The sequence below is a fragment of the Streptomyces sp. NPDC054872 genome, assembly GCF_053610705.1.
On record NZ_JBSGYY010000044.1, the window covers coordinates 1 to 57,671 of the forward strand.

The window sequence follows — 57,671 nt, forward strand, 5'->3', positions numbered from 1 at the left end:
GGCTCCGCCCCAGACCCCGAACAAGAGGTCCTCAAACGCCGGACGGGCTGAATTTCAGCCCGTCCGGCGTTTGAGGACGAGCTCGGCGCAGCCGGCGCTGACGGCACGCAAGGCCCCCGTGCCGGAGCGGGTTTTCGGGAAGGGGCGGGGTTGGGGACTGTTTACTGCTCCAGCCCCCAGCTATGGATCCTGCGAGGGTGAATCCGGATCAACTCCTCGCTGAAGTGAGGGCCCAACTCATGCGGCCCCGTGAGGAGTTCCGCGTCACCCCGGATGTCGACCCCCCGCACCTTCCACGGCCGCTCACTCACGACGTCGTCCACGACCAGCGACACCTTCGGGTTCTTCTGGAGGTTGCGCCACTTCTTGGTCGTCCCCAGCGCGTAACCACCGATCAGGATCGTCCCGTCGTCCTGCGGGAAGAACCCGACAGGATTGGCCTGCGGCTGCCCCGTCGCGTCCACGCTGGCCATCCGGCCCAGACGCTGTGACTTGAGGTACGCCCGCTCGGCCTCGCTGAATTCGGTCATGGCGCGAGCCTAAGCCGCGGGCAGGGCCCGGCGCGGGGCCTCCTCGGTCGGTTCCCCCGGGGCGATCCGCTCCACCGGGGCGTTCCGCGGGATCCGGTTCAGCCCCAGATCACGGCCCCCAGCCACGCCCCCGCGATGAGCAGGCACGCGAACAACTCGGTAAGCACGCTCCAGCCGCCCGCCCGCATGGCCGTCCTCGTCGCCGTCGCCGCCTGCCCGTGGCCGCCGAGCCGCAGCCGCTCACTCACGTAGATCCCGCCGATGAACCCCGGCAGCGATCCGATCACCGGCACCACACAGAACCCGACAAGGGCCCCGGCCCCCGCGTACACGGCGGTCCTGCGCGTGGCGCCGCTCTGCCGGAAGCGCCGCGGCGGCAGCAGCCATCGGATGCCCTGCGCGACGAGAAGCACGACGGACGCGCCGACCAGGACCCACCAGGCGACCGGCTCCGGGTCCTTCAGCGCCCACCACAGCACCGCGGCCCACACCAGCCACGGTCCCGGCACGCCGGGCACAAGCACTCCGCCGATCCCGAGCAGCAGCACGACTCCGACCAGCAGGAGTTCCCAGGCTCCCATCTGTCAAGCGTGCAGGAGAAAGGAGAAAACCGCAGGTCGCGCGAGCCCTCGCGGACCGGGGAGCCGGTCCTAGCGCGCCACCCAGCCCCGCTCGTACGCGTGCCAGCCCAGTTGCAGCCGCGTCGTCACGCCCGTCAGCTCCATCAGGCGCTTCACCCGCCGCTGCACCGTCCGCAGGCCCAGGTCGAGCTGCTTGGCGACGCTCGCGTCCGTCAGCCCCGCGAGCAGCAGCGACAGGATCTCCAGATCCGCGCCGTCGGGGCCCTCGGGGGCGTCCTCGGTGACCGAGTGCCCGGCCTCGCCGAGCCGCAGCGGCAGCGCGTCCCGCCACACCGCCTCGAAGAGTCCCGTCAGGGATTCGAGCAGGCCGCTGGCGTGCACCACGAGCGCGGCGGGCTCCGCCCTGCGCGAGGTCAGCGGCACCATCGCGAGGGAGCCGTCGGCGATCACCAGCTTCGTCGGGACGCGGTCCACGACGCGCACCTGTTCGTCGCGGCCGATCGCCGTCGACAGTTCGATCAGGCCGGTGGGCAGGGCGAGGACGGAGCGCTCGACCACCACGCGGTACGTCACGCCGCGGCCCGCGGCCTGCGCCTCCGCGTCGTTCTCCGTGCCGGTGATCGCCACGGGGTTGCCGGTCACCAGGGCGCACACCTCGTCGCTCGCCCCCAGCTGGAGCTGGAGGAAGCGCTGCGAGACCGCGCCCGCGCCGGTGACCACCTCGACCAGGTCGTGCACCGCGGGCTCGGCGGCCTGCGCGCGGTACTCCTCGGCGAGCAGCTTCGCCGCGAGCTCCGCCTTCTCCAGCTCGTGCCGCTGCTGGGTCAGGAGAGCGCCGAGCGCGACGCCGGGCGGGGCCGCCACCCACCGGCCCGCCTTGCCGGACGCCTGGGCCGCGAGGCCGTGCAGTTCGAGGCGGCGCAGCGCACGGACCGTATCCGGCTCGCCGAGCGACAGCCGCCGCGCGAGATCGGGCACGTCGGCGGCGCCCACCGCGACCAGCGCGCGGTACGCCGATTCGTGCAGCTCGTCCAGACCTATCGCAGCCAGCATGCGGCGCGCCCTCCCCAGAGATCCGTTCCGACGGCGCCCTGGCGGGAAACAGCCACGGCGTAAACCCGCCCCAGGACATCATCCCCGCACCCCCGGCCTCTCTGCCAAGGTGACGCCACCGCAGCACCAACGGCAGCCGGGATTAGGGCCTTTGGTCCCTTTTCGGCTGTGGTTCCGCATGCCCATCAACCCTGGGGAGAGCGATGCGCCCGATATCGCGTACGGCCTTGGGGGCGGCGTCCGCCGTCGTCCTCGCCGTCACCGCGGCCGTACCGTCCGTGGCCGAGCCACGCGCGGCCACGGCGCACACGACTCCGCCGGTGGGGAGCGGGCCACGCGGCGACGGAAGTTCCGTCGTCACCCTCGTCACCGGCGACCGCGTGCTGGTGTCGTCCGACGGCAAGGGCCGCGCGGGTGCGAGCGCGCTGCCCGCCGCCGACGGCACGGTGCCCCTCATCCAGACCAGGCAGTCCGGCAAGGACCTGTACGTCTACCCCGAGGGCGCCGTCCACGCGATCGCCGAGGGCACGGTCGACGAGGAACTCTTCAACGTCACCGGCCTCGTCCGCCAGGGCTACGACGACGCGCACGCCGAGCAGCTCCCGCTGATCGCCGTGTACGACACGTCCGTCGACGTCACGCGCGCGGTGCCCGCCACTCCGCGCGGCGCCGAACGCGGCCTCGTCCTCGACCCCGTCGACGGGGTCGCGATGAAGGCGGACAAGAAGAAGGCCGCGGACTTCTGGGCGGACATCACGTCACCGAAGTCCCGTGCCGCGTCCGACCTGAAGAAGCTCTGGCTCGACGCCAAGGTCGAGGCCACTCTCGACAAGTCGACGAAGCAGGTGCACGCCCCCGAGGCGTGGGCCGCGGGCTACGACGGCAAGGGCACCAAGGTCGCCGTCCTCGACACCGGCGCCGACGCGGAGCACCCCGACCTGAAGGGCCGGATCGGCGCGACGAAGAACTTCACCGAATCGCCGGACAACGAGGACCGCCAGGGCCACGGCACCCACACCACCTCCACCGTCGGCGGCAGCGGCGCGGCGAGCGACGGCAAGAAGAAGGGCGTCGCCCCCGGCACCGAGCTGCTGCACGGCAAGGTGCTCGACGACAGCGGCTCCGGCGCCACCTCGTGGATCATCGCGGGCATGCAGTGGGCCGTCGACGAGAAGGCCGACGTCGTCTCCATGAGCCTCGGCAACCCGGCGCGGACCGACTGCACCGACCCCATGAGCACCGCCACGGAGGAACTCGCGCAGTCGAGCAAGGACACCCTCTTCGTCCTCGCCGCGGGCAACACGGGGCCGAGCCTCAACTCCGTCTCCTCGCCCGGCTGCGCGCCGAGCGTCCTGACCGTCGGCGCCGTCGACCGCGACGACTCGACGGCCTCCTTCTCCAGCCGCGGGCCCGCGTACGGCTCGCACACCCTCAAGCCGGAGATCGCCGCGCCCGGTGTCGACATCTCCGCGGCCGCCGCGGGCGGCAGAGGCGTCTACGCCTACCAGTCCATGAGCGGTACGTCGATGGCCGCCCCGCACGTCGCGGGCGCCGCAGCCCTGGTCAAGCAGCGCCACCCAAAATGGAGCGCAGGGCAGATCAAGTCGGCCCTGGTGTCGTCCGCGGACAGCGCCCTTCCCGGCGACGTGACCGAGACCGGTGGCGGACGGCTCGACGTGAAGGCCGCCGTCGACCAGAAGGTGCTCGGCTCACCCGCGGTGCAGGGCGGCACCTTCGGCTGGCCCCAGGACAACTCGGACCGCACGACGGTCGACGTCCCGTACACCAACACCACTGACGGACCGGTGGAGTTGAAGCTGTCCGTGCAGGGCGTCACGGGCAACGACGGCTCACCGGTGAGGTCGGACATCGCCGAGCTCGGCGCGCGCTCCGTGAAGGTCGCCGCCGGAGCGACGGTCAACGTCCCGCTGAAGCTCGACCCCGACGCGCACCTCAAGCGCTCCCAGTACGGCGACGTGACCGGCCGCGTCCTGGCGAAGTCCGGCGCCGCCGCGGTCTCCACGCCCTTCTCCCTCTACGTACAGCCGGAGACGGTCAGCCTCCGCGTGAAGCTCGTCGACCGCGACGGCGAGCCCGCCGCGGGCCCGTCGTCCCTGGACCTCATCGGCACCGACGACGCCACCGGCGAGCGGCGGTTCAACGAGGGCGCGAACGACCAGACGTACCAAGTCCGCCCCGGCGCCTACTTCTTGACCGGATTCATCGCCACACCGGACGCGGACGGCGGCACCCTGACCGACTCGCTCACCCACATCGCCCGGCCCCAGGTTGAGGTGAAGAAGGACATGACCGTCACACTCGACGCCCGCAAGGCGCACCGCCTCACCGTCAAGACGGACAAGGAGTCCGAGGTGCGCGGCGCCACCCTCGGATTCGCCCGGACGTGGGGCACCGACAACTGGCTGCACGCGGGCACCGCGGCCGGACCGCGCAGCATCCGCGGCTTCTACCAGTCGGTGGAGGGCAAGGCCACCGACGGCACCTTCGAGTCCGGCAGCTACTGGCGCGCCGCCGCGCCCCTGCTCCCCGAACTCGCCGTGGCGGGCGGCAGGACACTGCACCCGGTGACCGCCTCCACCGGATCGGCCAACCTCGACGGCAAGGGCAGGGCGTCCCTCGTGGACGCCGGGTCCGGTACGCCGCAGGAGCTGGAGACCGCCGGGGTCAAGGGCAAGATCGCCCTCGTCAAGGTGCCGGACAGCGGTGCCGCCTCCGCCGTTGCGAAGCACGCGAAGGCGGCCGGCGCACTCGCGGTCATCGCCCACCGCACGGCTCCGGGCCGCTGGTACCCCTCGGTCGGTCTCAGCGGCTCCCCGCTCCCGGTCCTCGGCCTGCAGACGGGCGAGGCGGCCACCCTCCTCGCCCAACTCTCCGACAGTCCCGTCGAATTGAAGTGGAAGGGAACGGCCAAGAGCCCCTACGTCTACAACCTCGCCTTCCCCGAGACCGGTCAGATCCGCGACGACCGCACCTACCGCGTACGCGACAAGGACCTCGCCGCGAACGAGGCCACCCATCGCGCGATGGGCACGGCCACGGACTACGTGGACCTGCCGTCCGCCGTCCGCCCCTCGGGCCTCGAGGTGTACTTCGCCGACATCGAGTCGGTCCCGGCCCCCGGCAAGCGCACCGAGTACTACTCGGCGGGCACGACCGGCTGGGGTCACCAGGTCTCCAGCAGCTTCCCGTTCGGCGAGTTCATGATCGACCCGGTGCGGACGTACGAGAAGGGGGAGCGGCGCAGCGAGAGCTGGTACGAGGGAGTGCTCACCCCCGCCGCGCCACGCGACGCCGGCGGCGGCCCCGGCCTTGCGGGGGAGCGGCAGGGCAACCTGATCGGTGTCGCGCCCGGATTCTGGGCCGACAGTGAACACGCGGGAATCCAGGGCGGGTTCGGTGACATCGGCAGCGTGGAGCTGAAGCGCGACGGTGAGGTCGTGGGGCAGTCGGGCTGGCCGTCCGGGGTGTTCACGGTCCCGGCCGAGGACTCCGCGTACGAACTCACGCTCACCACCCAGAAGATCGGCTCGCAGGTCTGGAAGCGGTCCACGGGCACGCGGACCACGTGGGCGTTCCGCTCGCACCTCGACGAGAAGGTCCACTCGCAGGGCATCCCGATGCTGTTCCCGCGCTACCGGCTGCCGGAGGACGGCATGAAGACCGTGGCGGCAAAAGACGGCCGGCGGATTGAGCTCGCCGTGACAGGGCACGCGGGCTACGAGCCGGGGGTGCTCACATCGGCGGCCCTGTCCTACTCGTACGACGAGGGCGAGACCTGGACCGAGGCCGAGACGTCCGCTTCCGGCGGCAAGTGGACCGCCACCGTGGACCACGCCGGCGCCTCGGGGAAGCAGGTGTGGCTCAGGACCGAACTGACGGATACGAACGGAAGTTCCGTCACTCAGACAGTGGCCCGCGCCTACGACGTGCGATAAACACACAGACACCGCCGGGCGGTCCTCCCGTGGGGGGTGGGCCCGCCCGGCGGCCCTCATCACCCTTCCGGTGGCCGGATTTTCCGGATGCACCGTTTTCGTACGGCCTCCGCGGTGGACAATAGGGGCATGAGCCAGCAGGGGGAGAGGCACGACGGAGCTTCCGGCCAGGAGGACGACTGGTGGGGTCAGCTCTACGACGACTCCGCTCATGACACGGGTCCGGCCGAGGCGGCCGACACCCTCGACGACAGGTTCGCCTCGGCGGTCTCCGCGGCGGGCGAGGGGGTGGCCGATGGTGCCCCCGAGGGCGAGGGCACGGAAGGAGCACTGCCGCGCCCCGGCCGCTTCTCCGCCCCGGAGCCACCGCCCCCGGATTTCCCGGACCGGCGCGGTGCACCGGCCTCAGCCCCGGACCCGGCTCCTCGGCTGCCGCCGGACCTGGAGCCCGCGGGGGAGCCACCCGGCCGCGGCTCCGGAGCCGCACCGGGCGAGCAGTTCACGCCCCGCGAGCCCTTCACGCCCCGCGAGCCGTCACCGCCGCCCGCATCGGCGCCGTCGTACGAGCCGCCTCCGCCCCCACCTCTGCCCCCGCCCGCAGCCCGCATCCACCCGGGCGCCGCCCCCTGGGAGCCGCCCGCCGCGCCCACGGGTCCCGTCACCTTCCCGGCGGGGCCGCCCAAGCCTCCCGGCGACCCGAGCCGCACCACCGCCGTCCCCACGCCCCGCGCGCCCGAGGCGTCCGCGGTCCCGGACCCGCAGCCACCCGCACCGGTCGAACCGCAGCCGTCCGTGTCGGCGGTACCCCCGGCCGCCGTCCCGTACGTGGGCGACGGGCCGCCCACCTATGACGCCGAGCCCACCGTCCTGCCCGTCGCCGACCCCGACGACCTGGGCGATCTGGTCGCCGACACCGTGCTCGACGGCGCCCGGTACGGCACCTCCACCCTGCGGGCCGTCTCCGTGCGCGGGGACTCCGCGCGGTACCGGGGCGAGCCGCGGCGGGACTCGCTGCTCACCGCGCGGTTCGGGACGGGGGACGGCGCTCTCGTCCTGGTCGCCATGGCCACCGGCGCGCGGGCCACGCCCGGCGCTCACCGCGCCGCCGCCGAGGCCTGCGCCTGGATCGGGCGGGCCGTGGGCCGCAGCCATCAGCGGCTGTCCGAGGACATCAGGGCCGCCCGGCGCGGTGACCTCAAGAGCGGCCTGCACCGGCTCACGGACCGCAGCCTCGGCAAGCTCCGCGCGCACGCCGTCGATCTCGGCATCGAGCCCGAGGAGTACGCGGCGTCCCTGCGCTGCCTCCTGCTGACGGCCGACCCCGAATGCCGTACCCGCGTCTTCTTCGGTGTCGGCGGCGGCGGACTCTTCCGGCTCAGGGACGGCGCCTGGCAGGACATCGAGCCCCACGTCAGCGACGCCGCCGCGGACCCGGGCCCGCCCGTGGTCGGGTTCGGGTCGGTGCCGCCGGAAACCCCCGACGGCGACCGGCTCACCATGGACATGGGCATCATCACGCCCCCGAGTCCGTACGAGCCCGCCCCCGAGCCGCCGCCCCGCGAACCCTTCCGCTTCCGGGCCTCCGTAGCCCGCCCGGGTGACGCCCTGATGCTCTGCAGCGGCGGCCTCGCCGAGCCCCTGCGCGGCGAACCCGAACTGGCCGCCCACCTCACCCAGCGGTGGGCGAAGAGCGGCCCACCGGGCCTCGCGACCTTCCTCGCGGACATCCAGGTCAGGGTCAAGGGGTACGCGGACGACCGGACGGCGGCCGCCGTTTGGGAGGCGTGAGCGCCCGCCCTGTGAATTCATGGACCCAAGAGAGTCAAGGGGACTGAAGGGTTCGTGAAGCCATGGCCAAGCAGAACGTCGCCGAACAGTTCGTCGACATCCTCCACCGCGCCGGTGTGCGCCGCATGTACGGAGTCGTGGGCGACAGCCTGAACCCTGTCGTGGACGCGATCAGGCGCACCAAGGGCATGGAGTGGGTGCAGGTCAGGCACGAGGAGACCGCGGCCTTCGCGGCCGGTGCCGAGGCCCAGATCACCGGCAGCCTCGCCGTCTGCGCCGGTTCCTGCGGCCCCGGCAACCTCCACCTGATCAACGGCCTCTACGACGCGCACCGCTCCATGGCGCCCGTCCTCGCCCTCGCGTCGCACATCCCCTCCAGCGAGATCGGCCTCTCCTTCTTCCAGGAGACCCACCCCGACCGGCTCTTCCAGGACTGCAGTCACTACAGCGAGATGATCTCCAGTCCGAAGCAGATGCCGCGGCTGCTCCAGACCGCCATCCAGCACGCGATCGGCCAGTCAGGCGTCAGCGTCGTCACCCTCCCCGGAGACATCGCCGACGAGCCCGCCCCGGACAAGTCCGCCGAGAGCGCCCTCGTCACCTCGCGCCCCACCGTGCGTCCCGGCGACACGGAGATCGACAAGCTCGCCGCGATGATCGACGAGGCGGACAAGGTCACCCTCTTCTGCGGCAGCGGCACGGCCGGCGCGCACGCCGAGGTCATGGAGTTCGCCGAGAAGATCAAGTCCCCGGTGGGCCACGCCCTGCGCGGCAAGGAATTCATTCAGTACGACAATCCCTATGACGTGGGCATGAGCGGGCTCCTCGGCTACGGCGCCGCGTACGAGGCCACCCACGAGTGCGACCTGCTGATCCTGCTCGGCACCGACTTCCCGTACAACGCCTTCCTGCCCGACGACGTCAAGATCGCACAGGTCGACGTGCGGCCCGAACGGCTCGGCCGCCGCTCCAAGCTGGACCTCGCCGTCTGGGGCGACGTACGCGAGACCCTGCGCTGTCTCACCCCGCGCGTCACGCCCAAGAGCAACCGCAAGTTCCTCGACAAGATGCTGAAGAAGCACGCGGACGCCCTGGAAGGCGTCATCAAGGCCTACACGCGCAAGGTCGACAAGCACATCCCGATCCACCCCGAGTACGTCGCGTCCGTCGTCGACGAACTCGCCGCCGACGACGCCGTGTTCACCGTCGACACGGGCATGTGCAACGTCTGGGCGGCCCGCTATCTCTCGCCGAACGGCAAGCGCCGCATCATCGGCTCCTTCAGCCACGGCTCGATGGCCAACGCCCTGCCGCAGGCGATCGGCGCCCAGTTCACCGACCGCAAGCGGCAGGTCGTCTCGATGTCCGGCGACGGCGGATTCTCCATGCTGATGGGCGACTTCCTCACCCTCGTCCAGTACGACCTGCCGGTGAAGATCGTCCTCTTCAACAACTCATCGCTCGGCATGGTCGAGCTGGAGATGCTGGTGGCCGGCCTCCCGTCGTTCGGCACGGACAACCACAACCCCGACTTCGCCGCTGTCGCCCGCGCCGCTGGTGCCTACGGGGTACGCGTCGAGAAGCCCAAGCAGCTCGTGGGCGCCCTGAAGGACGCCTTCGCGCACAAGGGCCCCGCCCTCGTCGACATCGTCACCGACCCGAACGCCCTCTCCATCCCGCCCAAGATCAGCTCCGAGATGGTGACCGGCTTCGCGCTCTCCGCCAGCAAGATCGTCCTGGACGGCGGCGTCGGCCGCATGGTCCAGATGGCACGCTCCAACCTGCGGAACGTGCCACGTCCCTGATGCTCCGTCAGCCCGCGGGCCGAAGGCGCAGCGTGACGATCTGGAACGGCCGCAGCGCGAGCACGAGCCCCGCGTCATCGGTGTGCGCCGCCTCCAGCGGGCGCTCCAAGAGGTCTGTCACCTCGGCCGCGCCCACCGCGAACGACGTGGTGAGCGTGGCCGCCGCGCGCCCGCCCCGCGACTCGTAGAGCCGCACCACGACATCGCCGCTCCCGTCGTCCGCGAGCTTCACCGACTCCACGGTCACCGCCGGATTGTCGACGCTGACGAGCGAGGGCAGGGCGGGCGCGGCGGCCACCCGCAGCGGCAGGTTCAGGGCAAGACCCTCCGCGACCGCGTCGCCCGTCGTCGCGCCGGGCAGCAGGGCGTACGTGAAGCGGTGCACGCCCAGATCCGTCTCCGGGTCCGGGCTGTGCGGGGCGCGAAGGAGCGTGAGCCGCACGGTGGTGCCGAGTCCGTCGCCGTGCGGGGTGCGCGTCACGTCATGGCCGTACGTCGAGTCGTTGAGCACCGCCACGCCGTACGCGTCCTCGGCGACCCGCAGCCACCGGTGGGCACAGATCTCGAAACGGGCCGCGTCCCAGCCGGTGTTGGCGTGCGTCGAGCGGTGCACGTGCCCGAACTGGATCTCGGCGGCCGACCGTTCGGCGTGCACGTCCAGCGGGAAGGCGGCTTTGAGCACCTTCTCCGACTCCTGCCAGTCGACCTCCGTGACGACGTCGACGCGTCGGCTGCCCGCCGCGAGGCGGATCTCCTGGGTGATCCGCGATGTCCCGAAGGCCCGCACCACGCGGACGGCGACCCGCAGCGGCCCGTCCTCCACCAGCTCCACGGACTCGGCCTCGGTGAGGTCGGTGTGCGTGTTGCGGTAGTGCTTGTCCAGGTCCCAGGCGTCGTAGTGCGTGGGGTGGTCGGGGTGCAGCTGGAGAAGATTGCCGCGTGAGCCGGGGGACAGGACCTCGCGGTGCGCGTCGACGTCGTGCACGGAGGTCAGAAGACCGTCCGCGTCGACGGCGACGCGCAGGTGCTCGTTCAGCAACTGGATCTCGCCGTCGGCGAGCAGAGCGGTCGCCCCGGTCTCCCGCGTGTAGGAGTCGGCCTCCTCCAGACTCTTGCTGCCCAGGGCCGGGACATTCACGTGCACGAGGGCGCCGTCGTCGGCCCTGACGACCTCGCTGCGGGCGTACGGCGACGAGTTGAGCGCGACCGGGCCGCCCGCACCGAGCGAACGGACGGCCGCCGAGGTGATCTCATCCAGCTCGGCGAGGACGCGCGCGTACGTGTCACGCGCCTCCCGGTGCACCCAGGCGATCGACGAGCCCGGCAGGATGTCGTGGAACTGATGCAGGAGCACCGTCTTCCACAGCCGGTCGAGGGTGCTGTACGGGTAGACGTACGCGGGGTCGCGGACCGCGGCGGCCGTGCACCACAACTCGGCCTCACGGAGCGCGTGTTCGGTGCGGCGGTTACCGCGCTTGGTGGCCGCCTGCGTGGTGTACGTGGCGCGGTGCAACTCCAGGTAGAGCTCGCCGGACCAGACCGGCGCCCCCTCCCCGTACTCCTCCTCGGCGGCGGCGAAGAACGTCGACGGCTTCTCGATCTCGACACGCGGCGACCCCTCGAGGGACCGCAGCCGCCGTGCCTTCTCCAGCATCTCGCGGGTCGGGCCGCCGCCGCCGTCGCCCCAGCCGAACGGCACCAGGGAGCGGGACGCGCGGCCCTTCTCGGTGAAGTTCCGCTCCGCGTGCGCGAGTTCGGCGCCATGGATCTGGGAGTTGTAGGTGTCGACCGGCGGGAAGTGCGTGAAGACGCGGGTGCCGTCGATGCCCTCCCACCAGAAGGTGTGATGCGGCATCTTGTTGGACTGGTTCCAGCTCAGTTTCTGGGTGAGGAACCAGCGGACGCCCGCGAGCTTCGCCAACTGCGGGAAAGCCGCCGTGTAGCCGAAGGAGTCCGGCAGCCAGATCTCCTCCGTCTCCACTCCCAGCTCCTCGCGGAAGAACCGCATCCCGTGCGTGATCTGCCGCGCGAGCGCCTCGCCGCCCGGCATGTTGGCGTCCGACTCGACCCACATGGAACCCACCGGCGACCAGTTGCCGTCCGCGACGGCCTTCTTGATGCGCTCCCAGATGTGCGGCTGGTGCTCCTTGACCCAGGCGTACTGCTGGGCCTGTGAACAGGCGAAGACCAGCTCGGGATAGTCCTTCGCGAGGGCCGTCACATTGGCAAAGGTGCGGGACGCCTTGCGTACCGTCTCGCGCAGCGGCCACAGCCAGGCCGAGTCGATGTGGGCGTGCCCGGTGGCCGAGACCCGGTGCGCGCTGGCGTGGGCGGGGCTCGCGAGGACCTCCGTCAGCTCGGCCCGCGCCGCCGCCGCGGTGCCCGACACGTCGTGCAGATCGAGTGCGTCGAGCGCCCGTTCCAGGGCCCGCAGGATCTCGTGGCGGCGCGGACGGGCCGCGTCCAGTTCGTACATCAGCTCAGAAAGGACCTCGATGTCCAGCGTCAACCGCCAGACGTCCTCGTCCAGTACGGCGACGTCGGCAGACGCGAATCGGTAGATGGGGCCATCACCGGCGGTCAGTACGTCGCCCAGGGGTGTCGGTTCGAAGTCGTGCAGGATCGCGGGGTTGGCCGCCGCCTCCAGGAGGAGGTGCACCGGCTCGCCGCCCCGGGCCGACGCTGCCACGGGAATGTGCCGATTGCGCGGGTGAATGCCCTTGAGGGGGACGCCCGAGGCGTCGTACACCAGACCCTCCGCCTGGAAGCCGGGTCCCTCGCCGGTGAAACCCGGATCGACGACCACCTCGACGTGGCGCCCGCGCCACTCGTCGGGCACCTGACCGCGCAGCCGGAACCAACTGGTTGACCAGGGTTTTCCCCAGGCGGTGCCCGCCTCGAAGGGCTCGTACGCGGCGTCGATCGCCTCGGCGACGGGCACGGGTTCGCCGGGCGCGTGCCAGACGGAGAGGCTGAGCGGCACACGGTCCGCGTACTGGGCGGGGCGGATGAACTGCCGCAGGGCGCGCTCCAGGCGGCCCTCCACCAGCAGTCGGTCGTCGTGCACGGCGGCTCCTCAAAAGTGCTCGGGGCGGGGCCGATGTGACGCGATCGGGCCCGGTCGGGATCAAGCAGGAACGGTTCACGGCTTCACTTCCCCGCCGGGCTCGGGCGCACCCACACCAATGGTTGACGAATGGACATGAGTGCCGCCAACCGAGTGGGGCATGAATTCCGTGAGCGTGTTCGAGCAGGGAGGAATGACTCGTTTGTGGGCGGGGGTCATGACAAGGCATGCAAGAGGGGGCAGTCCCATCCAGTTCGGGACGTCTTCGCCGATAGCAAGGGACGGGCCGATCGACGACAAGCCGGTGGAGCTCCATAGGGCTCAACTCCGGCGCAGATTGGGGAGATCCGACTTGCGGGCGGTCCCTGAGGTCAGGGGCGCACTGCGCGAACTGCTCCGGACCTGGGGGAGGCCCGGAAGATCCGAGGTGGCCGAGCTGCTGACCAGCGAGCTCGTGACGAACGCACTGGTGCACACCGATCGCGACGCCATCCTGACGGCGACCGTGCGGCCGGGCAGGCTGCGCGTCGAGGTCAGGGACTTCGTGGGGCGCCGCCCGAAGCTCTGCGTGCCGAATGCCGACGACAGCACGCATGGCCGGGGCCTGATGCTCGTGCAGTCCCTCGCCGACGCGTGGGGAGTGCGTGCCCACGGGGTCGGAAAGGTGGTGTGGTTCGAGCTGGACGGCGGCCCGGCATGAGCCGGACCGCCGGTCAACTCCCGTCCTGCGCCGCTGACATCAGCCGAACTGCTGCTCCAGATCCTTGAGTTTGCGCTCAAGGGAGTCGAGCCGCGGCAGCGCCTGGGTGTCGTCCTCGGCCGTGAGGTCGACGGTGACGGGTTCAGTGCCGTTCTTCACGGCTTGGAGAGCGGGACGGGAGCGCAGCGGCAATTGCTCCTGCTCCTGTTCCTGTTCCTGTTCCGGCGGCGCTATGGCAGGGTCCGCGCCGGCCTGCGCGGACCCGGTCGCCGGCGCGACCGCCGGCAGATCGACCTGACGCCCGCCGCCGCGGCTCGGCAGGCTGCGATGGCCCCTGCTGATCGCCTTGAGCTGCGCACGTTCCAGCTTCTCCCGGTCCCGCCTGCGGGTCCGGGTGCGCTCCTTCTCGCGCCGGTCCTCGCGGACCTCCTCGACCGCCTCGTCCAGGCTGCGTACGCCTTCGAGGAGCATCAGCGACCAGGCGCCGAAGGTCTCCCGTGGTGCGCGCAGCCACCGGACGATCCGGATCTGCGGCAACGGCCTGGGCACCAGGCCCTGTTCGCGCAGAGCCGCGCGGCGGGTCTGCTTCAGTGCGCGGTCGAAGAGCACCGCCGCCGACAGCGACATCCCGGCGAAGAACTGCGGGGCGCCCGCGTGGCCGAGGCCCCTGGGCGCGTGCACCCAGTTGAACCAGGCGGCCGCGCCCGCGAACGTCCACACCAGGAGCCGCGAGCCGAGCGCCGCGTCACCGTGGCTGGCCTCGCGCACGGCGAGCACGGAGCAGAACATCGCCGCGCCGTCGAGCCCGAACGGGACCAGGTACTCCCAGCCACCGGTGAGGTTGAGGTTCTGCCGGCCGAAGCCGACGAGGCCGTGGAAGGAGAGTGCGGCGGCGACCGCCGCACAGCAGAACAGCAGAACGTACGAGGCCGTTCCATAGATTGCTTCCTTGCGCCTGCGGCGCTCCTCGCTGCGTTCCCAGGAGTCGTCGCCGGAGGCTCCGGCGGCCGCCTTCTGCCCGGCGCGCTTGCCGCGTGCGAGTACCGCCACCGCCACCAGCATGCCCAGGAGCAGGACGCCGCCCGGAAGCAACCAGTCCAGCGATATGTCGGTCAGTCTCATCTGGGGTCCCTTGCGTCGCGGTAGGGCGTTCGGGCGCCATAGTGGCCCAATCCCGATGACCCCCAGAGGGGTTTTTGGGCAAGAAGACGCCAAGGGGGGTGCAAAGGGGTGCGGCGCGCGCCGTTTGCTCGAACTGAGGGCCCGGCGTGGGGAGTTGAGTTCGATTAAACGAACACGAAAGGGTGGTTCAAGGGGGAGGGGGAAGCGGTTTCGGCTCGGAGCGAGGCCCGCGTCAGGCGGTTGGGCGGTCAGGCGGTGAGGCGGTCGGGCCGTCAGGCGGCCGCGGCGGCGCTGAGGCGCGCGACGCGCTCCGCGTCGCAGGTGCGCGGACAGGTCACACAGGTGTCCTCGGGGCGCAGCGTGTAGAACATGCAGCAGCTCGCGCGGTCCCGCGTCGGCAGGGCCTCGCCGTTCGGCCCCCGCAGCTCACGGAACCCCGCCGTCCCCACGTACGGCTTGGTGGCGCCGGGGAGCAGTCGCTCGAGCTCCGTCGTGGCGCGCTGCTCCTCGCCGAGAAGATGGGCGATGTACCAGAGCCCCTCGACGATCTCGTCCGTGGCGACGCTCCACAGGGCGCGCGAGCGGCGCCGCATCCGGGGCCCGAAGGCGTCGAGGAGCGGTCCCAGGTGCTCGGCGACCGCGGCCCGCACCTCCGCGCGCAGGGCTTCCTCGTCCGGCACGACGTGAGCGCCCGGGAGCGAGGCGGCGGGATCGCCGGGCAGGCAGGCGAAGCCCGCGCCGCGTACGGCGAGGCGGCCGAGGGTGCGCTGGAAGGACACGTTCTCCACGGGATAGCGCGGCACACGGCGGTGCAGGAACCACGGCATCGTGATGAGGAGGGTGGCGGGCCAGGCGTAGCGGTGCAGCGCGAAGCTCGCGATGACGTCCGGGCGCCCCGCCTGTCCGTAGTCCCGCAACACCTGCGCCTCGTCCCACGCCATGAACGCCTCGAGGTCGGCCCCGCCCTCCGCGAGCCGGGCGGCGGTGACCCAGCCGTCGCCCTGTGGGGCCTGCTCGTGTTCGCCGAGCTCGGTCACGAGCAGTCCGGGGAACACCTCGGTGAGGCGGGCGTAGGCGTCCGCGAGGGCGCTCGGGGCGCGCTTCGCCAAGGCGGGTACGGACATGCGAGGACCACCGAATCACGATCGATTACAGGTAAGCCTAACCTTACCCAGAATGATCGAGGTTTCAACTGCGGGGCTGTCCGCCTATGGTGCCTCTCGTACCTTTCGGACCGAGCGGACTTTGGGGTGGACCTCGTGGAGCAGGCCAGAGCGCATGACGCGTACCGCCTCGCCGTCCGTGTGCCGGAGCAGGTGCGGGCCTCGACGGCCCGCGACACGGCCCCGGTGACGCCTCCCGCCGCCGCCCGCGGTGAGCACACGCACGGGGAATCGGCCGTACGGGTGCCGGTTCCCGCGCCTCGCAAGACGGTGCAGCGGAACTCGGTGCGCGGCCAGATCCTCGACGCCCTGCGGGACGCGCTCGTCGGGGGCGACCTTGCGCCCGGCGAGGTGTACTCGGCGCCCGTGCTCGGCGAGCGCTTCGGGGTCTCGGCGACTCCCGTGCGCGAGGCGATGCAGCAGCTGGCGATCGAGGGAGCGGTGGAGGTCGTGCCGAACCGCGGCTTCCGGGTCACCGAGCGGAGCGCGCGGGAGCTGGGGGAGCTGGCGGAGGTGCGGGCGCTGATCGAGGTGCCGGTGATGCTGCGGCTCGCCCGTACGGTGCCCGCGGCCCGCTGGTGCGAGCTGCGGCCCCTCGCCGAGGCGAGCGCGGTGGCGGCGGCCGGCGGGGACCTGGCCCGGTACGCGGAGGCGGACCGCGCCTTTCACGGGGCGGTCCTCGCCCTTTCGGGCAACCAGCAGCTGGTGCAGGTGGCGGACGATCTCCACCGCCGGTCGCAGTGGCCCCTGGTGAGCGGTCCCGTCCACGCCCGCCGCGCCGATCTCGTCGCCGACGCGGCGGAGCACATGGCTCTGCTGGAGGCGTTGGTTGCGCAGGACCTCGGGGTCGTCCAGACCTTGGTGCGGGAACACTTCGCGGGGTCCGGGGGCTGAGGTTCGGGTGGTCCCCGCGGGGCTTTCCCCAGCCCCACCCCTTCCCGAAACCATGGGGCTCCGCCCCCTGGACCCCCGTACAAGCTGTCCTCAAACGCCGGACGGGCTGAAATATCAGCCCGTCCGGCGTACCCAATCCCTACCTCAAGCTGCCGGCGCCGGTGGACTCAGCTGCTGCGCCAGCCACGCCGGAACCCCACCCATCAGCCGGAACAGCCGAGCCGCCTCGGCCCGAAGGCGCCCCGCCTCCGGCTCCGGCTCCGCATCGGCGAGAGCCGCAAGCGCCGGGGCAGTCCCCACCAGATACCCCAGCTCCTCCCGGATCCGCAGCGACTCCGCGAACCCGTGCCGCGCCTCCGCCAACTCGCCCTCCCGCAGGGCGAGTCCGGCCAGGTGACGCCATGTGAAGGACAGCAGCAACGGATCCCCGTGCGCTGTCGCCCCCGCATGCGCCCGCCGGTAGGCCGCCCGCGCCGCCTGGGGCGAGTCCGAGATGTGCTCGGCGATCAGGCCCCGGCGGAAGTCGAGCAGAGGCCGCCCCGAAGCAGTCGGGGCGAGGAGCGCCGCCGCCCGCCCCAGTGCCGTACGCGCCTCGTCGGCCCGGTCCCGCACGGCGAGCACGGTGGAGGCGTAGGCGAGCTGGCCTCGCTCGCAGGCCGCGGCCCCGCGGTCGTCGTCCGCGACGGCCAGCGCCTCGGCGGTCCGCAGTCCGTCCTCCGCCTCGGCCCAGCCCTCTCCCGTGAACAGGCACCGCTCCACCAGGAGGGAGGTTCTCTGCAGCGCGGGCCCCGGCCCCTCCCGCGAGGCGAGCAGCGCGGCCGCGTCGGTCCAACAGCCGCGCGAACGCAGCCGCCATACCGCGGTCTGGAGTGGATCGTCCCCTGCAGTCGTTCCGGAACCAGACATGGCGGTATGCGCCACGTTGCCCTCCCCGAGCACGCCATTGAGCTGTTGAGTAGTGGGCGCATCTCAGCATGGATCGGCACACCCGGCCAAGGGGCTGGGTGAAAGATTTCACAAAGGGCGGGCCATGAAAGGTGTTTGCCGCAGGTCGCCCGCGTCAGCTCATGCGCAGTGCCAGAAAGAAATCGAGCTTGTCCTCCAGGCGCGAGAGGTCACGACTCGTCAACTGCTCGATACGGCCCACCCGGTAGCGCAACGTGTTGACGTGCAGGTGCAGCCGCGCAGCGCACCGCGTCCAGGAACCGTCGCAGTCGAGGAACGCCTCCAGGGTCGGGATGAGCTCCGCCCGATGGCGCCGGTCGTAGTCCCGCAGCGGGTCGAGAAGGCGGGCCGTGAACGCCCGGCGCACGTCGTCGGGGACGAAGGGAAGCAGCAGGACGTGCGAGGCCAGCTCCTGGTGGCCGGCGGCGCAGACCCGCCCCGGACGCGCCGCCGCGACCCGGCGGGCGTGCCGGGCCTCCTCCAGGGCGCCGCGCAGCCCCTCGGCCGAGTGCACGGAGGCGCTGACGCCGAGCGTGAGGCGGCCGTCGCCGTCGAGGCCCGCCGAGAGCGGGTCGCGGACGGACTCCAGGAGGGAGTCGGCAAGGAGACCCGTCTCCGAGCCGTCGTGCTCAGTGGAGACCGCGGGCAGCGGCACGAGAGCGATCGCCTCGTCACCCGTATGGGCCACCGCGATGCGGTCGGACGGTTCGGGGCCCGCCGACAGGGGGTCCACGAGGATCTCCTCCAGGAGGGACTGGGCCACCGGGCCGCCCTCGATCTCGCCCCCGTCCCACTCCACGCGGGCCACCACGACCTGCCAGTGCGGTGCCGCGCCCAGGCCGGGCAGCAGCACCGGGGCGGCGACCCGCAGGCGCGCCGCGATCTCCGCCGGTGCCGCGCCCGTCTGGACCAGTTCGAGGACCTCCTGGGCCAGCCTGCGCCGCACGGTGCGTGCGGCGTCGCGCCGGTCACGCTCCACCGCGATCAGCTGGGTGACGCCCTGCAGCAGGTCGAGCCGCTCCTCGGGCCAGTCGCCCGCGTCCGCCTCGACCGCGAGGAGCCAGTCCGAGAGGACCGTCTCGCGTACGTCACGCAGCGCCGCCGTGCTCGCCGCGGTGGCCGCCGAACCCGAACCGCGCCCACTGCTCCGGATGGGGAACAGGGAGTACGTCGAGCCGTCCACCTGGACCCGGTGGGGGCCCCGGCGCCCCGTGCGGGCCGCCGCCAGGTGTTCGCCCGCCAGACGCGCGCAGACGGCCGCGGGCAGGGCGGGGCCCGCGGCGCTCGACCCCGCGATGGCGCGGCCCGCGGGGGACAGGACCCAGGCCCGCAGGTCCAGGTCGGAGCCCAGCAGATCGAGGACGACGTCGGGGCCGCCGCCGGTGGGACCCGAGGTCATCAGGCGGCGGTGCCGGTCGACGACCGCCGCCAGGTCGCCGGCCCGCTCACCGGAGACCTGGCGTACGACGTGCTCGGTGATCGTGGCGAAGGCGACCGACTCGTTCACCGCGAACAGCGGCAGCCGGTGCCGGGCGCAGGCTTCGACGATGTCGTCGGGGACATCGCCCAGCTCGGCCTCGCCCGCCGCGAGCGCCGCCACTCCGGCGCTCGCGAGGGTCCGTACGAAGGGTTCGGTGTCCGTGGCGTCACGGCGCCAGGCGAGACCGGTCAGGACCAGCTCGCCGCCCGCCAGGTACCGGCTGGGGTCGCGCAGGTCGGTGGTCATCACACCGCGCACGGTGCGGTCGAGCTCTTCCTCACCGCCGAGCAGCCGCAGGCCCAGCGCGTCGGTGTCAAGGAGTGCGCGCAGCCGCATGGTGGTCGCCGCCGATCTTGTCTCGAATGGGATGTACAGACAGTCCGTGTCTGTCGACTCTGTGTGGACCGGAGCCCTCGTGTCCTGGGGCGCCTCCGGTTTCCAGGGGGAAGCCGCGAGGTTACTGAGGCCCGTTCTTCATACGAATCTACAAGACGCACGCCTTGGCCAGCCAACTCCTTCATGGTTTCGGTGACTGACCCCGTGGGACGGCGGGGCGGTGTACTTGCCCCACTCCGCGTTAACAGCACATGAACGAGCAGTCGAGGGACGAATGGCACCCGTGGCCGGAACGAAGTCCCTTGAAGCGAACGACCCACGATACGAAGAAGAGAGCCTCATGGACTTCCTTCGCCCCGCCAGCTGGGAGGAGGCGCTCGCCGCCAAGGCCGAGCACCCGACAGCTGTGCCGATTGCGGGTGGCACCGACGTGATGGTCGAGATCAACTTCGACCACCGCCGTCCCGAGTACCTGCTTGACCTCAACCGCATCGCCGAGCTGCGCGAGTGGGCGGTGGGCGAGGAGACGGTCCAACTGGGCGCCTCGGTTCCGTACACCCAGATCATGGAGGAGCTGCGCACGGAGCTCCCCGGCCTGGCGCTCGCCTCGCACACGGTCGCCTCCCCGCAGATCCGCAACCGCGGCGGCGTCGGCGGCAACCTCGGCACGGCCTCCCCGGCCGGCGACGCCCACCCGGCGCTGCTCGCCGCCGACTGCGAGGTCGAGGTGGAGTCCGTACGCGGCTCGCGCCTCATCCCGATCGACGATTTCTATACTGGTGTCAAGCGCAACGCACTCGCCGCCGACGAGCTGATCAAGTCCGTCCACATCAAGAAGGCGGACGGCCCGCAGCAGTACTCGAAGGTCGGCACCCGCAACGCGATGGTCATCGCCGTGTGCGCCTTCGGCATCGCCCTGCACCCCGAGACCCGGACCGTACGGACCGGCATCGGCTCCGCCGCCCCGACCCCCATTCGGGCCAAGGCGGCCGAGGAATTCCTGAACGCGGCGCTCGAAGAGGGCGGCTTCTGGGACAGCAAGAAGATCATCACCCCCTCGATCGCCAAGCAGTTCGCGGAGCTCGCCTCCGGTGCCGCCAACCCGATCGACGACGTCCGCGGCACGGCGAACTACCGCCGTCACGCCGTCGGCATCATGGCCCGCCGCACGCTCGGCTGGACCTGGGAGTCGTACCGCGGCAACGGCCGCAGCACTGAGGGAGTCGCATAATGCGCGTGAACTTCACGGTCAACGGCCGTCAGCAGGAAGCCGACGACGTCTGGGAGGGCGAGTCCCTCCTCTACGTCCTGCGTGAGCGCATGGGGCTCCCCGGTTCGAAGAACGCCTGTGAGCAGGGCGAGTGCGGATCCTGCACCGTCCGTCTCGACGGCGTGCCGGTGTGCTCGTGCCTGGTCGCCGCCGGCCAGGTCCAGGACCGGGAGGTCGTCACCGTCGAGGGCCTGGCGGACTACGCCAAGCACCGTGAGGACTCCCACCCGGGCGGTGCCTGCGGCTCCGTCTGCGGCGGCACCAGCCTCCAGGAAGCCCGCCAGTGGCAGGCGAAGGGCACCGACGGCCAGACCGGCGAGGGCGGCGAACTCTCCCCGATCCAGCAGGCGTTCATCGACGCCGGCGCCGTCCAGTGCGGTTTCTGCACCCCCGGTCTCCTCGTCGCGGCCGACGAGCTCCTCGAGCGCAACGCCTCGCCGTCGGACGCCGACATCCGTGAGGCGCTCTCCGGCAACCTCTGCCGCTGCACCGGTTACGAGAAGATCCTCGACGCGGTACGCCTGGCGGCCGCCCGTCAGGAAGAGACGGTCTGATCATGGCTGGAACCAAGACCACCACGGGCGCGCCCACCGAAGTCACCCAGAAGCACAACAAGGGCGGCATCGGAGAGTCCACGCTCCGCCCGGACGGCACCCTCAAGGTCACCGGCGAGTTCGCCTACTCCTCGGACATGTGGCACGAGGACATGCTCTGGGGCCAGACGCTGCGCAGCACCGTCGCGCACGCCGAGATCGTCTCGATCGACACCGTCGAGGCGCTCAAGACGCCCGGCGTCTACGCCGTCCTCACGTACGACGACCTGCCGGCCGAAATGAAGAACTACGGCCTGGAGATCCAGGACACCCCGGTCCTCGCCCACGGCAAGGTCCGTCACCACGGTGAGCCGGTCGCCCTCGTGGCCGCCGACCACCCGGAGACCGCACGGCGTGCCGCCGCGAAGATCGTCGTCGAGTACAAGGAACTGCCCGTCATCACCGACGAGGCGTCGGCGACCGCTCCGGACGCCGTCCTCGTCCACGAGGGCCGCACCGACGAGTACATCGAGCACGTCCCGCACCCGAACATCGTGCACAACCAGCCGATCATCCGGGGCAACGCCGAAGAGGCCGCCAAGAAGGCCGACTTCGTCGTCAAGGGCGAGTACACCTTCGGCATGCAGGACCAGGCCTTCCTCGGCCCGGAGTCCGGCCTCGCCGTACCGGCCGAGGACGGCGGCGTCGATCTGTACGTCGCCACCCAGTGGCTGCACTCGGACCTCGAACAGATCGCCCCCGTCCTCGGCCTGCCCGAGGAGAAGGTGCGCATGACGCTCTCCGGCGTCGGCGGCGCGTTCGGCGGTCGCGAGGACATCTCGATGCAGATCCACGCCTGCCTCCTGGCGCTGCGCACCGGCAAGCCGGTCAAGATCGTCTACAACCGCTTCGAGTCCTTCTTCGGGCACGTGCACCGCCACCCGGCGAAGCTCTACTACGAGCACGGCGCCACCAAGGACGGCAAGCTCACGCACATGAAGTGCAAGATCGTCCTGGACGGCGGCGCCTACGCGTCGGCCTCCCCGGCGGTCGTGGGCAACGCCTCGTCCCTGTCGGTCGGTCCGTACGTGATCGAGGACGTCGACATCGAGGCGATCGCCCTCTACTCCAACAACCCGCCGTGCGGCGCGATGCGCGGCTTCGGCGCCGTCCAGGCCTGCTTCGCCTACGAGGCCCAGATGGACAAGCTCGCCGACAAGGTGGGCATGGACCGGGTCGAGTTCCGCCAGCTCAACGCCATGTCGCAGGGCACGCTCCTGCCGACCGGACAGCCGGTCGACTCGCCGGCCCCGGTCGCCGAGATCCTGCGCCGCGTCAAGGCCCGCCCGCTGCCGCCCGAGCGCCAGTGGGAGTCCAGCGAGGGCGCCGACGTCCGCGCGCTGCCCGGCGGTCTCTCCAACACCACGCACGGCGAAGGCGTCGTCCGCGGTGTCGGCTACGCGGTCGGCATCAAGAACGTCGGCTTCTCCGAGGGCTTCGACGACTACTCCACCGCCAAGGTGCGCATGGAGGTCATCAACGGTGAGCCGGTCGCGACCGTGCACACCGCGATGGCGGAGGTCGGCCAGGGCGGCATCACCGTCCACGCGCAGATCGCCCGCACCGAGCTCGGCGTCCAGCAGGTCACCATCAACCCCGCCGACACCCAGGTGGGCTCCGCCGGTTCGACGTCCGCGTCCCGTCAGACGTACGTCACCGGTGGCGCCGTCAAGAACTCCTGCGAGCTCGTCCGCGAGAAGGTCCTGGAGATCGGCCGCCGCAAGTTCGGCTCGTACCACCCGGCGTGGGCCACCGCCGAACTCCTCCTGGAGGGCGGCAAGGTCGTCACCGACGGCGGCGAGGCCCTCGCGGACCTGGCCGAGCTGCTCGAAGGCGAGACCGTGGAGGTCGAGGCCGAGTGGCGGCACCGTCCGACCGTGGCCTTCGACAAGAAGACCGGTCAGGGCAACGGCCACGTCCAGTACTCGTTCGCCGCGCACCGCGCGGTCGTCGAGGTGGACACCGAGCTCGGTCTGGTCAAGGTCATCGAGCTCGCCACCGCCCAGGACGTCGGCAAGGCGCTCAACCCGCTCTCCGTGGTCGGCCAGATCCAGGGTGGTACCACCCAGGGCCTGGGCGTCGCGGTGATGGAGGAGATCATCGTCGACCCGAAGACCGCGAAGGTGCGCAACCCCTCCTTCACGGACTACCTCATCCCGACCATCCTCGACACGCCGACCATCCCGGTCGACGTCCTCGAACTGGCCGACCCGAATGCGCCCTACGGCCTTCGCGGCATGGGCGAGGCCCCGACCCTCTCCTCGACTCCGGCCGTCCTCGCGGCGATCCGGAACGCGACGGGTCTGGAGCTGAACAGGACGCCGGTACGACCCGAACACCTCACCGGCACCTGATCCCACGATCTCTCCGGGCGGCGCGTGCCTCCCATGGAACGTCACACTTCCCGTCGCCCGCGCCGCCCGGAGAACACCAGTACCGCTACCGCACCGCTCGCGGTCAGCGCAGTACCCGAGCAGCACCCACGCACCACCCACGCTCTTCGGAGCCCCAGTTCGTCTCGGGCCGTCCCCCGGGTCGTGCGCCCAACGCACCATCCCAAATCCCGCAGTCTCCACAGGCCCAACCCTCTTGTGAACCGCCTGTTGCGGGTGCCCCTTTGAACCTTGGGAGTTAGGCACCATGACCCAGCAGTCAACGGAGCCGAAGACCAGCGCGGAGGACGCGGGCAACGGCTCACGCGTCCCCGCCGGCAGGTCTTGGCTGGACCGGTATTTCCACATAACGCACAGAGGGTCGACCGTCGGCCGGGAGGTGCGTGGCGGCATCACCACCTTCATGGCGATGGCCTACATCATCCTCCTGAACCCGGTGATCCTCTCGGTGCCCGACGCCACGGGACACCGCCTCGACGGTGATCAGCTGACCACCGCCACCGTCTTCGCGGCGGCCGCCACCACCATCGTCATGGGCATCCTCGGCAATGTGCCGCTGGCCCTCGCCGCGGGGCTCAGTGTCTCCGCCGTCATGGCCTTCCAGGTCGCCCCGGAGATGACCTGGGGCAACGCGATGGCGATGTGCATCATCTACGGCGCCATCATCATCCTGCTGGTCCTCACCGGCCTGCGGACCCTGATCATGGACGCGATCCCCCTGGCGCTGAAGCACGCCATCACCATGGGCATCGGCATGTTCGTCACGCTGATCGGCCTGGTCCAGGCGGGCTTCGTCACCTCCATGCCGTCCAAGCACGGCGACATGTACTCGAAGCCGATCCAGCTGGGCGTCGACGACAAGCTCATGGGCTGGCCCGTCCTCTGCTTCGCCGTCACCGTCCTGCTGATCTTCCTGCTGCAGGTCCGCAAGGTCCCGGGCGCGATCCTCATCGGCATCGTCGGTGGCACCGTGTTCGCCGCGATCGTCCACCAGGTCGCGGGCATGGGCCAGCAGGACTGGGGTCTCAACGCCCCGGAGCTGAGCGGCTCCGTCGTCTCCTCGCCCGACTTCGGTCTCTTCGGCGAGGTGTCCTTCAGCGGCATCGGCGACATCGGCGCCATCACCGTGGGCGTCATCGTCTTCACCCTGGTCCTCGCCGGCTTCTTCGACGCCATGGGCACCATCATCGGCATCGGCCAGCAGGCCAACCTCGCCGACAAGGACGGCAAGATGCCGGGTCTGAACAAGGCCCTGGCGATCGACGGTGCCGGTGGTGTCGTCGGCGGTGTCGCCGGTGCCTCCGGCCAGACGGTCTTCGTCGAGTCCACCGCGGGCGTCGGCGACGGCGCGCGCACCGGCTTCGCGAGCGTGGTCACCGGCCTCGCCTTCGCGCTGTGCCTCTTCTTCACCCCGCTCGCCCAGCTCATCCCGACCCAGGTCGCGTCGGCCGCCCTCGTCGTCATCGGCGCGATGATGCTGAGCAACGCCCGGCACATCGACTGGTCCGACCAGGCCACCGCCATCCCGGTGTTCCTGACCACGGTCCTGATGCCGTTCACGTACTCCATCACGGTGGGTATCGCGGCCGGTGTCATCGCCCACGTCCTGATCAAGGCCGCGCAGGGCAGGGCACGGGAGATCGGCTGGCTCATGTGGGTGCTCGCGCTCGTGTTCCTGGCCTTCTTCGCGCTCCACCCGATCGAGAACTGGATGGGCGTCAAGTAGCCCCTCCCGCCCCGCACACACCCGTTAGGAGACGGACATGCTGGACATCGCCGAAGAGCTGAACCGGTGGGTCGAGCAGGGACGCGACTTCGCCGTCGCCACCGTGGTGGCGGTCGGCGGCAGCGCGCCCCGGCAGCCCGGTGCGGCCCTGGCCGTCGACTCCGACGGCACGGCCATCGGCTCCGTCTCCGGCGGGTGTGTGGAAGGCGCCGTCTACGCCCTGTGCCAGCAGGCCATCGAGGACGGCGAAAGCGTCCTCGAACGGTTCGGATACAGCGATGAGGACGCCTTCGCCGTGGGCCTGACCTGCGGCGGCATCATCGACATCCTCGTCACCCCGGTCCGCGCGGACTCCTCCGCGCGGCCGGTCGTCGCGGCCGCGCTCGCGGCCGCCGCGTCGGGCGAGGCCGCGGCCGTCGCCCGCATCACTTCCGGCCCGGCGGAACTCGTGGGCCGCGCTCTTCTCGTACGGTCGGACGCCGATGCCCCTCATGAGGGCGGGCTCGGCGGACATCCCGAGCTGGACCGCACCGCCGCCGGCGAGGCCCGCGCCATGCTGGACGCGGGGCGCACGGGCACGGTGGAGATCGGCGAGGACGGCTCGCGCTGCGGGCAGCCGCTCACCCTCCTCGTCGAGTCGAGCGTCCCGCCGCCCCGCATGATCGTGTTCGGCGCGATCGACTTCGCGTCCGCACTCGTCAAGGTCGGGAAATTTCTCGGCTACCGCGTGACCGTCTGCGACGCGCGGCCCGTGTTCGCCACGGCGGCGCGGTTCCCGGACGCGGACGAGATCGTCGTCGAGTGGCCGCACGAGTACCTGAAGCGCACCGAAACCGACGCCCGCACCGTCCTGTGCGTGCTGACGCACGACGCCAAGTTCGACGTGCCGCTGCTCGAACTGGCCCTGCGCCTTCCGGTCGCCTACGTGGGCGCGATGGGATCGCGCCGCACACACGAGGACCGCAACGAGCGGCTGCGCGAAGTCGGCGTGAGCGAACTGGAACTGGCCAGGCTGCGCTCGCCCATCGGCCTCGACCTCGGCGCGCGCACCCCGGAGGAGACGGCCCTGTCCATCGCCGCGGAGATCGTCGCGAACCGGCGGGGCGGCAGCGGCGTCTCGCTGACGGGCGCGCACACGCCGATCCATCACGACGGCTCGCGGCGCCCCGCCGGGCGTATCGGGTCCGTGGCCTGACGCCTCGGACCACGGTCCCGGAACCGCGCCCCATATCCAGGGGTTCATGACGCCCGCCTGCTACGTTGCGTCACATAAAGGCCATTATGTGACACAACGGGAGCGTTTGTGAAAGTCGCCTGCGTCGGCGGCGGGCCCGCCGCCCTGTACCTCTCGATCCTGCTCAAGCGGCAGGACCCGTCCCACGACATCACCGTCCACGAGCGCAACCCGGCGGGATCGACCTACGGCTGGGGGGTCACCTACTGGGGCGGCCTGCTCGACAAGCTCCGCACCGGCGACCCCGAGTCCGCGCGCGCCATCAGCGAGCACTCGGTCCGCTGGAGCGACGGCGTCGCCCACGTCGGTGACCGTACGACGGTCCACCACGGCGACCAGGGCCACGGCATCGGGCGCCACCGGCTCCTCGACATCCTGACGAGCCGGGCCCGGTCCCTCGGCGTACGCGTCGAGTTCGAGCGGGAGATCACCGACGCGGCCCAGCTGCCCGACGCCGATCTGGTCGTCGCGGGCGACGGCGTCCGGAGCGCCCTGCGCGAGCGCCACGCGGACCACTTCGGCGCCGAGGTCACGCTCGGCCGCAACAAGTACATCTGGCTCGGCACCACCAAGGTCTTCGACTCCTTCACCTTCGCCTTCGTGGAGACCGCGCACGGCTGGATCTGGTGCTACGGCTACCGCTTCAGCGACGAGCAGAGCACCTGCGTCATCGAGTGCTCCCCGGAGACCTGGACGGGCCTGCGCCTGCACGAGGCGAGCGAGGCCGAGGGGCTCGCCCTCCTGGAGCGGCTCTTCGCCGGGCCCCTGGACGGGCACCGTCTGATCGGCCGCGCGCAGGCGGACGGCAGCGCGCAGTGGCTCAACTTCCGGACGCTGACCAACCGGACGTGGCACCGCGGCAACGTGGTCCTGCTCGGCGATGCCGCGCACACCACGCACTACTCGATCGGTGCGGGCACGACGCTCGCCCTGGAGGACGCGATCGCCCTGGTGGACGCCCTGCGGGGAAGCACCGACCTCACCACGGCGCTCGCGCGCTACGAACGCGAGCGCCGCTCCGCCCTTCTCTCCGTCCAGAGCGCGGCCCGCTACAGCGCCCAGTGGTACGAGAACCTGCCGCGCTACATCGGCCTGGACCCGGCCCAGATGTTCGCGCTCCTCGGCCAGCGCCACTCACCGCTGCTGCCCCACATCCCACCGCAGCTGTACTACCGGATCGACCGCGCCGCCGAGCAGTTGGAGCCCCTGCGCCGGATGAAGCGGTGGCTGGGCCCGAGGGTGGCGCGGACGCTGCACGGACGGGTCCGGGACTCGCGGGGCTGAACCGGGCTCCCGGCCCCCGCGCCTGCTACGTGAACGGGCGGGGCGGGGGAGCGGAGAGCAGCCCGTCCACCGCGCGGCCGAACATCCGTCGTCCGGCGGCCGCGAGCACCTTGTCTAAGGCCGTCGGCAGCCACCGCACGCGCAGTTCCTCCCGCCAGAGGACCGTCGAACCGGTCGTGCCGGCCCGGGGGGACACCTCGATCTCCGCCCACCCCGTCACGAACGACCCCCGCTTCTCCAGCCGGCACATGCCGCCACCCGCCTCGGCCGGACGCCACGTCACCACCTCCATCACGTCGTCGAAGCCGAGGGGACCGAGCCCGCTGCGGGCGACGAAGACCGTCCCCTCCCCGTGGGGCGGCGGTGTCCGCACGGTGACCCGCGTCAGCGGGACCACGTCGGCATGCCGCTCCCAGGTGGTGAGCCGGCGCCAGACGTCGTCGGCGGGCAGGGATGATTCCCGGTCGATACGGAAGAGAGCCACACGGCGATCCTGCCAGGCCCCGGCGCGAAACCCGCCTTCCGCGGGGCCCTCGGGGGCGCGTCCTACGGGCGGTAGACCTTGCCCGGCTCGGCCTTCCCCGGCGCGAGCAGTTGCGGAACCGTCACGAAGACGTAGCCGCGCTTCTTCAACTCGTCGATGATGCCCGGCACCGCGGGCACCGTCCCCTTGTAGATGTCGTGCAGCAGGATGATGCCGTCCCGCTCGGTCTGGTCGATGACGCGCTTCTTGATCAGTGCGGAGTCGTTGGTCGTGTAGTCCTTGGCGGTCACGCTCCACAGGATCTCCGCGAGCCCCTCCTCGCGCGAGATCTTGTTGACGTCCGGGTTGGTGCGGCCCTGCGGCGGGCGCATCAGCGTCGGCTTGCGGCCGATCAGCTTCTCTATCGCCTCGTCGGTCCTGCGCAGTTCCTCGTGTGCCTCGTCCGGCGTGATGTCGGTGAGGATCTTGTGCGACCAGGTGTGGCTCGCCACCTCGTGCCCTTCGGCGTCCATGCGCTTCACGAGCTCGGGGTGCTCGGCTATGTGGTTCTTGCCGAGCAGGAAGAAGGTGGCGGGCACCTTCTCGTCCTTGAGGATGTCGAGCAGCCGCGCCGAGTTCTCGCTCGGCCCCGCGTCGAACGTCAGGGCCACGCACTTGGCGCTGCGGCAGTCGACCGTCCCGACCTTCGCCCGGCCCTTCACGCTCACCGATGCCCCGTCCTGACGCACCGAGCTTGGGGAGGTGGTGTCCACCTTGGTGCAGCCCGTCAGGGCGACGGCCATGACCGCGGCGGTCATGGCCGTCATGGAAGCGGCTCGACGGAACCCCGGGGCCCATCTCTTCATCTTGCTTTTCGCAGCGGACATGCGAGCACTATACATAGCGTGTATATACGGAGTGTATAGAGGGGTCCCGGGGAGCCCGCGCGCCAAGCCGTATCCGCTCTAGCGGCCGCCCACCAGGCCTTCCATCCATGCCTCGACCGCGGCGGAGTCCCGCGGCAGACCGGCCGACAGGTTCTCGTTGCCGTCGGCCGTGACGAGGATGTCGTCCTCGATGCGGACCCCGATGCCCCGGTACTCCTCGGGCACGGTGAGGTCGTCCGGCTGGAAGTACAGGCCCGGTTCGACGGTGAGCACCATGCCCTCTTCCAGTACGCCGCCGACGTACTCCTCGGTGCGGGCCCGGGCGCAGTCATGGACGTCGAGGCCGAGCATGTGGCCCGTGCCCGCCATGGTGAAGCGGCGCTGCAGCGCGAGCTCGAAGACCCGCTCCGGGTCGCCGTCGAGAAGGCCCCACTCGACGAGCTTGTGCGCGAGGTGCCGCTGCGCCGCGTCATGGAAGTCGCGGTAGGCGGCCCCCGGCTTCACGGCGGCGATGCCCGCTTCCTGCGCCTCGAACACGGCGTCGTAGATCGTGCGCTGGAGCGGGGTGAAGGTCCCGTCGATCGGGAGTGTGCGGGTGACGTCGGCGGTGTAGAGGGTGTGGGTCTCCACTCCGGCGTCCAGGAGCAGGAGTTCGCCGGGGCGCACCGGACCGTCGTTGTCCTGCCAGTGCATGATCGTGGCGTGCTCGCCCGCCGCGCAGATCGAGCCGTACCCGATGTGGTTGCCCTCCAGGCGGGCGCGGCGGAAGAAGGTCCCCTCGATCCAGCGCTCCGATGTGGCGACGGCGGTCGCCAACTCCCGTACGACATCGGTGAATCCGCGGACCGTCGAGTCCACCGCCTTGCGCAGCTCGCCGATCTCCCAGTCGTCCTTGACCAGGCGCAGGCCGGAAAGCGCCTCCTCCAGCCCGGCGTCGCGTTCCTCGTCGGTCGTCACGGCCGCCTCGAGGTCGGGGTCGTGGCCGCGCACGATGCGGGTGGGCACGGAGGGTGCGGCGGCGAGCTCGGCCGGGGCGTCGCGGACGTCGTGGCAGGGCAGGCCGAGGAGCAGTTCGGACTCGGCGAGGCTGCGCCTGCGGCCCATCCACAGCTCGGCCGTCATGCCGGTCCAGAACTCGTCGCTGTCCCGGCCGTCGCGGGGGAGTTGGTAGAGGTGCGCGTCGTGGCCCTCGCCCCCGGCGCGGGGTTCGAGGACCAGGGCGCAGTCCCTCGCCTGGTCGCCGGTCATGTGGACGTAGGCGGAGTAGGGGCGGAAGGGGTAATGGTCGTCGTTCGACCGCACCTTGAGCCTTCCCGAGGGGATCACCAGGCGCTCGCCGGGGAACAGCGCGGACAGGGCGGCGCGGCGGCGTGCCGCGTGCGGGTTCTGCTCGGCAGGGCGCAGGTCACGCTGCTCGGTGTCGGCCCAGCCCGTCCGCATCAGGGCGGACAGCTCCTCGGAGATCTCGGGATACAGAGCGTTCTTGCGTACGGCGGACACCTTCGGCTTGGCCATGGGGTTCACCTTTTCCTCCCCGTTCCGGGGCTCGTGGTGGAGTGCTCTGGCGCGGTTCCACCAGCGTAGAGACCCTTGGCCCGGAAGGGAACATGTGACATAGTACTGGCGTGACAAAGCGGATGACCTGCGATGTTGTGGTGGTCGGTGCCGGAATGGTGGGCGCCGCCTGCGCCTTGTACGCGGCGCGCGCCGGACTCTCCGTCGTCCTGGTGGACCGCGGCCCGGTGGCCGGCGGCACGACCGGATCCGGCGAGGGCAACATCCTCGTCTCCGACAAGGAACCCGGCCCCGAGCTCGAACTGGCCCTGCTGTCCGGCCGCTTGTGGGCGGAACTCGCCGCGGAGCCGGACGTCGGCGCGCGCATCGAGCTCGAGGCCAAGGGTGGCGTGGTCGTCGCATCTTCCGGCCAAGGCCGCGCGGCACTGGGGGAGTTCGCGGCGAAGCAGCGAGAGGCCGGGGTCGAAGCGCGAACGCTGGCGCCCGATGAGCTGTACGACCTGGAACCCCACCTCGCTCCCGGGACGGCGGGCGGCGTCCACTACCCGCAGGACGCCCAGGTGATGCCGTCGCTGGCCGCGGCCCAACTGGTGCGCATGGCCAGGGGATCGGGCGCCGAGCTCCGCACGGGGTGGGCGGTCACCGCCGTGCTGCGGACGGCGCGCGGTGAGGTGTGCGGGGTCCGCACCGACCGGGGCGAGATCCACGCCCCGTACGTCGTGAACGCGGCGGGCACCTGGGGTGGCGAGCTTGCCGCCCTCGCCGGAGTCACCCTGCCCGTGCTGCCGCGGCGCGGTTTCGTCCTGGTCACCGAGCCACTGCCGCGCATGGTCCGGCACAAGGTGTACGCCGCCGACTATGTGGCGGACGTGGCCAGCGGGTCCGCCGTGCTGCAGACGTCACCGGTCGTCGAGGGCACGGCGGCGGGGCCGGTCCTGATCGGCGCGAGCCGTGAGCGGGTGGGCTTCGACCGGAGCTTCTCGCTGCCGGTCATGCGGGCCCTGGCGGCGGGGGCGACGCGGCTCTTCCCGTTCCTCGCCGACGTCCGGGCCATGCGCGCGTACGTCGGCTTCCGCCCCTATATGCCGGACCACCTCCCCGCCATCGGGCCCGACGCCCGGGTGCCGGGACTGATCCACGCCTGCGGTCACGAGGGCGCGGGGATCGGACTCGCCGCGGGTACGGGCCACTTGATCGCCCAGGTGCTCCGGGAAGCGACCCCGGACCTGGACCTCACCCCTTTCCTCCCCGACCGTTTCGCCGGAAGACCGCCCAAGGAGGCGCAGTGACCGAACGCACCCCCCTGGCCCTGACCCACGCCACGCCGGGCCCGCCCCACACGGTCACGTTCGACGGCCGCGAGCTCCCGGCCCTGCCGGGCCAGACGGTGGCCGCCGTGCTCTGGTCGGCAGGCATCACGGCATGGCGCACCACGCGACGGAGCGGTGAACCCAGGGGCGTCTTCTGCGGAATCGGGGTCTGCTTCGACTGTCTGGTAGTGGTCAACGGGCGGGCGAACCAACGCGCTTGCCTGGTACCTGCCACGCCGGGCGACGACATCCGGACGCAGGACGGCACCGGTCACGACGGGGAGACGGGGTGCGGGCGATGAGTACTTCGCGCACGCTCGCCGTGATCGGTGCGGGACCCGCGGGTCTCGCGGCGGCGCTCGCCGCGGCTCGGCGGGGCGTCCGGGTGACGCTGGTCGACTCGGCCGGGCAGGCGGGCGGGCAGTTCTACCGGCAACCCGACGCAGCGCTCGGCGCGCGTCGGCCGCAGGCCTTGCATCACCAGTGGCGTACGTGGGAACGGCTGCGGGACGGGCTCGCGGAACACATCGCGGCGGGCCGCGTCACGCACTTGACAGGCCATCATGTCTGGTTCGTGGAGGGCGGCTTCACGGGCGCGTCGGCCGTGCGGTGGACGACACCCGGACCCGGCGAACGGTCCGGAGAGGCATCCGACGCACCGGCATCCGACGCACCGGCGCCCGCCGTGCCATGTGGTGGTGCGGGGCATGGGGGCGATGCGGTGGTCGGCATGGCAACAGATGCGCGGTCGTCGGTGGCCGGGTCCGGCAGGGGCTCCGAGGTGGCAGCTCGCGCCGAGGCCGCGTCCACCGCTGTCGGCCCCGCCCGCCCCGCCGGGCGAGGTTTCACCGTGCACGCACTGCTCGGCCCCGCGCAGGAAGAGTCCGTGGCTGTGCACGCCGACGCCGTGCTTCTCGCGACCGGGGGGTACGAGAAGGTCCTGCCGTTCCCCGGCTGGACCCTGCCCGGCGTGATCACCGCCGGTGGCGCGCAGGCCATGCTCAAGGGAGGGCTCGTCCTTCCGGGGCGTACCGTCGTCGTGGCTGGAACCGGGCCGCTGCTCATGCCCGTCGCCGTCGGCCTGGCGGCAGCCGGTGCCGAGGTGGCCGCCCTGGTCGAGTCCGCGGGACCCAGGGCCTTCGCGCGGCACGCGGCCACCCTTGCCGCCCATCCGGACAAGCTGGCCGAGGGCACTCAGTACGCCGCCCAACTCCTGCGCCACCGCGTCCCGTTGACCACCGGCTACACCGTCGTCGAAGCGCACGGCACGAACGTGCTGGAGGCGGTGACCGTCGCCGCGCTCGACGCGACGGGGCGGGTCAGGCCCGGCACCGAGCGGCGCATCGCCTGCGACACCCTCGCCGTCGGCCACGGCATGGTGCCGCACACCGATCTCGCCGAGGGCCTCGGCTGCCGTATCAACGGCGTGGACGTCGCCGTCGACGCCGAGCAGCGCACCGACGTCCCCGGCGTCTGGGCAGCCGGCGAGGCCACCGGCATCGGCGGCGCGGCACTCTCCCTCGCCGAGGGACACATCGCAGGACGCTCGGCCGCCGCCCGGCTCCGGGGGAGCGTGCCCGACCCGCGCGCATGGGCCGCGGCGGACACGGCGCGTACGAAGGCGCGCAAGTTCGCCGCCGCGATCAACGCCGTGTACGAGCCGCCCGCGCACTGGGCGGAGCAACTCCGCGACGACACCCTCGTCTGCCGCTGCGAGGAGGTTCCCGCCTCGGCGGTCCGCGAGGCCGTCGAGGAACTAGGGGCCACGGACGTGCGGACCGTGAAACTCCTGACCCGGGCCGGCATGGGCTGGTGCCAGGGCCGCATGTGCTCGGCGGCCGTCGCCGGGCTCGCGGGCTGCGAGGAGCGGTCCGCGCGGCGGCCGTTCGCCCGGCCCGTCCCGCTCGGCGTACTCGCACGGGCCGCCGACGGCCGGCTGGACCCCGACCCCTCCTAGCCGCCGCACCGCATCGAAGGGAATACGCCCATGACCAACCCTCACCCCCACCCCCGCCCCTGGCACGGCGTCCTCGTCGCCACCGCCCTGCCCCTGAACGACGACCTCTCCGTCGACCACGGCCGCTACGCCGAGCACTGCGCCTGGCTCGTCGAGAGCGGCTGCGACGGCGTCGCGCCCAACGGATCGCTCGGCGAGTACCAGGTGCTCACCCCCGAGGAGCGCGCCGAGGTCGTACGGACCGCCGTGGCGGCGGTGGGCGGCCAGCGCGTGATGCCAGGCGTCGCCGCGTACGGCTCCGCCGAGGCCCGCCGCTGGGCCGAGCAGGCCAAGGACGCGGGCTGCGCCTCGGTGATGCTGCTCCCGCCGAACGCCTACCGCGCCGACGAGCGCTCCGTGCTCGCTCACTACGAGGAGGTCGCGAAGGCGGGCCTCCCCGTCGTCGCGTACAACAACCCCATCGACACCAAGGTCGACCTGGAACCCGAACTTCTCGCGAAGCTGCACGGCGAGGGGTACATCCACGCCGTCAAGGAGTTCTCCGGCGACGTCCGCCGTGCCTACCGCATCGCCGAACTCGCGCCGGAACTAGACCTGTTGATCGGCGCCGACGACGTGCTGCTGGAACTCGCCCTCGCGGGCGCCAAGGGCTGGGTCGCCGGATACCCGAACATGCTGCCCGCCGCGTCCGTCGCGCTGTACCGCGCCGCGGTGGCCGGCGACCTGGCCACCGCGGGCAAGCTCTACCGGCAGCTGCACCCCCTGCTCCGCTGGGACTCCCGGCCCGAGTTCGTCCAGGCCATCAAGCTGTCGATGGACATCGCCGGACGCCACGGCGGCCCGTGCCGTCCCCCGCGGGTGCCGCTGCTGCCCGAGCAGGAGAAGGCGGTGCGCACCGCCACCGAAGCCGCCCTCGCCGCCGGGCTCGCCTAGTCACCGCCCCGTCCAACCCCGCCCCGCCCCGTACGAAAGGCACCGCACATGCGCAGCAAACTCGTCCTGCACGCGGTCGACTCGCACACCGAAGGGATGCCGACGCGAGTCATCACCGGCGGCATCGGCACCGTCCCCGGGGCGACGATGAACGAGCGCAGGCTCCACTTCCGCGAGCACCGCGACGACATCAAGCAGCTCCTGATGAACGAACCGCGCGGTCACGCGGCCATGAGCGGCGCGATCCTCCAGCCGCCCACCCGGCCCGACTGCGACTACGGCGTGATCTACATCGAGGTCTCCGGCTATCTGCCGATGTGCGGGCACGGCACCATCGGCGTCGCCACCGTCCTCGTCGAGACCGGCATGGTCGAGGTCGTCGAGCCGGTCACCACGATCCGCCTGGACACCCCGGCGGGCCTCGTCGTCGCCGAGGTCGCCGTCGAGGACGGCGCGGCGAAGGCCGTCACGCTGAAGAACGTGCCGTCCTTCGCCGTCGGACTCGACCGCAAGATCACCCTGCCCGACGGCCGCTCGGTGACGTACGACCTGGCCTACGGCGGCAACTTCTACGCGATCCTGCCCCTGGACCAGTTCGGCCTGCCCTTCGAACGCGGACGCAAGGACGAGATCCTCGCGGCGGGCCTCTCGCTGATGGAGGCGATCAACGCCGAGGACGAGCCGGTGCACCCCGAGGATCCGTCCATCCGCGGCTGCCACCACGTCCACCTCCACGCACCCGGCGCCACCGCCCGGTACTCACGGCACGCGATGGCCATCCACCCCGGCTGGTTCGACCGCTCGCCGTGCGGCACGGGAACCAGCGCGCGCATGGCCCAGCTGCACGCGCGCGGAGAGCTGCCCCTGGACACGGAGTTCGTCAACGAGTCCTTCATCGGCACGCGCTTCAGCGGACGCCTCCTGGGGGCCACCGAGGTCGCGGGCATCTCCGCGGTCCTGCCCAGCTTCACCGGACGCGCCTGGGTGACCGGCACCGCGCAGTACCTCCTCGACCCGGACGACCCCTTCCCCGCGGGCTTCGTGCTCTAGGGTCCTTCCGCCGGGCCTGGATAATGGCGGCACTCGTAGCACGTGACATGGCACCCAGGAGGAACCGTCCCCATGGCCGCCCGGCGCAACCCCGCCCCGTCCGCCGCCCCCGCCGCCCTGCCCAGCCTGGGCGGCACGCGCAGCAGCTACCGCGAACGGGTCGCGGACGCCCTGCGCGCCGCGCTCATCGCGGGGGAGCTGCGCGCGGGCGAGGTCTACTCGGCGCCCACCCTGGCCGTGCGCTTCGGCGTCTCGGCGACCCCGGTCCGCGAGGCCATGCTCGACCTCGCCAAGGAGGGGCTCGTCGACACGGTGCCGAACAAGGGCTTCCGGGTCACCGCGGTCTCCGAGAAGCAGCTCGACGAGTACAAGCACATCCGTGCGCTGATCGAGATCCCCACCACGGCGGAGCTCGCCACCTCGGCGGACCCCGCCGACCTCGAAGCGCTGCGGCCCACGGCGCAGGCGATCGTCACCGCGGCGGCGGACGGCGACCTCATCGCGTACGTCGAGGCCGACATCCGCTTCCACCTCGGTCTGCTCGCGCTCTGTGGCAACGACCACCTCGTCGAGGTGGTCGGCGACCTGCGCAAGCGTTCCCGCCTGTACGGACTCCAGGCACTGGTCGACGCCGGCCGTCTCGAGGCGTCGGCCGAGGAGCACCTGGAGCTCCTCGACGCGCTGCTCGCCCGCGACGAGGACGCCGTACGCGCGGTGATGACCCGCCACCTCGGTCACGTCCGCGGACTGTGGGCGGCCGAATAGCTCAGGAGTGGTGGTTGGGGATCAGGAACAGGTGGATCGACTGGTCCTTCGCGCGGTACCGCTCGCTCGCCGCGCCCTTCTTGGCCCGGTCGGACACGATCACCACGTAGTCGGTCGAGACCCAGGCGACGCCCTCCGGGTTGCCGTAGACGGTGCGGCCCTTGCCGTCGGTGGGGAGGCGGTAGACCGTGCCCTCGTCGACCTCCCACTTTTTGGTGGAGATGCGGCCCACCCACAGCGCCGACGACGCCTGCGACAGGACGGCGATCCGCCCGTCGCGCACGGACACGCTGCTGTAGTCCTCGAAGGGCAGTGACGCGGGCAGCCGGATCGTGGCCGTGTGGATCCAGCGCTTGCCGCCCTGCCGGAAGACCTGGATGCGCCCGCCGCCCGGCGTCCTGCCCTTCTTGCCGCCGGCGCACCGGTTGCCCTCGCACAGGGCCAGGAGGTGGGCCGCACCCGAGCGCTCCACCCACTCAAGACCCTCCATGCCCTTGTTGGCGTCCGCCATGTCGAAGTCGAGCAGCATCGAGCCGCACGGACGCAGCTTCTCGTCGAACTCGTGGACGCGGGCGCGGAATCCCTTGGGCTTGACGGCCTCGGCCTCGCTCAGCGTGAAGTAGTGGTCGCGCCGCTCGTCGTGGGCGAGATCCTCGTACCCCTCGTTCGCCTCGGATGTGCCGGACTTACCGGACTTGCCGGTCTTCTTCGCCTTGGCGGGCTTGAGTACGCCGTTCTCCGGCGCCTTGGGGGACAGTTCGCTGCTGACCCGGATGAGGGAGGGCAGGTTGTCGCAGACGACGAGGAAGGCGCCGTCCCGGTGGATGACACCGCTCGCCTCGAGGCGGGGGCCCGCGCCGTCACCGATCAGGTCCTGGATCTTGGCCTCCTTCACGAGACGGAGCTCGTGCGTGGGTGCGGACTTGGCCGACTTCTTCGTTGCGGTCATGAGGGCAGAACCTCCATCGCGCCGGGGAACGAAGCCCCGCTGGCGCCGTTGGGATAGGTCTTGCGCAGCTCGGCGAGCTGTTGTCGTGCGTGGTCGTAGCGCATGCGCGTGTAGTGGAAGATCCCGTACGTGAACTGCGAGCCGCGGCTCAGCTCCCACTGCCGGTATCCGGCGCGGTACACCTCGTCATTGGTGAACTGGCGGCCGGTGAAAGGCTGTCCGTGCGGGCTCGTGGACTCGCCGTACGCGGCGGACGCGACGAGCTGCCACAGTCCGTCGGCCCGCCCGGACTCCTCCGCGCCAAGGAGCGCCGCGACCCGCTCGGGGCCGAACTCCGTGTCCAGGAGGTATTCGAGGTGGTCGAGGTAGTACTGGCAGAAGTCGTGGTGGCGCAGCAGGTTGGTGAACAGCGGGAGCCGTGACTCCTCGTGCGGCGCACGGGTGATCCGGCAGTAGTTGCGGCTCATCGCCGGCCAGTCGAGCAGGTCCGTGTACTGCCACTGCGTCGAGAAGAAGTCGATGCCCGAGCTGTTGTCGTAGTCCCAGGGGATGAACGTGAAGTACGGGCGGACCATGAAGCCCGTCGGGTCGCCGAGCCGACCCGCGTTGTAGAGGTAGTAGTTCGCCGGCGTCGCGAAGTAGTTGTCCCAGCTGCCGAGCAGGACGTTGGCGCCCGCCCAGCGCAGGAAGGCCGGTACGTTCAGGATCTGCTCGACCCCTTCACGGAAGGCGTCGGACTCGAACCGGTCGTCGCCGCCCGCGAGTTGAATTCCGTTGACGGTCCGTACGAGAGCCGCGAGGTCGTCGTAGGTGTTGGTGGAGGGGTCGTCCTCGTTCGTCTTCAGACGGTACGTCCGGTCGTCCTCCAGGCTCCCCGCGGTGAAGTACCGGCGTCCTCCGTCGGCGCCGTCCGTGCCGGGGCGGTGCTCCAGGGTCGCGCAGCCGACGTCTCCGCAGTACGCCTTGTAGAGGTTGCCCTCCGCGTTCTTGCCGAAGTGGTCCTTCAGGAACTTCTTGTCGACCTGCTCGATGACCGAGTACAGACCCATGTAGCGGTCGTTGAGGTGGAACGTCGCGTACGTGTGCTGCGCCGCCGGGATGCCCGCGCGCTCCAGGAGCCGCCAGGCGACGGCCTCGCGCATCTGCGACGGGTCGTTGTACATCGCCTTGAGGTTGACGCGCTCCATGCCGTAGAGCCGGTCCTCGCTCTCGCCGACCTCGAAGTTGATCTTCCAGGAGCGCTTGGGCGCGTGAGCGGTCATGTTGCCGCTGTTGACCATGGAGAACGCCGGTGTCGCGAGCAGCGTGTCGTCCGGGGCGTTGCTCCTGGCCAGGGTCAGCCGGGCGCCCAGCAGGGCCTCCATCACCTCGTCGGCCGTCAGGACGCCGGGCGGCCAGCCGGTGACCTTGACCTGATACATGTCCTGAGCGAAGAACTCCGCTTTGTTCTCGGCCGAGTTGAGGAACTCGTCGACGATCCGGCCGATCGTGGTGAGCTGTCCGTCCGCGTCGAGAAGCACCAGGCTGCCGTCGGCCGAGGCGCCTGACGGGTCGCCCTGCTCGGCGAGCAGCAGGTCGTACAGTGCGCTGAACTCGGCCTTCGTGCGCAGCGAGGCATCGGCCGGGCCCGCTGCCGCGTTGGCCCGCTCGGCGAGCCGGCGGCCGGTGCCGGCGGGCAGCGCGGAGACCGCGATGACCTGGTTCTTGAACGCGTCCCGGAACGTGCCCTTGCCGATGGTCCTGTCCACGACGGCCTCCCTGGGGTCCCTGGCGTGAACCTTCCTCTCTACGCCCGGCGCCACATGACCGCCAGACCGATATCCGGCCTGGCGGTCACGCGTCCCTCGGACGCCGAGGGACCGGCCGCGTCAGTCGTCGACGGCGTCGAGCACGTCGCCCAGATCCACGAACTTGAAGCCGGTGGAGGGCCGTTCGGCGTCCCCGGGCGCGTCATGGCCGTCCTGCACGACGAGCAGCCCGCGCGGGAACGCGGCGCCGAGCGGCTCGTCGAGGACCGCGGCGCCGTCACATTCCTCGGAGCCGTCGAGCGTGGCGGAGGCGGCGGTGACGCGGAAGCCGCCCTCGTACTCGTTGCGGTCGGACACCTCGCGGTCGTAGGCGGCGAACGTGTCGTCGCCCTGGCTGGAGGCGAGCAGATAGCCGTCGCCGTCGCCTTCGTCGAGCAGCGTCAGACCCTCGACGTCGGCCTTGAGGCGCTTGCCGCCGAAACCGGGGTCGGCGCCCGCGACGCACTCCTCGGTCGCGGGGTCATACGTCCCGGGAACGCCGTACTCACGCACCTTGTCGACCAGTTGGGGCTTGCCGGTCAGGTCGGCGCGCAGTCGCCAGATGCCGACGTCCTCCTGGCCCGCGTAGAGCGTGCCGTCGGCCGGGTCCACCACCATGCCCTCCACCTGGGGCAGTTCACCCGGCTCGCCGCAAGGCGTCCACGAAGTGCCGTTCGGCAGGCGGAAATCGGCGGGCAGGCCGAGGGTGCGGACCTTGCGGTAGCCGACCGTGCCGTCGCGCCTCGGGGTCAGTTCGAGGAGCGCGAGACGGGTCCGCTCCCGTTGGCTGACCAGTGCGTACGACCGGCTCGTGGAGGGGTCGGTCCAGGTCGCGAGGCCGTACGCGGTGCGCTGCTCGTTTATCTCCTCCTGCGAGGAGGAGAAGACGGGCGGCGCCGAAGGGTCGGTGACGTCGGTGAGCGGGCCGCCGGGGCGTTCGCGGTCGATGCGGTAGACGCGCAGCCGGTCGTTGCCGCGGTCACTCGTCACGGCCAGGTCGGCGCGGCCGGACGGCAGCCGCAGTCCGTGCACCAGGTCGACGTTGTTGAAGCGGCCGGGCGCGTCCTCGGGGCCGGGCGCCGCCGGTGCCGGTACGGACTGCACCTCGCGCGCGGAGAGGTCGTACACGCGAAGGCCGCCCTGCTTGGCGGTGGCGACGACCAGGCTGCGGCCCGGGTCGGCGGGGTTGCGCCAGATCGCCGGGTCGTCGGCGTCGGCGTTGCCGCCCGCGTCGTCGTCGTGCAGGGCGGCGGTCTCGGCGCGCGGCTCGACGGCGGGCAGTGTCGTGGCCGCGAGGGCGCCGGGGCCAAGGGGCACGGTCGCCGCCACCGCCGCGACGGCCGCGACGAGAGCGATACGGGTCAGGGCGGGCCGGGTGAGGGCGGAGAAGGCGAGGGAGGGGCGGGGTCTGCTGCGGGGCTTGGCCATGAAGGGGGTCCCTTTCTGTCATGGGTACCGCAGGACGAATCCACTCTGTGATCTTGCCGTGAAGACTTGCCGTCGGATGGTGCGTCGCCCGGCGGTCCGCGAAGTGAACGGAGTATGTCGCCCGACACGTACGTGTTCGTAGAATGTGCGACCTCCAACGGCAGGTGGTGAGCCGGCTGTTCGAGGTGACGAACGTCTCGGAGAAACGCGGGTCGGCCGAGGCGTCGGTACGGCGCTGTCCACGGCCCGGTGAAGGAGTCCTGCGTGTGAGCCCCGACGCACCATCCGACTGGCCCCGCGAGAACGGGCGCCGGCCGTCGATGCCGCCCGCTTCGTCGTTCCCGTCCGCGTTCCCGTCCGCCTCGTCCCTGCCGCCCACGGCAGCCGCGGCGCGTGAACACGTCCGGAGTGTCCTGCGGCGTCGCGCGGACCGAGACGGAGGCCCGGTCTGTGACCGTGCCCTGACCGACGTCCTCCTCGTGGTCTCGGAGCTGTTCACCAACGCGCTGCGGCACGGCGGCGGTGTCACCCGGTTCGAGGTGAGCACGACGGCCGACGAGCTGCGGGTGACCGTGGGCGACCGCTCGACGGACCTGCCCCGGCAGCGGAACACCGCAGAGCCGGGTACGAGAACGGGTGGTGCGGGCGGCTACGGGTGGCCTCTCATCCGCGCACTGGCCTCGGAGATCGCCCTCGTCCTGGAGCGGGACGGCGGCAAGCTCATCACCGTGACGCTGCCTCTGAACTGAACAGACCACAGCTGCTTCCATGTTCCCGGTTTGGCCGGATGTACGCGTGGTACCCGTGCGCCCCATGGGTCAAGTGCCGCACATCACCGTCGATGGGGTGGGATCCCCGAACGCACTTGCTTCCGCCGTGCTCAAAGGGAGACGGTCGGCGTACGCCCGCTGACACGCTCTGGAAGGGAGGTGGGGTTCGCATCGCGTGCCCATCGTCATGAACGCACCGGAACAGCTGGAAACGAAGACGCGCATCGCACCGACGGTCCTGGCCGACGCCTGGGTCACCGCGCCGCACCCCGTGGTCGTCGCCGACGGCGCGGGCCGGGTGGCGGCCACGAACGAGGCCGTACGGCACCTCCTGCCGGCCGCGGCGAACGGCACGCCCCTTCGCGAGGCCGCACCGCGATGGCTTGCCGAGGCGCACACCCGGCTGACCGCGCGGGACCCCGGAGCGGCCGACGACGGTGAGCCGGACGTCGTACGCGGCGAGCTCGGCGAGCGGAGCTTCGAGGCCCGCCCCGCCCGGCTGGACGACGCGCACTGGGCCTGGTGGCTGGCGGAGGACACGCACCGGCGCACGGCGGAGGACGACCTGCGCGCCGAACGAAGACGAACAGCTCTCCTCGCCGACGCGTCCCACCAATTGCTGGCGTCCCTCAACGTCGAGCGGTGCATGGAGGTGACGGCCACCCTGGCGGCGGGGCATCTCTGCGACGCGGCGACGGTGATCGCGCCGGGCCGCGGAAACGTGCACCCCATGACCTGCACCGGACCGGCGGGTGAGGTCACCCACTCCACCGTGGAGATCGACCTGGCGGATGTGCCGGGCCTCAGCGAGGCGATGCAGGGTTTCCCGCCGGTGCCCTCGCGGTGGATCGACCCCGCGACGCTTCCGGAGTGGGCCGTGCCCGCCCATTTCACCGGCCCGGTGTGCTCGGTGCTGATCACCCCGCTGCCCGGCCACGGCGTGCCGGCGGGCGTCCTGATGCTGTTGAGGTCCACCGATCGCAGTGCGTTCAGCGAGGCCGAGGAGGTCTTCGCCCGGGTCTTCGCCGCTCGCGCCGGAGCGGCGGTCTCCGCGGCGCGGCTCTACGCCGAACAGAGCGCCATCTCCCGCACGCTCATGCGTGACCTGCTGCCGCCCGACCTGCGTCCCGTGCACGGCGTGGAGTTCGCCGGGGGTTACATCGCCGCGGGCGCGGGAGAGCACGTCGGCGGCGACTTCTACGACGTGCACCCCGGGCAGACCCCGGAGGACGAGACGCTCGCCGTCCTCGGTGACGTGTGCGGCAAGGGCCTGGAAGCGGCGGCCCTCACCGGCAAGATCCGCAACACGGTGCAGGCGCTGCGGCCCATGGGCCACGATCACCAGCAGTTGCTCGGCCTGCTCAACGAATCGCTGCTGCGGACCGAGCACACCCGGTTCGCCACGCTGGCGCTGGCCTCCGTGGCCCGCCGAGGGAACTCCGTGGACCTCCGCGTCACCAGCGCGGGCCACCCACCGCCGCTGATCGCCCGCGCGGACGGCAGTGTCGACGAGGCCGACACGAGGGGCACCCTGATCGGCGCCCTGCCGAAGGTCACCTCCAGCACTGCGCATGTCCGCCTCAAACCGGGGGAGGTGTGTCTGCTGTTCAGTGACGGCATCGTCGAGGCCAAGGGAGGGCCGTTGGGAACGGAGATGTTCGGTGAGGAACGGCTGTCGCGGGCGCTCTCGGAGTGCTTCGGCATGGTGGCCGAGGCCGTCGTGGAGCGGGTGCAGATGCTGGCCTCGCAGTGGGTGGGCCGCGGGCCGCACGACGACATGGCCGTGGTCGCCATAGCCGCACCGCGCCACCAGCACCTCAGCGCCGTGGACGGACACACCCGAGGCAGGTACACCGGATGATCGCTCCCACCCCTGATCTGACCGAAGGTCTTGACCCGCACGCGACCGCCGATCCGCACGCGACCGCCGATCCGCTCGCATCGGCCCGCGCGCGGCTGTGGGACGACGTGCGCGAGGGCGACGAGCTAGGGGCCACCCGCACGGTGCGGGCCGCGGTCGAGGCGGGCAGCGGATTCGAGAGCGTCCTGCTCGACCTCATCGCCCCCGTACAGGCGCGGGTCGGCGTCGAATGGGCGGCGAACCGCATCAGCGTGGCCCAGGAGCACGCGGCGACGGCCATCAACGACCGGGTCATCACCCTCACGGCGGACGCCGGCCTGCCGCGCACGGACACCGCACGGCGGCGCGGACGCGTCACCGTCGCCTGTGTGGACGGTGAGTGGCACGCCCTGCCCGCGCGGCTGCTCGCCGAGGTGCTGCGACTGCGCGGCTGGCAGGTCGATTTCCTCGGCGCCCACACCCCCACCGCGCACCTGGTACGGCACCTGCACCAGCACGTGCCCGACGTGGTGGCGCTCTCCTCGTCGATCCCGACGAACCTCCCGGTCGCCCATGCCGCGCTCACCGCCTGCCAGGCCGTCGGGACCCCGGTGCTCGTGGGCGGCGCGGCCTTCGGCCCGGGCGGGCGGTACGCCGAGGCCCTCGGCGCCGACGCCTGGGCGGCCGATGCGCGGGACGCCGCGGAACTCCTCGAACAGGGCCTCGCGCGCCCCGATCTGATGCTCCATCAGGCCGTGGACGACCTGCCGCACCTCAGCGACCAGGAATACTCGATGGTCGCCCGCAGCCGGGGTGAGCTGGTCAGGGAGGTGCTCCGCGAACTGGAGGAGCTCTTCCCGCCGATGGCCCACTACACGGTGCAGCAGCGGCAGCACACCGCCGAGGACATCGCGCACATCGTGGACTATCTGGCCACGGCGCTCTATCTGGACGACGACGGGCTCTTCACCCGGTTCCTCGACTGGACGGCGGACATCCTCACCGCGCGGGACGTCCCCGCCCGCAGCCTCCTCCTCGCCCTGGACGTCCTGGGGCGAAGGCTGGCCGACTTCCCGCGCGCCACGCGCGTTCTCGACGCGGCCCGCGATGCCCTCGGCGCTCGGCAGGAGTGCCCCAGGACCGGAGAGACCGCATGACCCGCCCCGTCCCCCGCCTCGACCTGCGCACCGAGTTCCAGCACGGGGTCGTGACCGTCCACGTCGGCGGCAGCCTGGAGTACGGGGTGACCGACAGCCTCGTCACCACCGTCACCGAACAACTCGACCTGGCCCGCGCGGGCGGCCGCCCGGTGCACCGACTCGACCTCGAACTGGCCGAGTTGACGTTCGTCGACTCCATGGGCCTGGCATCCCTGCTGATGGCCCGGCGCGTCACGGACGCCCGAGATGTCACCCTCCGGCTCACCCGCCGCCCCGACTGCCTGGACCGCCTGCTGCGGCTCACCTGCACCTTCGACCACCTCACGGCCTCCGCCGAGCCCGGGGACACCTCGGCGCCCGACCGGGCCGCGGGCGGGTCAGGTACGCCGGACCTGCGGGGCGAGTGAGGGCCACAGGAGTCGCGTCATGGCCTCGGCGGCGCGCACGGCGGCGTCCGCGCAGCAGTTGTTGAACAGGACGTGGACCTGTTCGGTCCGCTCGGCGAGCGTGCGCAACCGGGGTACCCACTCGGCGAGTTCGTCCTCGGCGTACGTATACCGGAAGCGGTCCTCCTTGCTTCCCCGCCCCCAGGCCGTACTGCGGCCGTGGAAGCGTACGACGGACAGCCGGGGCGAGGTCACCGGTGCGCCGGGAGGCAGCGAGGACGGCAGTGTCCGGTTCATGTCGACGCCGACCGCCGCCATGCCGTGACCGGCCAGCAGGCTCGCGGTGGCCTCGGCCTGCTCCGCACGCCACCAGTCGGGGTGCCGGAACTCGACGGCCACCGGCCACCCCCGGGTGCGCCGGGCGGTCAGGGCGAGGAACTCCGCGGCCCGCTCCCCGGGGCGCAGCCACGGCGGGAACTGGAACAGCACGCTGCCCAGACGGCCTGCCCGGCGCAGCGGCTCGATCCCGGCGGTGAAGCGCTCCCACACCTCGTCGAGCAGTCCCGGGTCCCGGGCGTCGACGGGCCCTCCCGCCCGCGGGCGCACTCCTTCCCGCAGGTCACCGGGGAGTGCGGCGGGGCGTGTGGGGTGTCCGGTGAGCAGTGAGAAGGCCTTCACGTCGAACGTGAAGGTGTCCGGCGTGCGTTCGGCCCACAGGCGGCTGTTGCGTTCGCCGGGCAGCGCGTAGTACGTCGAGTCGACCTCGACGACGGGAAACCGCTCGGCGTAGTACCGCAGCCGCCCCTCCGCGTCGCGCCGCCCCTTCGGATACCACCCGCTGCGGACGAGCGCCGGATCGGTCCACGAGCACGTCCCCACAAGAATGTCGCCCATGGGAGCCCGGTACCCCCAAGGGCCGCGATCCGGGCATGGCATTTCTCACGTGACCGCCACCGCCCGCCCGAGTAGGGTCGGTGGCTGCGTGAGACCAACGGCCACACTGGCCTCCCCGCCCTCAGAGGGCGCATGCGTACGTGACTTCCTCGGCCCCACCCGGGGAGTCGCGGCAGTACGGCGGGCCCCCGGGCCCGTACCCCCACACACAAAGAGCCGCGCGTGCGCGGCCGCAGATCAGGAGCATCAGTGCGAGGCACCCCCCACATAGCCAGCACACCGCACGACGGGCGATGGCCGTCCGTGTCGCCGTACCCGCCGGGCCCCGCCCCGAGCGCACGGCGTCCCCCGGCCGCCGCCCCGCAACTCCCGGTGTTCATCGACCAATCCGGCTGGCGCAGGCGCACCCTGCAAGGCCTCGGGCTCCTCGTGGGCTGCGCCTGCGCCGGGTATCTGCTGTTCGCGGGCACGCTGATCAGCGGCCTCTGGCAGCCCGTGGGCACGCACCCGCCCCGTACGGACGCACCGGCGTCCTCCGGCACTTCCGCCCGGGACGCCTCCAACCCTGACGCCAGCCCTGGCTCCGGCGGTCTTTCGGCCGAGGCCCGCGCGGACCGGGACGAGCACCGGCGGCCGCCGGCCGCCAGATCCGCCCCGCCGGCCGGAGGCCCGAAGCAGTGAGCCGGGGCGCCGCCGATGTCCGCCGCCCGCCACGCGGACACTGGCTCGTGCTCCTCCTCGTCCTCCTGGTGGTCGCCGTCGCCCTCCTCTTCGAGGGCTGGACGACGCACCAGGTCGACGCCGCGCGCACCAAACCGCTGTGCACCCGGCCGATCCCGCGCGAGGCGGACGACGGGAAACCACTGCTGCGGTTCGGCCCGCGGGGAGTCACCACCGAGGCCATGCCGCCGGGGACCGTCGCGCTCACCTTCGACGGCGGGCCCGACCCGGTGTGGACGCCGCGCCTGCTCGCCCTGCTGCGCGCACACCACGCGCCGGCGACCTTCTTCGTCCACGGGAAGGAGGCGGCCCGGCACCCCGCACTGATGCGGCGGATCCTGCGCGAGGGGCACGAGGTCGGTTCGTACACCTACAGCGGGGGCGACTTCGGTGTCGCGTCGCCGCTGCGCGCCCGCCTCGAACTGTCCCTCACCCAGACCGCTCTCGCGGGCGCAGGCGGCGTCAACACCACCCTGCTGCGGCTCCCGCACACCACGGCCGCGGACACTCTCTGCGGCCCCCAGTGGCCGGCCGCCAGGCGCGCGGCCGAACAGGGGTACCTGGTGGTCGCGTCGGACCGCAAGGACCGCAAGCCCTGGAAAGGGGTGGTGACGCAGCACAGCCAGACCGACCTCGGCTACCGCGAGGCCGAGGAGTTGCTGCGGGACCGCCGGGTGAAGTCGTTCACCACCGTCAGCGGCGGCCTCGGCCGGCCCTCCTTCACCGAAGGGGTCCCGGTCGCGAAGGAGATCGAGGGCCAGGGGCTGATCTGGTCACAGCGGCTCGGCAAGGCATTCCTCACCGTGATGGTGTGGACGCTGACCCTCGCGGGCGTACTCGGCGTCCTGCGGATGCTCCTGTTCGCGCTGTTCGCCCGGCTGCACGTGCGCAGGCTGCACCGGTTCCGGCCCGGCGCGCCACGGCTGCGCGAGGTGCGGGACCCGGTGACGGTCCTGGTGCCCGCGTACAACGAGGAGGCCGGTATCGCCTCCACCGTCTACTCGCTGCTCGCCTCCACGCATCCGCACTTCCAGGTCATCGTGATCGACGACGGCTCGACCGACGCCACCGCCGACATCGCCGAGTCCATCGCCAACGCCGACCCCCGGGTGACGGTGATCCGGCAGCCCAACGGCGGCAAGCCGAGTGCCCTCAACACCGGCCTCGCGCACGCCCGGCACGACATCGTCGTGATGGTCGACGCGGACACCATCTTCGAACCCGAGGCACTCGCCCGGCTCGTCCAGCCGCTCGCCCACCCCGCGGTCGGCGCGGTCAGCGGCAACACCAAGGTCGGCAACAGGCGCCGCCTGCTGGGCAAATGGCAGCACTTGGAGTACGTGCTCGGCTTCAACCTCGACCGCCGGATGTTCGAGGTCCTGGAGTGCATGCCGACGGTGCCGGGAGCGATCGGGGCGTACCGCAGGGACGCCCTGATGGGCGTCGGCGGTGTCAGCGACGAGACCCTCGCCGAGGACACCGACCTGACGATGGCGCTCTGGCGGGCCGGCTGGCGCGTCGTCTACGAGCAGTCGGCGGTCGCCTGGACCGAAGTGCCCAGCAGCGTGCGGCAGTTGTGGCGCCAGCGCTACCGCTGGTGCTACGGCACCCTCCAGGCGATGTGGAAGCACCGGCACGCCGCGGTGGAGGTCGGCCCCGCCGGACGCTTCGGCCGCCGCGTGCTGCTCTACGTCACGCTGTTCCAGATCGTGCTGCCGCTGTGCGCGCCGGTGGTGGACATGTTCGCCCTGTTCGGGGCGCTGTTCCGCGACCCGGTGGAGGCGGCCCTCGTCTGGTTCGGCTTCCTCGCCGTGCAGTTGGTGACCGCCGCGTACGCGCTGCGGCTCGACCGCGAACGGCTGCGCGTCCTGTGGGTGCTGCCCCTCCAGCAGTTCGTGTACCGGCAGTTGATGTACCTGGTGGTCATCCACTCCGTCGCCACGGCGCTGCTCGGCACCCGCCTGAAGTGGCACAGCATGAAGCGGACCGGCACCGCCGACCCGTACCTGGTGGAAGCGCCGCCGGAAGAGGCGCGGCAGAGTCTGCAAGGGAGTGGACGATGACAGACACCCTCCGTTTCGCCGAGCGCCCCAGCTCGCACTACGGACCCCGACGCGCCCATGCCCGGCAGCCGAAGAAGCGCAGGAGACTGCGGCGTGCGGTGCTCGTCCTGCTGACCGGCGTGCTCGTCGCGGCGGGCGGCACGTACGGCTGGGCCGAGACGAGCCTCCAGCGTGAGGTCGACCTCGGCGCGTACGGGGACCGCCCGGCACCCGGCAAGGGCACCAACTACCTCATCGTGGGCTCGGACAGCCGCGACGGGCTCTCGGAGGACGCCGTGCGGGATCTGCGCGCGGGTGGGGGCGGCGGGCGGCGCACCGACTCGATGATGCTGCTGCACACCGGCGCCAACGGAACCAGCATGGTCAGCCTGCCGCGCGACTCCTGGGTCACCGTGCCGGGCCGGCTCGACACGGCGACGGGCAAGACGAAGCGGCCCGAGGGGGACAAGCTGAACGCCGCGTTCGCGTACGGCGGCCCCGAACTCCTGGTGCACACCGTCGAGCGCAACACCGGATTGCGCATCGACCACTATGCGGAGATCGGTTTCGCCGGGTTCGTGAACATCGTCGACGCCATCGGCGGTGTCCGCATGTGCCTGGACCGCGCCATCAAGGACAAGAAGTCGGGCGCCGACCTGCGCAAGGGCTGTCACACCCTGGACGGCAAGCAGGCCCTGGCCTTCGTCCGCCAGCGCCACCAGGAGAGGGAGGGCGACCTGGGCCGGTCGAAGAACCAGCAGAAGTTCCTGGCCACCCTCGCCCACCAGGCCGCCCGGCCCGGCACCCTCTTCGACCCGACGGAGATCGGACCGGCGATGCGGGCCGGGCTCGACACGCTCATCGTCGACCAGGACATGAGCCTGCGGGACCTCAGCGAGATGTTCCGCGCCGTGCAGAGCGTCTCGGGCGGGCAGGGCACCCGGCTCAACGTGCCCGTGTCCGGCTTCGGCGTCCCCACCTCCAAGGGCAACGTACTGAAGTGGGATGCCGAGAAGTCGGCCCGGCTCTTCGCCGACCTGCGGCAGGACCGGCCGCTGAGCTGACTCAGACCAGTTCGGGCTGCGGGTCCGGCGGCCGGAGCGACGGTGCGGCCTTCGGCTCCCACGCTCCGGTGGTCCGTACATAGCCGTAGATCACCGAGAGCATCGACAGGATGACGAGAGGGCCGAACACCCACGGGTGGGCGGCCATCTCCATCGGCAGCAGGCGGTACGACACCAGGAGCGCGGCGAAGACGGCCGTGCCGTAGGCGACCAACTGGACGCCCGAGCGGTGCCAGCCGCGGTCGAACGTGCGCAGCGCCGCCTCGACGGTGAGCGCGAACACCACACCGGCGACGAGATCCACGCCGTAGTGGTAGCCGAAGCCCAGCGTCGCGCCGAGCGTGCAGACCAGCCAGAACGTCCCCGCCCAACGCAGCGGGCGCGGGCCCTTGCGGGAGTGGATGAAGATCGCGGTGGCCCACGCCGTGTGCAGGCTCGGCATGCAGTTGCGCGGAGTGATGCCGTCGTACGTCACCGGGTGCGGGAGGCTGATCGGCGGCGAGGTGTGCGGCCACAGGTCGGCCACGGCCCACTGGACGCCGCCGGTGCCGGAGGTGCCGGGGCCGTAGGCGAAGATCGGGCCGACCACCGGGAAGATCATGTAGAAGGCGGGTCCGAGGAGGCCGATCAGCAGGAAGGTGCGCACCAGATGGTGGCGCGGGAAGGCGCGCTCGGTGGCCACGTTGCGCAGTTGGTAGAGGGCGACGGCGACCGCCGCCACCGCGAGCTGGGCGTAGACCAGGTCGAGGACGTAGGTGCTGACCGGTCCCGAGGCCTCAAGCAGCCTGCCCGCGAGCCACGACGGGTTGCCGAGCGCGTGATCGGCCATCGCCACGTAGGGGTCGAGCACGGTCGGGCGGGTCTTCGAGGTGATGAGCAGCCAGGTGTCACCGGTCTTGCGGCCGGCCACGAGCAGCAGCCCGAGACCGACGCCCTTGAGCAGCAGCACCCGTTCCTCACCGGTGCGGCGCGTGAACGCGAAGACCGCGCAGCCCAGCATCGCCCACAACGCGCCGTTGCCGAAGAACTGCCCCTCGGGCACATCGGCGTGCACCGCCCAGCGCACCGCCACGAAGACGACGTCGACACCGACCGCGAACCCGGCGGCGATGAACCGCTGCCGCCAGGTGAGCACCACCATCATCAGGGCGAGACCGCCGTACAGCGGCCCCGGCTTGGGCGGGAAGATCACCTCCCGCACCTGATTGGTGATCGGCCCCGGCACACCGCCGTAGCGACGCGCGGCGATCTCCAGCGCGACGAGAAACCCCAGGGCCACCATGGCCGCGGTGGCCCACAGGACGGTTCTGCGGCTTATTCGCGGAAATGCCCGCGAAGATATAGGTATCAATGGTCCGGCCGATGTGGTCGATGCTGTGGAGTGAATGCTGTGGAGTGAATCGAGGGCGCTGGTCGCGAGGCCGATCATGCCATTGGCCCGACCGGCTCCTACAACCAGTCCCGCCGCTTGAAGATGAAGTACAGGCTGACGCAGACCATGGCCATCAGACCGATCGCGAAGGGGTAGCCGAACGCCCAGTGCAGTTCGGGCATCTCGTCGAAGTTCATGCCGTAGATCGTTCCGACGAGGGTCGGGGCGAAGAGGATGGCGGCCCACGACGAGATCTTCTTGATCTCCTCGTTCTGTTCGAAGCCCGCCTCCGCGAGGGCCCGCATCTCCGCGTTCTGCTGCTGTGTGACGAGTGTGGAGTTGACCGTGAGGATGTCGGTGAGGGCCTGGCGGAAGCCGTCGACGCGTTCGCTGGTGTGCGTGACGTGGTCGGCTACGTCGCGCAGATAGCGCTGCAGTTCCTCGTCAGTGCGGTACTTCGCGAAGCCCGCCATCAAGGAGTGCAGCATGGCCACCAGGGGGCGGGTGGCCCGCTGGAACTCGACCATTTCCCGGGAGAGTTCGTAGATGCGGCGCGAGACCTCGGGGTCGCCGCTGAAGACCTCGGTCTCGATCTCGTCGATGTCGTTCTGGACTCCGGCCACGACCGGGGCGTACCCGTCGACCACCGCGTCCAGGATCGCGTACAGGACCGCCTCGGGGCCGAGCTTGAGGAGGTCCGGGCTCTCCTCCATGCGGCGGCGTACGGCGGTCAGGTCCGGGGCGGCACCGTGGCGCACCGTGATGACGAAGTCGGGGCCCACGAACACGTGCAGCTCGCCGAAGTCGACCTCCTCCGGGGCGTCCAGGTAGCGGGCCGCGCGCAGGACGACGAAGAGGGTCTCGCCGTAGCGTTCGAGCTTCGGCCGCTGGTGGGCCTCCATCGCGTCCTCGACGGCCAGCTCGTGCAGGTCGAACTCGGCTGCCAGGGAAAGGAGTTCGGCCTCCGTGGGGCGGGCGAGACCGATCCACGCCATGCCGTCGTGCTGTTCGCGCAGCTCCCGGAAGGTGTCGGCGAGGCTTTCCGGTGTCGCCACGCGGACGCCGTCACGATAGAGCGCGGCCTGTACGACGCTCGCGGCTTCCGGCGCTGCGGGGGAGGGGGAGACAGGGGTGGCGTCGGAGTCGTTGCCGGGGCCTCCTCCGTTCCCCGCGGTCGAGGAGGCCTTGGCCGGGGTGGTCCACCGCCAGCCGTGCCTCTTCGCGATCGGTGCGGGTCGGGGCCGGCGCTCCGCCATGCTGGCTGCCTCCGATGTCGAACGTGTGTCTAGATGGCTTCGAAGCAGGATATACGTCCCAAAAGTCGCGAGGCCGACGCCATCTCGGCGCGCTCCGCTCGTATCGCGGCGGGTCCCTCCTACGCGTGTTCCGACGCGCCTCCTTTCCTCGTCATGCTTGCTTGCGGACACCTCCGGCCTGCTTGCGGACAGTAGATGTCTCCGCAAGCCCCGCTAGCGTGCGGTACATGACGAACACGCCGAGTACGCCGAGGCACCCGAAGCCGACCGCCACCCAGTCCGACGCCAAGGCCCCCGCCCCCGTACTCAGCACGCGCGCCCTCAACCGCGCCACCCTCGACCGTCAACTCCTCCTGCGCCGCTCGGCCGGCCTCTCCGTCGAGGGCGCCGTCACGCACCTCCTCGGCCTCCAGGCGCAGAACGTGAAGCCGCCCTACTTCGCCCTCGCCGCCCGCCTGGAGGGATTCGACCCAGAGGAGATGTCCGCGCTCCTCGCCTCGCGCGACCTCGTCCGCATCGTCACCATGCGCTCCACCATCCACCTGCACACCGCCGCCGACGCCCTCACCCTGCGCCCACTGGTGCAAGGCGCGCGCGACCGTGAGCTGCACGCCTTCCGCAAGGGCCTGGTCGGTGTGGACCTGGGGGAGCTCGCCTCGCTCGCCCGCGCCGCCGTCGAGGAGGAGCCCCGGACGATGAAGCAGCTGCGGGAGGTCCTGCTGCCCCGCTGGCCCGACGCCGACCCGCAGTCGCTCGCCGTCGCCGCCCGCTGCTCGCTGCCGCTGGTCCAGGTCACCCCGCGCGGCCTGTGGCGCCGCAGCGGGCAGGTCGCGCTCACCACCGCCGAGCACTGGCTCGGCCGCCCCAGCGAGCCGGTGCCCACGCCCGACGCCACCGTGCTGCGCTACCTCACGGCCTTCGGACCTGCCTCGGTCAAGGACATGCAGACCTGGGCGGGGCTGACGCGGCTGCGGGATGCCTTCGAGCGGCTGCGGCCCCGACTGCGGACGTTCCGCGACGAGAACGGCGTCGAACTCTTCGACCTCCCGGACGCGCCGCGCCCCGACGCGGACACCCCGGCTCCGGTGCGCTTCCTGCCCGAGTTCGACAACCTCCTGCTGTCCCACGCGGACCGCGCCCGGATCGTGCCGGCCGAGTACAAGGGCCGTACCTGGAAGGGCAACTTCGCCTACAGCGTCTTCCTGGTCGACGGTTTCCTTGCGGGCGTGTGGCGCGTCGAGGAGGGGGCCAGGGGTTCTGGCGTCCTGACCATCGAGCCGTTCGGCACCCTGACCAAGGCGCAACGGCACGAACTGACCGAAGAGGCCGAGCGGCTTGTGAGCGGGCCGATGTACCAGTCGGCGACGACCACGTACGACATCCGCTTCGGCACGGTCATCGAGCGGTGAGACGCGGTGAGAGGCAGTGAGAGGCGGTGAGGCGCGGCGGGCGGCCGCGAGGCGCGCTGGACGGCGAAAGCCTCAGTCCGCCCGGCCCGTCGCCGCGACGGTCACGCCGAGCCCGATCATCGTGACGCCCCCGGCCCCGCCGATCATCGAGAGACGCCGCTCCGAGCGCGCGAACCAGGTGCGGGCCGCGGACGCCGTGAGCCCCCACAGCGTGTCCGTGACAAGCCCGATGCTGATCGGGACAAGCCCGAGGAGCAGCATCTGCGCGGGCAGATGCCCCGCCGAGTGGTCGACGAACTGCGGCAGCACCGCCGCGAAGAACACGATGCCCTTGGGGTTCGTCACGCCGACGAGCGCGCCGTCCAGGACCGTGCGCACATCGGTACGCGCCTCCTCGGGGCCCGCCGTTCCCATGGACGCGGCCCGCATCTCCTTGCGGTGCCGGAAGGCCTGCACGCCGAGGAAGACCAGGTAGGCGGCTCCTGCCAGCTTCACCGCCATGAACACGGCGGCCGATCGCTCGACGAGCGATCCGACGCCGAAGGCGACGGCGACGACCAGGACGTACGACCCGAGGAGGTTGCCGAGCGCCGTCGCCACGGCCGTGCGCCTGCCGTGGGCCAGGGCCCGGCCGATCACGAACAGGACGCTCGGCCCGGGGATCACGATCACCAGCAGCGACATGGCCGCAAAGGCGAGAAAACGGTCCGTGGACACCATGCCCATCGCCCCCTCCAGGGTCCATGCAACTCCAAGGCCCATTCAACTCCAGGGCCCATTCAACCCCCGCGTCCGTGGAATGCGCCGTCGGCGTCACCCCGTGGAGCGCTCACGGCAAAAGCCCCGCCCGCCGCGCCGCCACCACCGCCTCAAGCCGGGTGTGAGCCCCCAACTTCCGCATGGCGGAACGCAGATACCCCTTCACGGTCTCCGGCCGCAGGCGCAGCCGTTCCGCCGTCGCCGCGTTCGTCGCGCCCCCGGCCACACAGGCGAGGACGTCCACCTCGCGCGGTGCCAGGCACACCGCACGCTCCCGGCCGGGCGGCACCGCGGCGGCCGACGCCAACCGGCCGCACACCGCCAGTATGTCCGCGCGCAGGGCCGAGTCGGCGATCCGCGGGGCCAGTTCACGCAGCGCGGCGTGCGCCTCGCGGACCTGCTCCCAGGCGGCCCCGGTGCCCGCCTCCGGCTCCCGCGCCGCCGCGATGAGCGCGTGCACCTCGTCCCGTACGACAAGGGCCTGCTCCACGTCCCGCGCGGCCGCCACCGCCGCCGACAGCGTCCGGTCGCCCAGCGGCTGGGCCGAGCGCAGGGCCCCGTACAGGACGCCCCGCACCCTGCGCCGCACCACCACCGGCACCGCGAGCACCGAGCGCAGGCCCTCCGCGGCCACGGCACTGTCGTACTCATGGCTGATGTGCCGCGAGTCGTGGTAATCCGTGACCGCGCAGGGGCGCGAGAGCGCGACCGCCTTGCCGCCGAGCCCGTTCCCGGAGGACACCGCGAGGCCGCACAGCGCACGCGTCCCCGTGCCCGTCAGCTCCCCGATCCGCACCTGACGCTGCCCCTCGACCAGGCCGCCGAAGGCCACCGGAAGCCCCGTACCGCGCCGCAGCCGCAGCAGCGCGGACCGCATCTCGACCGCCTCGCCTCCGTCAGCCGTCACGCGTCGACCCTTTCGCTGGGGGGACACCCCCGTCCGGGGGTGGTGAGACCTGCATCACGAATTACACGATGTTACGCAGCGTCCGGCAATGACCCCGGCGACGAGGAGAGCGCGATGACGACGACGGGCACGACAGGCACCAGTGGCACGGAACAGTTCCGCACGGCCCGGGACTTCCTGCTGCGGCACCGGGAGGACTACGAGGCCGCGTACGAGGGTTTCGCCTGGCCGCGGCCCGAGCGGTTCAACTGGGCGCTCGACTGGTTCGACGTCATCGCCCGCGACAACGACAAGACCGCTCTGCACATCGTCGAGGAGGACGGCCCGGCCACCCGCTTCTCCTTCGCGCACCTGTCCGCACGCTCCGACAAGGTCGCCAACTGGCTGCGCGCCCAGGGCGTCCGCGCCGGTGACCGCGTCGTCGTGATGCTCGGCAACCAGGTCGAGCTCTGGGAGATCGCTCTCGCCGCGATGAAGCTGCGCGCCGTCGTCATCCCGGCGACGCCCCTGCTCGGCCCCGTCGACCTGCGGGACCGCATCGGCCGCGGGCGGGCCAAGCACGTCGTCGTACGGCCCGAGGACACGTCGAAGTTCGACGATGTGCCCGGCGACTACACCCGCGTCGTGGTGGGCGGCGACGCGCCCGGCTGGATCGCCTACGAGGGTGCGGACGACGCCCCGGAGGCCTTCGAGCCCGACGGGGTCACCCACGCCGACGACCCCCTGATGCTGTACTTCACCTCGGGCACGACGGCCCGCCCGAAGCTGGTCGAGCACACCCATGTGTCGTACCCGGTGGGCCACTTGGCGACGATGTACTGGATCGGACTCAAGCCCGGCGACGTCCACCTGAACATCTCGTCGCCGGGCTGGGCCAAACACGCCTGGTCGAACCTCTTCGCGCCCTGGAACGCGGAGGCGACGGTCTTCATCCACAACTACACGCGCTTCGACGCGGGCCGTCTGATGGCCGAGATGGACCGAGCGGGCGTCACCAGCTTCTGCGCACCCCCCACGGTGTGGCGGATGCTGATCCAGGCCGACCTCACCCAGCTGCGGACACCGCCGCGCGAGGTCGTCGCCGCGGGCGAACCGCTCAACCCCGAGGTCATCGACCAGGTGCGGCGCGACTGGGGTGTCACCATCAGGGACGGCTTCGGGCAGACGGAGACCGCCGTACAGGTCGCCAACTCACCCGGGCAGGCACTCAAGTTGGGCTCGATGGGACGCCCCACGCCCGGCTTCGTCGTGGAGCTCCTCGACCCGGTGACGGGCGAACCGGGAGCTGCGGAGGGTGAGATCTCCCTCGACCTCGCCACGAACCCGGTCGGCCTGATGGTCGGTTACCACGGTGACCCGGAACGCACCGCGGAGTCGATGGCCGGCGGCTACTACCGTACCGGCGACATCGGCACCCGCGACGCCGACGGCTACATCACGTACGTGGGCCGGTCCGACGACGTCTTCAAGGCCTCCGACTACAAGATCTCCCCGTTCGAGCTGGAGAGCGCGCTCCTGGAGCACGAGGCGGTGGCGGAAGCGGCGGTGGTGCCCGCACCGGACGCGCTGCGACTCGCGGTGCCGAAGGCGTACGTCGTCCTCGCCGCCGGACACGAACCCGGACCGGGCACGGCGAAACTGCTCTTCGAGCACTCCCGCGCTGTCCTCGCCCCCTACAAGCGGCTGCGCCGCATCGAGTTCGGGCCGCTGCCCAAGACCGTTTCCGGGAAGATCCGCCGGATCGAGCTGCGTGAGGCGACGGCCGCGGGCTCCGACGCCGAGTACCGCGAGGAGGACTTCCGGTGAGCGAGTCGAAGAGCGGGGCGAAGAGCGAGACGGGTGCGTCGATGAGCGAGCTGTCGTATGCCCACGGGGGCAGTTCGACGCCGCTGCTCGGTGACACCATCGGCCGGAACCTCGACCGGGCCATCGCTGCCTGGCCGCAGCGGGACGCGCTGGTGGACGTCGCGGCGGGGACGCGTTGGACGTACGCCGAATTCGGCGCCGCTGTCGAGCAGTTGGCGCGGGGTTTCCTGGGCGTCGGGGTCGCCAAGGGGGATCGCGTCGGTATCTGGGCGGTGAACTGTGCCGAGTGGGTGCTCGTGCAGTACGCCACCGCGCGGATCGG

Annotated in this window: 46 protein-coding genes (1 of these 46 running past the window's edge); 27 read left to right on the forward strand and 19 right to left on the reverse strand. The window is 71.5% G+C overall.

Annotated features, from left to right (window positions below; translation table 11 throughout):
- Window positions 1-161: 161 nt before the first annotated feature.
- The 3 genes from ACWGIH_RS36605 to ACWGIH_RS36615 form a co-directional block, all read right to left on the reverse strand.
- A complete protein-coding gene (locus tag ACWGIH_RS36605) occupies window positions 162-530 on the reverse strand; it encodes a PPOX class F420-dependent oxidoreductase (RefSeq protein WP_453446696.1) in 369 nt (122 codons plus the stop codon).
- A gap of 98 nt (window positions 531-628) precedes the next feature.
- On the reverse strand, window positions 629-1,111 hold the full coding sequence (locus ACWGIH_RS36610; RefSeq protein WP_453446695.1) for a DUF456 domain-containing protein: 483 nt from the start codon (window positions 1,109-1,111) through the stop codon (window positions 629-631).
- Between the two features lie 69 nt (window positions 1,112-1,180).
- Entirely contained in the window at window positions 1,181-2,164 is a 984-nt protein-coding gene (locus ACWGIH_RS36615; RefSeq protein WP_453446694.1) for a helix-turn-helix transcriptional regulator, read from the reverse strand.
- Window positions 2,165-2,367: 203 nt separating this feature from the next.
- Between ACWGIH_RS36615 and ACWGIH_RS36620 the strand changes: the two genes are divergently transcribed.
- From ACWGIH_RS36620 to ACWGIH_RS36630, 3 genes are all read left to right on the forward strand, one after another.
- Complete coding sequence (locus ACWGIH_RS36620; protein ID WP_453446693.1) at window positions 2,368-6,120, forward strand: S8 family serine peptidase; 3,753 nt, start codon at window positions 2,368-2,370, stop codon at window positions 6,118-6,120.
- Between the two features lie 129 nt (window positions 6,121-6,249).
- The gene (locus ACWGIH_RS36625; protein ID WP_453446692.1) at window positions 6,250-7,908 is read left to right on the forward strand and encodes a protein phosphatase 2C domain-containing protein; all 1,659 of its coding nucleotides are present in this window, start codon (window positions 6,250-6,252) and stop codon (window positions 7,906-7,908) included.
- Window positions 7,909-7,970: 62 nt separating this feature from the next.
- Window positions 7,971-9,713: a pyruvate dehydrogenase gene (locus ACWGIH_RS36630; RefSeq protein ID WP_453446690.1), complete on the forward strand. Its 1,743-nt coding sequence runs from the start codon at window positions 7,971-7,973 to the stop codon at window positions 9,711-9,713.
- A gap of 7 nt (window positions 9,714-9,720) precedes the next feature.
- Here the strand turns inward: ACWGIH_RS36630 and ACWGIH_RS36635 are convergent, their stop codons facing one another.
- Window positions 9,721-12,780 carry an alpha-mannosidase gene (locus tag ACWGIH_RS36635; protein ID WP_453446689.1) on the reverse strand — a complete coding sequence of 1,020 codons (3,060 nt, stop codon included), beginning with the start codon at window positions 12,778-12,780 and terminating at the stop codon, window positions 9,721-9,723.
- A 217-nt stretch (window positions 12,781-12,997) separates the two neighbouring features.
- Here ACWGIH_RS36635 and ACWGIH_RS36640 point away from each other — a divergent pair, with 217 nt between their 5' ends.
- Window positions 12,998-13,480: an ATP-binding protein gene (locus ACWGIH_RS36640; RefSeq protein ID WP_453446687.1), complete on the forward strand. Its 483-nt coding sequence runs from the start codon at window positions 12,998-13,000 to the stop codon at window positions 13,478-13,480.
- Between the two features lie 39 nt (window positions 13,481-13,519).
- Here the strand turns inward: ACWGIH_RS36640 and ACWGIH_RS36645 are convergent, their stop codons facing one another.
- Both ACWGIH_RS36645 and ACWGIH_RS36650 read right to left on the reverse strand, forming a co-directional pair.
- Entirely contained in the window at window positions 13,520-14,602 is a 1,083-nt protein-coding gene (locus ACWGIH_RS36645) for a DUF2637 domain-containing protein (protein WP_453446685.1), read from the reverse strand.
- A 272-nt stretch (window positions 14,603-14,874) separates the two neighbouring features.
- Window positions 14,875-15,726 (reverse strand): (2Fe-2S)-binding protein, encoded by an 852-nt coding sequence (locus ACWGIH_RS36650; RefSeq protein ID WP_453446684.1) that lies wholly within the window; start codon window positions 15,724-15,726, stop codon window positions 14,875-14,877.
- Window positions 15,727-15,861: 135 nt separating this feature from the next.
- Here ACWGIH_RS36650 and ACWGIH_RS36655 point away from each other — a divergent pair, with 135 nt between their 5' ends.
- Complete coding sequence (locus ACWGIH_RS36655) at window positions 15,862-16,659, forward strand: GntR family transcriptional regulator (protein WP_453446682.1); 798 nt, start codon at window positions 15,862-15,864, stop codon at window positions 16,657-16,659.
- A 144-nt stretch (window positions 16,660-16,803) separates the two neighbouring features.
- On the opposite strand, the gene ACWGIH_RS36660 is transcribed toward ACWGIH_RS36655, so the two are convergent.
- Both ACWGIH_RS36660 and ACWGIH_RS36665 read right to left on the reverse strand, forming a co-directional pair.
- Window positions 16,804-17,565, reverse strand: coding sequence for a hypothetical protein (locus ACWGIH_RS36660; protein WP_453446680.1), 762 nt, complete (start codon window positions 17,563-17,565; stop codon window positions 16,804-16,806).
- A gap of 154 nt (window positions 17,566-17,719) precedes the next feature.
- Complete coding sequence (locus ACWGIH_RS36665; RefSeq protein WP_453446679.1) at window positions 17,720-19,420, reverse strand: PucR family transcriptional regulator; 1,701 nt, start codon at window positions 19,418-19,420, stop codon at window positions 17,720-17,722.
- A 340-nt stretch (window positions 19,421-19,760) separates the two neighbouring features.
- On the opposite strand from ACWGIH_RS36665, the gene ACWGIH_RS36670 reads away from it, so the two are divergent.
- The 6 genes from ACWGIH_RS36670 to ACWGIH_RS36695 all read left to right on the forward strand — a co-directional run bounded on the left by ACWGIH_RS36670 (window position 19,761) and on the right by ACWGIH_RS36695 (window position 27,920).
- Complete coding sequence (locus ACWGIH_RS36670; RefSeq protein WP_453446678.1) at window positions 19,761-20,651, forward strand: FAD binding domain-containing protein; 891 nt, start codon at window positions 19,761-19,763, stop codon at window positions 20,649-20,651.
- Entirely contained in the window at window positions 20,651-21,244 is a 594-nt protein-coding gene (locus ACWGIH_RS36675) for a (2Fe-2S)-binding protein (RefSeq protein ID WP_453446676.1), read from the forward strand. The genes ACWGIH_RS36670 and ACWGIH_RS36675 overlap by 1 nt, the downstream gene beginning before the upstream one ends.
- 2 nt (window positions 21,245-21,246) lie before the next feature.
- Window positions 21,247-23,637 carry a xanthine dehydrogenase subunit D gene (gene pucD / locus ACWGIH_RS36680; protein ID WP_453446675.1) on the forward strand — a complete coding sequence of 797 codons (2,391 nt, stop codon included), beginning with the start codon at window positions 21,247-21,249 and terminating at the stop codon, window positions 23,635-23,637.
- 286 nt (window positions 23,638-23,923) lie between these two features.
- Window positions 23,924-25,402, forward strand: a complete 1,479-nt coding sequence (locus ACWGIH_RS36685; RefSeq protein ID WP_453446674.1) for an NCS2 family permease — start codon at window positions 23,924-23,926, stop codon at window positions 25,400-25,402.
- A gap of 37 nt (window positions 25,403-25,439) precedes the next feature.
- On the forward strand, window positions 25,440-26,597 hold the full coding sequence (locus ACWGIH_RS36690; protein ID WP_453446673.1) for an XdhC family protein: 1,158 nt from the start codon (window positions 25,440-25,442) through the stop codon (window positions 26,595-26,597).
- A 108-nt stretch (window positions 26,598-26,705) separates the two neighbouring features.
- The gene (locus ACWGIH_RS36695; RefSeq protein ID WP_453446672.1) at window positions 26,706-27,920 is read left to right on the forward strand and encodes an FAD-dependent monooxygenase; all 1,215 of its coding nucleotides are present in this window, start codon (window positions 26,706-26,708) and stop codon (window positions 27,918-27,920) included.
- A 25-nt stretch (window positions 27,921-27,945) separates the two neighbouring features.
- Here the strand turns inward: ACWGIH_RS36695 and ACWGIH_RS36700 are convergent, their stop codons facing one another.
- The 3 genes from ACWGIH_RS36700 to ACWGIH_RS36710 all read right to left on the reverse strand — a co-directional run bounded on the left by ACWGIH_RS36700 (window position 27,946) and on the right by ACWGIH_RS36710 (window position 30,785).
- Window positions 27,946-28,404, reverse strand: a complete 459-nt coding sequence (locus ACWGIH_RS36700; protein ID WP_453446670.1) for an SRPBCC family protein — start codon at window positions 28,402-28,404, stop codon at window positions 27,946-27,948.
- 62 nt (window positions 28,405-28,466) lie between these two features.
- Window positions 28,467-29,210: a polysaccharide deacetylase family protein gene (locus ACWGIH_RS36705; protein ID WP_453446713.1), complete on the reverse strand. Its 744-nt coding sequence runs from the start codon at window positions 29,208-29,210 to the stop codon at window positions 28,467-28,469.
- 138 nt (window positions 29,211-29,348) lie between these two features.
- Window positions 29,349-30,785 carry an aminopeptidase P family protein gene (locus ACWGIH_RS36710; RefSeq protein WP_453446668.1) on the reverse strand — a complete coding sequence of 479 codons (1,437 nt, stop codon included), beginning with the start codon at window positions 30,783-30,785 and terminating at the stop codon, window positions 29,349-29,351.
- A 110-nt stretch (window positions 30,786-30,895) separates the two neighbouring features.
- On the opposite strand from ACWGIH_RS36710, the gene ACWGIH_RS36715 reads away from it, so the two are divergent.
- From ACWGIH_RS36715 to ACWGIH_RS36740, 6 genes are all read left to right on the forward strand, one after another.
- Entirely contained in the window at window positions 30,896-32,074 is a 1,179-nt protein-coding gene (locus tag ACWGIH_RS36715) for an NAD(P)/FAD-dependent oxidoreductase (protein ID WP_453446667.1), read from the forward strand.
- Window positions 32,071-32,397: a (2Fe-2S)-binding protein gene (locus tag ACWGIH_RS36720; RefSeq protein ID WP_453446666.1), complete on the forward strand. Its 327-nt coding sequence runs from the start codon at window positions 32,071-32,073 to the stop codon at window positions 32,395-32,397. Before ACWGIH_RS36715 ends, ACWGIH_RS36720 begins: the two co-directional genes overlap by 4 nt.
- The gene (locus ACWGIH_RS36725; protein WP_453446664.1) at window positions 32,394-34,052 is read left to right on the forward strand and encodes an FAD-dependent oxidoreductase; all 1,659 of its coding nucleotides are present in this window, start codon (window positions 32,394-32,396) and stop codon (window positions 34,050-34,052) included. The genes ACWGIH_RS36720 and ACWGIH_RS36725 overlap by 4 nt, the downstream gene beginning before the upstream one ends.
- A gap of 30 nt (window positions 34,053-34,082) precedes the next feature.
- The gene (locus tag ACWGIH_RS36730; RefSeq protein WP_453446662.1) at window positions 34,083-34,985 is read left to right on the forward strand and encodes a dihydrodipicolinate synthase family protein; all 903 of its coding nucleotides are present in this window, start codon (window positions 34,083-34,085) and stop codon (window positions 34,983-34,985) included.
- Window positions 34,986-35,033: 48 nt separating this feature from the next.
- Entirely contained in the window at window positions 35,034-36,035 is a 1,002-nt protein-coding gene (locus ACWGIH_RS36735) for a proline racemase family protein (RefSeq protein ID WP_453446660.1), read from the forward strand.
- Between the two features lie 72 nt (window positions 36,036-36,107).
- On the forward strand, window positions 36,108-36,800 hold the full coding sequence (locus ACWGIH_RS36740) for a GntR family transcriptional regulator (protein ID WP_453446658.1): 693 nt from the start codon (window positions 36,108-36,110) through the stop codon (window positions 36,798-36,800).
- Between the two features lies 1 nt (window position 36,801).
- Here the strand turns inward: ACWGIH_RS36740 and ACWGIH_RS36745 are convergent, their stop codons facing one another.
- From ACWGIH_RS36745 to ACWGIH_RS36755, 3 genes are all read right to left on the reverse strand, one after another.
- Window positions 36,802-37,749 (reverse strand): hypothetical protein, encoded by a 948-nt coding sequence (locus tag ACWGIH_RS36745; RefSeq protein ID WP_453446656.1) that lies wholly within the window; start codon window positions 37,747-37,749, stop codon window positions 36,802-36,804.
- Window positions 37,746-39,497 (reverse strand): CotH kinase family protein, encoded by a 1,752-nt coding sequence (locus tag ACWGIH_RS36750; RefSeq protein WP_453446655.1) that lies wholly within the window; start codon window positions 39,495-39,497, stop codon window positions 37,746-37,748. The genes ACWGIH_RS36745 and ACWGIH_RS36750 overlap by 4 nt, the downstream gene beginning before the upstream one ends.
- Window positions 39,498-39,617: 120 nt before the next feature.
- Entirely contained in the window at window positions 39,618-40,964 is a 1,347-nt protein-coding gene (locus ACWGIH_RS36755; protein WP_453446654.1) for a phytase, read from the reverse strand.
- Window positions 40,965-41,230: 266 nt separating this feature from the next.
- Between ACWGIH_RS36755 and ACWGIH_RS36760 the strand changes: the two genes are divergently transcribed.
- The 4 genes from ACWGIH_RS36760 to ACWGIH_RS36775 all read left to right on the forward strand — a co-directional run bounded on the left by ACWGIH_RS36760 (window position 41,231) and on the right by ACWGIH_RS36775 (window position 45,141).
- Window positions 41,231-41,713 (forward strand): ATP-binding protein, encoded by a 483-nt coding sequence (locus ACWGIH_RS36760; protein WP_453446652.1) that lies wholly within the window; start codon window positions 41,231-41,233, stop codon window positions 41,711-41,713.
- A gap of 208 nt (window positions 41,714-41,921) precedes the next feature.
- Window positions 41,922-43,595 (forward strand): PP2C family protein-serine/threonine phosphatase, encoded by a 1,674-nt coding sequence (locus ACWGIH_RS36765; protein WP_453446712.1) that lies wholly within the window; start codon window positions 41,922-41,924, stop codon window positions 43,593-43,595.
- Complete coding sequence (locus ACWGIH_RS36770) at window positions 43,592-44,731, forward strand: cobalamin B12-binding domain-containing protein (protein WP_453446650.1); 1,140 nt, start codon at window positions 43,592-43,594, stop codon at window positions 44,729-44,731. Before ACWGIH_RS36765 ends, ACWGIH_RS36770 begins: the two co-directional genes overlap by 4 nt.
- On the forward strand, window positions 44,728-45,141 hold the full coding sequence (locus tag ACWGIH_RS36775; protein WP_453446648.1) for an STAS domain-containing protein: 414 nt from the start codon (window positions 44,728-44,730) through the stop codon (window positions 45,139-45,141). Before ACWGIH_RS36770 ends, ACWGIH_RS36775 begins: the two co-directional genes overlap by 4 nt.
- Here ACWGIH_RS36775 and ACWGIH_RS36780 read toward each other — a convergent pair.
- Window positions 45,112-46,014, reverse strand: a complete 903-nt coding sequence (locus ACWGIH_RS36780) for a DUF72 domain-containing protein (protein ID WP_453446647.1) — start codon at window positions 46,012-46,014, stop codon at window positions 45,112-45,114. The two genes, ACWGIH_RS36775 and ACWGIH_RS36780, sit on opposite strands and share 30 nt — an antisense overlap.
- Before the next feature lie 249 nt (window positions 46,015-46,263).
- On the opposite strand from ACWGIH_RS36780, the gene ACWGIH_RS36785 reads away from it, so the two are divergent.
- The 3 genes from ACWGIH_RS36785 to ACWGIH_RS36795 are packed head-to-tail and all read left to right on the forward strand — an operon-like array spanning window position 46,264 to window position 49,840.
- Window positions 46,264-46,695 (forward strand): hypothetical protein, encoded by a 432-nt coding sequence (locus tag ACWGIH_RS36785; protein WP_453446646.1) that lies wholly within the window; start codon window positions 46,264-46,266, stop codon window positions 46,693-46,695.
- Window positions 46,692-48,797, forward strand: coding sequence for a bifunctional polysaccharide deacetylase/glycosyltransferase family 2 protein (locus ACWGIH_RS36790; protein WP_453446645.1), 2,106 nt, complete (start codon window positions 46,692-46,694; stop codon window positions 48,795-48,797). The genes ACWGIH_RS36785 and ACWGIH_RS36790 overlap by 4 nt, the downstream gene beginning before the upstream one ends.
- Window positions 48,794-49,840, forward strand: coding sequence for an LCP family protein (locus ACWGIH_RS36795; protein ID WP_453446643.1), 1,047 nt, complete (start codon window positions 48,794-48,796; stop codon window positions 49,838-49,840). The genes ACWGIH_RS36790 and ACWGIH_RS36795 overlap by 4 nt, the downstream gene beginning before the upstream one ends.
- Window position 49,841: 1 nt before the next feature.
- On the opposite strand, the gene ACWGIH_RS36800 is transcribed toward ACWGIH_RS36795, so the two are convergent.
- Complete coding sequence (locus ACWGIH_RS36800) at window positions 49,842-51,182, reverse strand: phosphatase PAP2 family protein (protein ID WP_453446710.1); 1,341 nt, start codon at window positions 51,180-51,182, stop codon at window positions 49,842-49,844.
- A gap of 107 nt (window positions 51,183-51,289) precedes the next feature.
- A complete protein-coding gene (locus ACWGIH_RS36805; protein ID WP_453446642.1) occupies window positions 51,290-52,468 on the reverse strand; it encodes a magnesium and cobalt transport protein CorA in 1,179 nt (392 codons plus the stop codon).
- A gap of 227 nt (window positions 52,469-52,695) precedes the next feature.
- On the opposite strand from ACWGIH_RS36805, the gene ACWGIH_RS36810 reads away from it, so the two are divergent.
- Window positions 52,696-53,877, forward strand: a complete 1,182-nt coding sequence (locus ACWGIH_RS36810) for a winged helix DNA-binding domain-containing protein (protein ID WP_453446640.1) — start codon at window positions 52,696-52,698, stop codon at window positions 53,875-53,877.
- A 72-nt stretch (window positions 53,878-53,949) separates the two neighbouring features.
- Here ACWGIH_RS36810 and ACWGIH_RS36815 read toward each other — a convergent pair whose 3' ends face one another.
- Both ACWGIH_RS36815 and ACWGIH_RS36820 read right to left on the reverse strand, forming a co-directional pair.
- Window positions 53,950-54,597, reverse strand: a complete 648-nt coding sequence (locus tag ACWGIH_RS36815) for a LysE family translocator (RefSeq protein WP_453446638.1) — start codon at window positions 54,595-54,597, stop codon at window positions 53,950-53,952.
- 109 nt (window positions 54,598-54,706) lie between these two features.
- Window positions 54,707-55,543 (reverse strand): response regulator transcription factor, encoded by an 837-nt coding sequence (locus tag ACWGIH_RS36820; protein ID WP_453446636.1) that lies wholly within the window; start codon window positions 55,541-55,543, stop codon window positions 54,707-54,709.
- Window positions 55,544-55,657: 114 nt separating this feature from the next.
- Between ACWGIH_RS36820 and ACWGIH_RS36825 the strand changes: the two genes are divergently transcribed.
- Together ACWGIH_RS36825 and ACWGIH_RS36830 are read left to right on the forward strand one after the other, a co-directional pair.
- Window positions 55,658-57,349 (forward strand): AMP-binding protein, encoded by a 1,692-nt coding sequence (locus ACWGIH_RS36825; protein ID WP_453446635.1) that lies wholly within the window; start codon window positions 55,658-55,660, stop codon window positions 57,347-57,349.
- Window positions 57,350-57,390: 41 nt separating this feature from the next.
- Window positions 57,391-57,671 carry the start of an AMP-binding protein gene (locus ACWGIH_RS36830; RefSeq protein WP_453446709.1) on the forward strand. It continues 1,342 nt past the right edge of the window, so only the first 281 of its 1,623 coding nucleotides appear in the window; it begins with the start codon at window positions 57,391-57,393; the stop codon falls past the right edge of the window.

Bases quoted from the DNA above. Each gene is read 5' to 3' on its own strand.
- ACWGIH_RS36605 (WP_453446696.1), bottom strand. From the start codon at position 530: ATGACCGAATTCAGCGAGGCCGAGCGGGCGTACCTCAAGTCACAGCGT.
- ACWGIH_RS36610 (WP_453446695.1), bottom strand. From the start codon at position 1,111: ATGGGAGCCTGGGAACTCCTGCTGGTCGGAGTCGTGCTGCTGCTCGGG.
- ACWGIH_RS36615 (WP_453446694.1), bottom strand. From the start codon at position 2,164: ATGCTGGCTGCGATAGGTCTGGACGAGCTGCACGAATCGGCGTACCGC.
- ACWGIH_RS36620 (WP_453446693.1), top strand. From the start codon at position 2,368: ATGCGCCCGATATCGCGTACGGCCTTGGGGGCGGCGTCCGCCGTCGTC.
- ACWGIH_RS36625 (WP_453446692.1), top strand. From the start codon at position 6,250: ATGAGCCAGCAGGGGGAGAGGCACGACGGAGCTTCCGGCCAGGAGGAC.
- ACWGIH_RS36630 (WP_453446690.1), top strand. From the start codon at position 7,971: ATGGCCAAGCAGAACGTCGCCGAACAGTTCGTCGACATCCTCCACCGC.
- ACWGIH_RS36640 (WP_453446687.1), top strand. From the start codon at position 12,998: ATGACAAGGCATGCAAGAGGGGGCAGTCCCATCCAGTTCGGGACGTCT.
- ACWGIH_RS36645 (WP_453446685.1), bottom strand. From the start codon at position 14,602: ATGAGACTGACCGACATATCGCTGGACTGGTTGCTTCCGGGCGGCGTC.
- ACWGIH_RS36650 (WP_453446684.1), bottom strand. From the start codon at position 15,726: ATGTCCGTACCCGCCTTGGCGAAGCGCGCCCCGAGCGCCCTCGCGGAC.
- ACWGIH_RS36660 (WP_453446680.1), bottom strand. From the start codon at position 17,565: ATGTCTGGTTCCGGAACGACTGCAGGGGACGATCCACTCCAGACCGCG.
- ACWGIH_RS36665 (WP_453446679.1), bottom strand. From the start codon at position 19,420: ATGCGGCTGCGCGCACTCCTTGACACCGACGCGCTGGGCCTGCGGCTG.
- ACWGIH_RS36670 (WP_453446678.1), top strand. From the start codon at position 19,761: ATGGACTTCCTTCGCCCCGCCAGCTGGGAGGAGGCGCTCGCCGCCAAG.
- ACWGIH_RS36675 (WP_453446676.1), top strand. From the start codon at position 20,651: ATGCGCGTGAACTTCACGGTCAACGGCCGTCAGCAGGAAGCCGACGAC.
- pucD (WP_453446675.1), top strand. From the start codon at position 21,247: ATGGCTGGAACCAAGACCACCACGGGCGCGCCCACCGAAGTCACCCAG.
- ACWGIH_RS36685 (WP_453446674.1), top strand. From the start codon at position 23,924: ATGACCCAGCAGTCAACGGAGCCGAAGACCAGCGCGGAGGACGCGGGC.
- ACWGIH_RS36690 (WP_453446673.1), top strand. From the start codon at position 25,440: ATGCTGGACATCGCCGAAGAGCTGAACCGGTGGGTCGAGCAGGGACGC.
- ACWGIH_RS36705 (WP_453446713.1), bottom strand. From the start codon at position 29,210: ATGACGGCCATGACCGCCGCGGTCATGGCCGTCGCCCTGACGGGCTGC.
- ACWGIH_RS36710 (WP_453446668.1), bottom strand. From the start codon at position 30,785: ATGGCCAAGCCGAAGGTGTCCGCCGTACGCAAGAACGCTCTGTATCCC.
- ACWGIH_RS36725 (WP_453446664.1), top strand. From the start codon at position 32,394: ATGAGTACTTCGCGCACGCTCGCCGTGATCGGTGCGGGACCCGCGGGT.
- ACWGIH_RS36730 (WP_453446662.1), top strand. From the start codon at position 34,083: ATGACCAACCCTCACCCCCACCCCCGCCCCTGGCACGGCGTCCTCGTC.
- ACWGIH_RS36735 (WP_453446660.1), top strand. From the start codon at position 35,034: ATGCGCAGCAAACTCGTCCTGCACGCGGTCGACTCGCACACCGAAGGG.
- ACWGIH_RS36740 (WP_453446658.1), top strand. From the start codon at position 36,108: ATGGCCGCCCGGCGCAACCCCGCCCCGTCCGCCGCCCCCGCCGCCCTG.
- ACWGIH_RS36745 (WP_453446656.1), bottom strand. From the start codon at position 37,749: ATGACCGCAACGAAGAAGTCGGCCAAGTCCGCACCCACGCACGAGCTC.
- ACWGIH_RS36755 (WP_453446654.1), bottom strand. From the start codon at position 40,964: ATGGCCAAGCCCCGCAGCAGACCCCGCCCCTCCCTCGCCTTCTCCGCC.
- ACWGIH_RS36765 (WP_453446712.1), top strand. From the start codon at position 41,922: ATGAACGCACCGGAACAGCTGGAAACGAAGACGCGCATCGCACCGACG.
- ACWGIH_RS36770 (WP_453446650.1), top strand. From the start codon at position 43,592: ATGATCGCTCCCACCCCTGATCTGACCGAAGGTCTTGACCCGCACGCG.
- ACWGIH_RS36775 (WP_453446648.1), top strand. From the start codon at position 44,728: ATGACCCGCCCCGTCCCCCGCCTCGACCTGCGCACCGAGTTCCAGCAC.
- ACWGIH_RS36780 (WP_453446647.1), bottom strand. From the start codon at position 46,014: ATGGGCGACATTCTTGTGGGGACGTGCTCGTGGACCGATCCGGCGCTC.
- ACWGIH_RS36795 (WP_453446643.1), top strand. From the start codon at position 48,794: ATGACAGACACCCTCCGTTTCGCCGAGCGCCCCAGCTCGCACTACGGA.
- ACWGIH_RS36805 (WP_453446642.1), bottom strand. From the start codon at position 52,468: ATGGCGGAGCGCCGGCCCCGACCCGCACCGATCGCGAAGAGGCACGGC.
- ACWGIH_RS36810 (WP_453446640.1), top strand. From the start codon at position 52,696: ATGACGAACACGCCGAGTACGCCGAGGCACCCGAAGCCGACCGCCACC.
- ACWGIH_RS36815 (WP_453446638.1), bottom strand. From the start codon at position 54,597: ATGGTGTCCACGGACCGTTTTCTCGCCTTTGCGGCCATGTCGCTGCTG.
- ACWGIH_RS36825 (WP_453446635.1), top strand. From the start codon at position 55,658: ATGACGACGACGGGCACGACAGGCACCAGTGGCACGGAACAGTTCCGC.